This is a genomic window from Methylobacterium sp. A49B, assembly GCF_053346215.1.
In genome coordinates, this window is sequence record NZ_JBKFBO010000088.1 from 1 (window position 1) to 57305 (window position 57305).

The window sequence follows — 57305 nt, forward strand, 5'->3', positions numbered from 1 at the left end:
TGGGACGGAGCGATTCTTGGTCGACGACGTCGAGACGCTACGGGCGGAACTGGTCGAGACGCAGGCTCGCCTGAAGGAAGCGCAGGGCGAGCTCGCGCGTCTGGTTCGCCTAGCCGAGGCCGACCTTCAACGGCGCCGCCCGGGGGAGCAGTCGAGCGTGGTCGCCGCCTCTGTCCGACGGCCCGCCGCCAAGGACGTGGCCGCCCGCATCGCCCGGCTCGTCCAGCTCTACCGCGAGACTGCGGCCGCTTCTCCCGACGGCGCGCCGGTGGTCGGCGAGGACACGATGCTTCGCTGGCTGGAGACCTCGGGCCTGTTCGACCGGGACTTCTACCTGAAGTGCAACGGCGATGTGGCGAGCGCGGGCGCCGACCCGACGCAGCACTACTTCAACCATGGCTACGCCGAGGCGCGGCCGCCGAGTGCGCTCTGACGCCGGCCCGGACCGTTCGCCCGACGCCGCATTGATCGGAGCGTCGCCGCGTGCGGCGCCAGCCAGCGGCCGAGACCTGTGCGAGGACACGATCGATGCAGAGTGCCGCTGAGACCGCAGCCCCGCCTCAGCCGGAGCCCTGGCAGGACGACTTCTCGACGATCTATCGCAGCGGGCAGTTCGACCACCTCTGGTACGCGGCACGCTACCCCGACGTCGGCCTGACCGATCTGTCCCCGCTCGAGCACTACGTGAAGTACGGCGCCCGGCTCGGCCGGCAGCCGCGGCCGGACTTTCCGGGCACGCCCGACGAGGCGGTGGACGGCACATACGTCAACCCGTTCGCCGCATGGCTGCGCCAGCAGGGCTATGGCGACGCCGGCTCCGAGGCGGGCAAGCCGGTCGTCTCGGTGCTGTGCATCACCTACAACCAGGAACCGTTCATCCGCCAGACGCTCGACAGCATCCTGAGCCAGCGGACGGACTTCCCCTTCGAGCTGATCGTCGGCGACGATAAATCGAGCGACGGTACCGCCGAGATCATCGCCGACTACGCCGCGCGGCACCCGAACATCGTCGCGATCCTGCGGCCCGAGAATATCGGCGTCGTCAAGAACCTGGACGACATCGCCTCGCGCGTCTCGGGCGAGTACGTCGCCATCTGCGAGGGCGACGATTACTGGACCGATCCCGACAAGCTGCAGCGCCAGTTCGAATACATGCGGCAGCGGCCGGAATACACCCTGTGCTACCATCCGGTGAAGGTCGTCTACGAAGACATGCCGGCGGTGGAGGAGCAGTATCCGGAGCACCCCAACCCGCAGCCATCCCTGTCCGACCTCGTCGCGCATAACTTCATCCAGACCAACAGCGTGTTCTACCGCTGGCGCTATCGCGGCCGCGAGAGGCTGGAGATCGGCCGCGGCATCATCCCGGCCGACTGGTACATCCACCTGATGCATGCCGAGGTCGGCCGGATCGGGTTCCTGCCCCAGGTCATGGGCGTGTATCGCAAGCACGCCGGCGGCATGTGGGCCGCCTTCGACACCGTTCTGGCGCGGCACAAGCGGCTCGGCAAGTCGGAGATCGAGTTCTACCGGCAGCTGCGCGGCCATTTCGGCGGCCGCTACGCCGACCAGTACGAGGCGACGCAGAAGCGCATCTTCCGGCGCCTGGCCGAGGCCTATCTCGACGAGGAGGATCCGGCGCGCCTCGCGCAGCTGATCGAGGACCATCCCGACATCGCCGAGACGGCCCTGATCGAGATCGGCCTCGACGCCCCGGGCCGGCCGCGGCAGGACCCCGCCGCCCTGCGGGCCTGGATCGAGGATCAGCTCACCGTCAGCGTGGTCGTCACGGCCTACAACCACGCCGGCACGATCCGGCGCTGCCTCGACGGGGTGCTCGGCCAGCGCGGCCTGTTCCGGATGCAGGTGGTGATCGGCGACGACCTCTCCACGGACGGCACCACCGAGATCATCGAGGAATATCGCCTCCGCCATCCGGACCGGATCACCGTCCGGCCCCGGGACCGGAACCTCGGCATGTTGCACAACATGCGCGACTGCATCGGCGCCTGCACCGGTCGGTTCGTCGCCTTCTGCGAGGGCGACGATCACTGGATCTCCGACCGGAAGATCGGCCTGCAGCTGCGCATGCTGCGGACGGACCCGGCGCTCGACATGTGCTTCAACTGGGTCCTGCTGCACCACGTGGCGAACGGCTCGTTCATGCCGCACGAGGAGCAGGGCCGCTATCAGACGGGGACGATCAGCTTCCCGGTTCTGGCCCGGGCGCCGCTCACCGCGAACTTCTCGGCCTGCTTCTACCGCGCCGAGGCGCTGCGCCGCGTGCCCGACTCGTTCTACGACGAGAAGGGCGCCGCCGACTGGCTGATGAACCTCTACGTCGCCGACAAGGGCCGCATCGCCTTCCTGCGCGAGATCCTGTCGGTCTACACGATCCAGACCAAGGGCCAGTGGTCGGGTCTCGACGAGACCATCAAGAACCTCCTGATCGGCCAGTACCAGAAGCGGTTCGCGACGATCTTCGGCGAGGGCCGCGGCTTCGAGAAGTTTGACGTCGGCTGCACCGTCGCGGAGCTTGAGGGGGAACTGCCGGACGCCTTCGCGCGCGCGCATCTCGAGGCGCCGCAGGATCGCGTCTGGGCCGAGATCCAGGACGGGCAGGTCGTCTTCACCGGCTGGATTGTCGCGGCGAGCCGGGAGAAGGCCACCCTCGTCGCCGAGATCGACGGCGCGGTGCAGCGCATCCCCGTCGACATCCACCGGCCGGACGTCATCGCGGCGGTCACGGGGGAGATGCCGACTACGATGGAGGAGGCGCGCTGCGGCTTCCAGTTCGCCCTGCCCTACGCGCTGCACCTCGAGGTGCTGCTGCGGATCGAGGTGGCGCACGCGGTGGTGCCGTGGCTCTCGATCATCATGACGCACCGCGTGAAGAAGGCGGATCAGGAGGCTTAACCGTCTTTGCGAGCGGAGCGAAGCAATCCAGCGGCGCCAGGCTGATCGACGTTCCGATGCCCTGGGTTGCTTCGCTCCGCCCGGGGACGGGTTTGCTGCGGAAGGCGGTCCGGATGAAGACTGCCCGGTTGCGTGGGACCTCCCGGCTTGCTTGAAGGTCTGGGAGGCTGGTCACCCGGTTGTCTCAGCCTGAAAGGCCTTCGAACCTGGGTCGAGGAGAGGGAAGCCGGCCATGGTCCGGATCGAGAAGCCGGCGGTCGATCCCGATCGCTTCGCCCAGGTCGCCACCCTAGCCGCGGGGGCGCATCCCGAGGGCGGTGCCCTGTGTGCGATGGAGGCCGTGGCCTTCATCGCCGGCGAGCCGGTGTCGGACCATCCCGCCTGCGCGGCGCCGAGCATCGCGGCGTTCATCCGCACTTGGAGCGACGGCCTGCCTCAGGCCGAGCGCGATACCCTCATCCGTCCCCTCCTCCCGCGGCTCGTCGGGACGCGCGGCTCGGAGACGCTGGAGCGCCGGCGCGTCGCCCGGGTGGCCGACTGGCTCGTCCGGACCCACGTGCCGGCGTGGTTTCATCTCGCCAAGTTGATCGTCGAGGGCGATGAGCTGGCCGATCTGCCGGCGCTCCAGGATGTCGCCGATCTCGCGTCCCTGTGCGATCACCTGAAGCGCGCCCGCAAGCGCGCCGCCGTCGCAAACCTCACCCTGCGGCAGACGGGCTGCGAGGTCCGGGAGGCGGCCTGGGACGCGGCCCACCGGGCCGCCTGGGTGACCGTCCGCGATGCGCTGGAAGCCGCCGGCCCACGGGTTTTCGCCGCCGGCTGGGATGCCGCCTACGCGGCCGCCTACGCGGCGGCGCGGGCCTACGGGAAGGCGCCGCTCGAACCGACGCGCCGCGCGCTGCAAGAGACGGCGCTGGCGCTGGTCGAGGATCTGATCGCGATGCAGGAGCCGGCCACACCCGGGGACGATCCGACGCCATGACTGGCGGCGCGCCCACCGGGCAGGCCCCCGCCCGAGCCGCCCCATCGCTTGCGGGGGCCCGCTGTCTCGTGCTGGGCGGCGGCGGCTTCGTCGGGCTGAACCTGTGCAACCGTCTCGCGTCCGCGGGGGCCGAGGTCACCTGCTTCAGCCGCAGCCATCCCCAGCCCGAGGCCCTCGATCGGCGCGTCGCCCGGGTGACGGGCCAGTTCACCGATCGGCTGGCCATCGCCAACGCGGTCGAGCGCCAGGACATCGTCTTCCACCTGATCGCCGGCTCGATCCCGGAGAGTTCCAACCGGGATCCGTCCGCGGAGCTCGAAGCCGCCCCGATCGCCACCCTGCACCTGCTCGAGATCTGCCGCTCCGCGCGGATCCGGAAGCTCGTGTTCTCGTCCTCCGGAGGCGCGATCTACGGGATCCCGCGCGCCATCCCGATCCCCGAACAGGCCCCGACCGACCCGATCTCGGCCTACGGCATCAGCAAGCTGATGATCGAGAAGTCGCTCTATCTGTACCGGCACCTCCACGGGATCGACTACCAGATCCTGCGGATCGCCAACCCTTATGGCCGGTTCCAGCTCGGCACCAAGCATCAGGGCCTGATCGGCAGCTACATCCATCGCATCCTTTCCGGACTGCCGCTGGAAGTCTGGGGGACCGGGGAGGTGGTGCGCGACTTCCTGCACATCGACGACGTCAGCGACGCGTTCCTCGCCGCCACCGCCTACGACGGATCGCACAAGGTCATGAATGTCGGCAGCGGCCTGGGCTTGAGTGTCAACCAAGTCATCGCCGAGCTGGAGACGGCCTTCGGACGCGACCGCCTGCCCTGCGTGCACAAGCCGAGCCGCGCAGCCGACGTGCCGGCCAACGTGCTCGACACGGCGCTGATCCGGTCGGAATTCGGCTGGCAGCCGCAGGTCCCCTTACAGGAGGGCCTGATCGGCACCATCGCGTGGATGAAAAGCTACTTGGCCGACGTTCGGCCAGGGAGCAGAGCGCTGCCGTCGAGCCGAGGGTGACCGGGCGGCGGCTAGCCGCAGGTCCATCTCGTCCGACTCAACAGGCGCGGATGATCACGACCTTGGCAGAAGCGTGGAGCGGCGCGCGTCTATCGTCCGGCCCCGGCCGAGGACGCGCCGCTCGAAAGCTGGCTGGTGCCGGTCGTGACGCCCGCGGTTCCGAGGGCATACCCGTTGGTCCCGACCTCGTAGTTCGATGTGTCTTCCGGGAGACCGGTCAAGGGATTGAACGTCACGGTCGGCCTTCCAAGCTGGATCGGCTGGACCGGCTCGAACGCCTGTCGCCCACCCGCGAGCGGCCGGACGACATTCTCTGAGCGGATGGCGTCCGAACACAGGCCCTGGCAGATCGGCTCAACGAGGTCGGTCGGTTCGCAGATCGGACGCATCGTACCTCTAACGCAGGCGCACCGGCAGGCCGCGGAGGCTTCCGCGGATGTCAGAAGTAGAAGGCAGAGGACGACGAACGATCGCATGGCAACAGCCTTCGGGAAATGGTCCGCGAACTCTTACCAGACCGCCGGACCGAGGGCGACTCGCGGCACTCCTTGAGCTTTCGCGCCATGCGCTCCTCAGCCCGATGACAGCGCGGTTGCAGCCGTCCGATCCGTTGCCGGGCTACATCTGGATCATCACCCCGTGCGCCCTCAGCTGAGGTGAAACGGATCTTGCGCGCCTCGACCGCCCCGTATCACTTCGCGCATGCGCGCGAGCAGCGGCTGAGCCCGTGCCCGCGCCAGAGCGCCGCGAATCTCGCCCGCCAGCCGCGCCGCGACGATCTCCCGGGCCGGATCGTCGTAGTGGACGATGTCGTAGAAGGTCCCCTCCTCCCGGTCCTGAAAAATCCCGCTGAGGTCGAGGGCCGTGAAGGTGCGCCGGTACGGGCGCCGGGCCGCGAGGTCCGCCGTGAACGCCTCCAGCTTGGCGTACTGGCGGTCGAGATAGGCCAGGAACGCCCCCGAGGCCACGCCGCGCTCCACCTCCGTGAGGTGCCGCTTGCGCAGCACCGTCGGCTGCAGGACGCTCACGATCGGCACGCCGTGATCGTGGGACAGCTTGGTCAGGCGGTGGGCCGCCAGCTGGTAGTGGTGGACGATGGCATCCTCCCAGCCCGGGCTCTGCCAGCCGACCTCGGCGCGCAGCCGCTTCAGTTCCTCGTAGATCAGCGTGACCAGCGCCTCGTAGGACAGGCCATCCTCGCGCGCCCGAGGGTCGTGCGTGTCGAAGAAGTGGTCGTAGAGCCGCTCGGTGATGAAGGCATTGTAGGGGTGGCCGGGCCGGGGATCGTAGGTCCAGGGCTGGAACAGGTCGGTGCTGCCGCTGAGCACCACGATGGCATCGGGGGCGCAGGTCACGAGCCGCGACCAGATCAGGTGCGTCATCTGCGTGAGGCAGCTCGACATCACCCCGAAATTGTAGACCTTCGCGCCGGCGAGCCCGTCCGCCCGCAGGATCCGCTCGATGCGGCCCGCGAGGGTCCTGGCGATGTCGCCGCCGTCGATGGTGGTCGAGTCGCCCACCACCAGGATCCGGGTCTCCCCGGGCGGCTTGGCCTCGGTGATCGGGACCGCGTTCAGGAAGCCGTTCGCGTCGAACGGCACCCCGTAATGGCTCGCCCCGGGCTTGCCGGCGAACTGGATGAACGGGCTCGGGTAGCGCGTGTTCGAGTCGAGATAGCCGAAATGGTGCAGGAACTTGCGCCGTCGCGCGGCATCCTCGCTCTCTTCCGGCGGCCAGAGCTGATCGACTCCCGGGGCCGTCAGGGCCGCCATCATCGCCTGCCGGAGCGCCGCGTAGCCGGCTCCGTTGAGGCGCACGCCGTCGGCACTGAATTCGGGTCTGAGCGTTCCCGTCCCGGTAGCGAGCACGGCGTCGTAGTCGATGAAGCCCGCGCCGTAATCCTGCGCGTGGTCGCGCAGCCACGCATTCACCTGCCCGATGAGGGCGAGCGGCAATCCGGCCGCCTCCGGTGCGGCCGGATCCACCGGCGGGATCGAGCCGACCCAGGCGCGCACGTAGAGGTCGCGCGCGTCCCGCAGCATGGCGGCGATGTCGGCCACGATGGCCTCGCAGGCGAGCGAGCGGCCTTGCGTGAGGATGTCGTCGCGGCCGGCGATCAGGTGCAGGCCCTTCGCGCCGTAGGCGGCGATGTCGGATCGCAGGCGCCGCGCCATGTCGCGGGTCGATTGCCCGGCGATGCCCCGGGGCACCGTCTGCGGCCCGGAGAACAGGTCCGGCGTCTCGGCCGTCAGCCCCGCCGTCACCGAATCGCCGAAGAACAGGATCGGCCCGAACGGGAACAGCGGCGTGTCCGCATCCGGCATCGTCGGGCTGCCTCAGCGCGCGGCGAAGATCTCGATCCCGTCGAGGTGCAGATGCTGCTCCTCGTCGAGATCGACCTTCAAGTAACGGAACCGGGCATTGTCGAACCGCAGGTGGAGGGGGAGGCCCGGATGGCAGTGCGCGTCCACGGCATCGAAGACGAGGCGGTAAGCGTCCTCGGTCTCGCCCAGCCAGACCCGCATCAGCTGCGCCCGCTCGCTGGGCTGGCCCCACCGGTTGTAGATCCGGATCTCCGAGACGCGCTCGACCGCGCCGAGATCGAGGACGAACCAGGGGTTCCGGTCGAGGCCCGTGTGGAAGAAGAAGGACGGGTCGCCGGTCGTGCGCTCGCCGTACACCCCCGTGGTGCCGGACCAGGGCGAGGCCGAGCTGGCGCGCCAGGTCTTGCCCAGCGCGATGTTCTCCGACGGGCGCGCCCAGACGAGTGCGTCCCGCTCGAACTCGTCGATCAGCGTCCGGATCCGCTTCGACGGCTCGCGCAAAGCCGGGATCTCGAGGTCGAGCTTGTAGATCAGGTTCGACAGGATGCTCTGGTCGAAGCGGTGATCGATGAAGCCGTCGAAATCCGAGAGGCCGAGCTGGTTGGGGATGTCGGTGACGACTCTGGCGTCGCGCGCGTAGCGCAGCCACTCGGCGACGAGGGTGCGGGTCGCCGGGCTCACCATGAAGGCGATCCAGGAGGCCTGGATCTGGTCGGCGTCCCAGTAGCGCTCCGTGTCGCACTCCATGAGCACGAAGCAGTCGCGCTTGGTCCAGAGCCGCTGCGGCTTCCCGTGCAGCACGCCGACCGCGACCCGGCGCTCGGACCCGGCGAGCCACGTCAGGAGCGGCGCCACCGGCGGCAGCGGATCCTCGCCCACCGCCTGCATGCCCGTGTCGCTGAAGACGATGAAGTCGCCGTCCCGGCGCTTCTCCAGCGCGTCGGCGATGATGTAGGGCTTCCAGGCCCAGTTCCCCGCCCCGCGCGAGCGGTCGAGGATCTCCCGGTGCTCGCGGTAGAACGCCGTCTGGCGCAGCCGGTCGGGCGACCAGTTCTCGACCGTGTCGAAGTCACCCGTGGCCGCCGCCGCGGCTGCAAGACGGTGCTGACTCTCGACGTAATGGTACTTCGCCGCGAAGCTGACCAGCGTCTTGTGGCGTCCGCGCAGGCTGCGGCGCTGCCCCATCCGCACCTCGGCGCGATGCATGTCGTACGCGTTGACGCACAGTGCCTCGGGCGCCTCGTCCTCCCTGGCCAACGGGGTCCTCCTGGTGATCGGCTGAGGGCTTGTCACCGACTTTTACATCCTGGGCAAGGTTTCGGCAGACGGTTGCGCCGCTGCCGTGCCTTGGCCTGCGGGACGTCAGACGATTCCTGGCTACCGAACGGTGCACGGAGCACAGGGTCCACGACCTGGACCGGGAAGCCTTGCGTCAGCTCTCAACCCACGCCCTCACCCTGAGGTGCTGCGAAGCAGCCTCAGAGGAGCCCTCCAGCCAGCGCGCGATCCCTGGAGGGCTCCTTCGTGGCCCGCTGCCGCGGGCACCTCAGGATGAGGCGGTGGGTGGGATCACCCGATCGGCCTGCCGCCGGGTACGATCGCGCCCCGTGAGCGGGACCGGCTCAGCGGCTCAAACGAGATACTTGTCGGAGGGGACGGACGGCGTCTTCACCACCACGGTCACCGCGTCCGTCAACGCCTCGAAGGCCGTCGCGTCGCCCGGCTCCACCGTGATGATGTCGCCGGCCTGCCAGACCCGATCGAACATGCGGACCGTGCCGGACACGATGACCGTCAGCTCGGTGGCGATCTTGTGGAAGTGCTTGTCCTCGCGCGCGCCCGCCGCGTAGCGCTTCACGCCGACCTCGGCGTCCGAACTGCGCGCCGCGCAGGGGCTGAAATCGCCGAGGAACCAGCCCCCCGTCATGTCTTCGAGACGGTGATGCTTCATGACGCGGATCCGCCCTCGGTGAGGTGTTCGTAGTTGCTGAGCTGCCGCGGGGACTTGATCGGCCTGTAGGCATCCTTCGAGAGCCCGATCGTCCGGATGATTTTCTGCCGGAGGATGAGCTCGTTCAGCGCCGGGGCCACGTAGAACAGGCCGTTCACGTGAGCATCCTTCAGCACCATCGTCTGCAGGGCGTCGAAGAAATCGCCCGCCCGGCGCAGCCAGTAGAAGCCGGCATTGGCCTTTCGGCTGATCGGCCGCTTCTCCGCGACCTCGATCACCCGCCCCTCGGCGTCGGTGCGCACGAAGGAGTAGCGCGGGTGCAGGGAGTCGAAGGTGAGCACCCCGCCGTCGGCGCCGCTGGCGCGAAACCGTTCCACGATCTCGGCGAAGTCGACGCTGATCTGGTCCGTCGCGTTCAGGATGATCAGCTCCTCGTCGGCCTGGATCCGATCGATTGCCATCAGGGCGGTGCAGGCCGCTCCTGCGGTCGGGCGCTTGATCTCGACGGTGTCGGCCTTTGGCGAGATCAGGCGGACGATGTCCCGGACATGGTGCCGCGCGTTGTCGCTGGCGCGCACGCAGACGATGTAGCGGTTGGGATCGAGCGGCGCGAGCGCCGTCATCTGCCGCTCCAGCATGAGCTGTCCATCGACCTCGGAGAGCCAGACCGGATAGGGGTCGTCCTCGGTCTGCGCACTGGCGCCGGCGGCCAGGATGAGGATGTTCATGGCGCCGCCTCGATCTCGGCGATCCGCCGGTCCACGTTCGCCAGCGTGACGTCGGCTGGCGTCTGGACGACGAGCAGGTGCGCCCCCGATTGCCGGGCCGCCTTGATGCCGTGCTCGTTGTCCTCGAGGATCAGGGTCTCCTCCGGCGCGACGCCGAGGCGCTCCATGGCGATCCGGTAGATCTCCGGATCGGGCTTGGCCCGGGTCACGTCCTCATTCGACAGCATCAGGTCGAGGTGCGGCGTGAGGTTGGCGCGCTCCATCATCATCGTGACCGAGTCCCGGACGGAGTTCGACGCCACCGCGAGCTTGACGCCGCGCGCCTTCAGACGGGCCAGGGCGAACTCGTGGGCGAAGGTCGGCCGGCACCGGGTGCTGACGATCTCCAGCGTGTAGGATTGCTTCAGCCGGTTGAGGAAGCCGTGGAGGCCGCTCGGCAGGTTCTCCGTGGCCGTCAGTAGCTCGAGCTTGCGCCGGGTCGGGAGGCCGTCGAACGTCGTCAGGTGGTCGGTGCGGCTGATCTCCATGCCGAACAGGCCGAGCGCGCGGTTCAGCGCCTCGTAGTGCCAGTCCTTGGCGTCGATCAGGACGCCGTCCATGTCGAAGATGACGGCCTTGATCATGGGCTGATCATGCGGTGGGCCCGATCCGGGAAATCGGTGCACAGGGTGATGTCGCCGGGCATCGCCAAGAGCCAGTCCCAGACGGGGCGCGGATCGCGCCCGTGCAACTCGGGCGAGACGACGCAGACGGCCTTGCCGGCCGCCAGATGCCGCTCGATCACCGGCCTGTCGAACCAGTCGCCGCGGAAGGCGTCGAGCCACACGCCCTGCGCCGCGCCGTACAGGATCGGCTCGGGCTCGACGTCGCTGTGGCGGGTGTAGAACGGCAGGCCAGCGTTCGCGTACCGGACCGTCTCCGGGCCGGACATGTCGAAGGCGAACCAAGAGATCCCGCGTCCGTCGAACGCGCGTGCGAGCGCCGGCCCGAGCCCGTCGGCCTTGACGTTGACGGCGAGCGGCAGCCCGGTCCCAGAGAACAGGTCGAGCAGGGTCTCCCAGGGCAGTGCCTCAGCCTGCGGGGGATCGTGGGCGACGACCAGCCGGCCTGCGCTGTCCCGGACATCGGTCTCGGTGCCGTAGCCGGCGGCGATCGTGCGCTCGAAGGCCGGGACGGTGTTCTTCTCGTCCGGCTGATGCCACCAGCCGCGATGGCTGATGATCCTCATGCGCGGGCGGCGTCCCGCGAGATCGGCAGGCTCAGGAACAGGTCCAGGTCTGCCGGTGTGCCCAGCCCGTACATCCCGTCGGCCTCCCGGCCGATATTCATGTAGGCGATGTGGGCGCCGGCCTCGATCAGCTCCTCGTAGACGGGCGCGACGTAGAACTCGCCGTTGACGCGCTTCTCGGCTGCGATCATGCGCTTGGCCGCCTGGACGAAGTCGTCGCCGCGCCGGAAGTTGTAGATCCCCACGGTGGCCTCGTCGGAGATCGGCTGCTTCTCGACGACGCGCGTTACCCGACCGGTCTCGTCCAGGCCGACGAACGACCATTTCGGATCGTGCGCCGTCATGGTCATGATCAGGCCGTCGACTGCGGGGTCGTCGGTCCGGCTCAGATACGCATCGATCGCGCAGTCGATGAACTGATCGCTGTTGGCGATCATCAGCGGGTTGTCGGAGAGATGCCGCTCGGCGAGGAGCACGGTGCAGGCCGCACCCTCGGTGACGCCGTCGATTGCGACGAGCTCGGCGTTCGGCGCCCAGTCGGCGAGCTTCCGATCCAGGCCGTAGGCTTCGACATGCTCGCGCTGGCAGATGAAGATGAAGCGGTGCGGGCGCGTCGGGCGCAGGTTGTCGATGACCACCTTGATCATCGGGGTCTCATGGATCGGGATCAGCGGCTTGGGCTGAGCATATCCCACGGACGCGAACCGGCTCCCCCGTCCAGCCATCGGTATGACGATATCGAGCATGATGGGCCGGCAGGGTCCGGGGCGTTCGGGGAGGTCGGGACGCCATAAGCGATCTGCCTGCGAGGCTCAAGGTGACCGGATCGCCCGCCCGACTCCGCGGCCCCCGACGTCGTAGCCGGCGCGACGCCGGACGCCCTGGGCGCGGATCCGGGGGGGACGGCCGCCCTCTCGCCTGACCGGCGGATCGGATATACGGCGGGATCGACACCCCGGTCCGGACGGGAGATGGGGACGCGCCCGGCACCGCGGTGATGCCACGTTCGACGATGGAGGCGGCACGCGGGCTTCTTAGCGCGAGCGCGAGCCCGGCGCTGTCGGAACCGAAGTGCAGAGACGGGATGCGATGACCGACCGTATCGGTTTGAGGACGGGATCCGATCGAAGCCTCGTGGCGGATCGGATCGCGCGGGCAATCTACGCGTATGCCGGCCGGACGGGGCACGCCGTCGGACACGCCACCGTGCGCAAGGGCATGGCCCTCCTGCCCGCGCCCGTCGTCGAGACGATCACCCAGGCCCTGTGTCGCGAATTCGCCGGCCGCGCCGGAACGCAGCCGTCACAGAGCGAACTCCAGCGACTGGCCTTCCTGTACGGCGTGTTCCCGCAGGATCCGAACCTCATCGCGCTGACGTTCCGCGTGAACGTGTATCCCGACACCAACGCGCGCGCGATCGAGCATCTTCTCGCCCGAGTGACCCCCGACATGGAAAGGCGCGACGACCTGAACGTCATGCGCCTGTTCTACATCCACAAGACATCCCCGGCCGGGTTCGATCCGCAGCAGTTTCAGAGGATTGCGTTCGACGCCATCCGGAACGACGGCATTCTGGTCGACATCTGGCGGGTCCTCTTCATCAAATTGGTGATGGAGAAGATGGACGGCGGCCCCTTCGATAAGGCGATCGTCCGGCATTACATGGAAATCGAGGGCGATCCGAATATTTTATATTCGATCCTTTACATATTGTTCGACCGCTTCAATCGGCTCAACGATCTCGATGCTCTGGCAGACGTGGTCGCGCAGGCGCGGTTCAAGACGTCTGCCGAGGGCTTCGCGGTCGCGTATTTCTTCCTGGTGTCGTTCGGCTTCGCGGCACAGGCCAAGGCCTTGGAAGACGCACACCGCGGTCTCCCGAACGCCCTCCTCCACCCCCTGTTCATCAAGGGCCGGCTGGCGCCGCAGCCTGTCTCCGCCGCCCCGGAGGCGCGCCCGGACGGTGACCGCGTCGATCCCGCCTACGCCGCCCTGGCCTGGGCCTGGCGCGACGCCGAGCTTGAAAAGGCGGAGATCAGGACCCGGTTGGCGCGCCAGCCGCGCGCGGCGTCGCCGCGGGCTCCGGACGCTCCGGCGAAGCCCCGCCTGCTTGTCGCCGTCTTCGGGCAGATGCGGTTTCCCGAGGCGACCCTGCCGGGGGTGCGCGACTGGATCCTGAACGACTTCGCCGCCCACGCCGCGGAGGTCGATCTGACCTTCGCGGTCTGCACCTGGCGCGAGACCGGCGGCAAGGTGTTCCTGCCCGACGACCACATCGATACGATCGGCGGCTTCCTGTCGCCGCCGGTCATGGCGCTCCTGAAAGGCCTGGGCTGCTGCACGATCTCGGATCTCCGCCCGCATTGCCCGAGGGTCGCGAGCAAGATCCTCGACCAGGCGCATGTCAGCATGGAGATCGATGAGGGCCGGATCGCCCGCTCCTTCCCTGGAGAGACGACTTTCGACGTCGACAGCGAGGCCGGCTACATGCGCGCGCTGGGCCGGACCATCGCGGACGCGGTCGACGGCAACACGATGCTGATGAATCAGGGGCGGATGATCTCGCGGATCGGCGCGGTGACGCAGATCCTGGCAGCCGTCGACCGGTCGCGCCCGGCGCCGACCCATGTCCTGTTCATCAGGCCGGACCTGTGCGACCTCTCCGGCTCGCTCGCCTCCGTCTTTCAGCAGATGCGAGGCCGGTCGAACTGGGCCGTCGTGGACCAGGATGCCTACGCGCAGGTCGTGGAGGGCGTCGGAGACCGCTTCATCCTGGCGGACAGGTCGGCCGCCGAGCAGATCGCCGGGATCGGGACCTATACGCGGCGGATCTTCGACGGCGCGGACCCTGAGAGCGTCCTGCGCCGGAAGCGCCTGGAGCCGCACCAGATGCTGCGATCCCTGATGTTCGAGGCCGGCATCGACACCCGGACGGTGTCGCGCCGGATCGTCGGCTGGAACCTGTTCCGCGGCGCCGTCAACCGGGACACCGTCCTGGCGGAACTGCAGGTCGATGTGGCCCATATGGCCGACGGCGCCCTCAAGGAGGCGTTCACGGAGCGCCTGTGATCCCCGCCGTCCGATCGCGGCCGAGGTGCGGCGTCTGCGCGGTGTGGCCGCGACCTGGCGCCGGCCTGCGATCAGCCGGCGATCACGTCCGGTCGTCGAAGGCGAGCTGCTCGATCGGGTAGTCGATCATCATCTGGCGGCGCTCCGGCGAGTTATCCCACTCCCCGACCTTGGTGTAGGCACCCGCACGGTCCACGACCTCGACGATCTTGCCGATGGTCGGGATGCCCCTGAAGTGCTGCGGCCATCCGGACGCGAAGTAGTACACCTCCTCCACGCGCTCGGAGAGATGGCAGACGCCGGGACCGAACGTGCCGAGGCCGAAGACGAGATAGCGGCCGTTCACCAGCGCGGCGACGTCGTCGGCGAGCGTCCCGCTCTGCGTCGTGAACGGGATGCCCAGGCCGGCGATATGCGCCTCGAGCTCCGGGATCACGGGGTTGAGGCGGTTCTCGAACACCAGCTTGATGGAGGCGATGCGCTTCTCCGCCATCAGGCGCGCGATCACGAGCTTGTAGAACGCCAGCGGCGGCTGCGGGTAATGCGGCGCGACCCAGGTGCTGAAGATGTCGCCGGAGCGGATGTGGATGAGGAGCTGATCGTCGGGCTTCTCCGGAAACCGCGTAGGCAGCCGGTTGAAGAATGGGCGGATGTAGTTCGTGATGATGTGGCGCGAGCGCTCCTGCTCCAGATCGCCGGCGAGCTTCTGGACTTGGACGTCGAAGAACATCCCCGACAGGAAATAGCCGTCGGCCGGCAGCGGATGCGAGGCCGGGATGAAGGTGATGCCGCCGATCTCGCGCGGTTCCGCGTAATCGAGGACCTCGCTCCGGTCCCGGGCGGGCAGCTTGATGTACTTCAGCTTGAGGGCGATGCAGATCCCGATGGCCAGCAGGCACTGGATGATGAAATTGCCGAAGGCGCCGTTCTCGTAGAGATCGATGCCGACGACCGACAGGCTTCGCTGATCCGGATGGCCGAGAAGGCGGTAGCCCCTGTAGAGATCGACGCCCGGCCGCTCGGAGACGAGGTCGAAATCCGCGTTCATGAGCGTGCGCCAGACGATCAGATCGAAGGCGGCGCGCTCGGTCCAGACCCGCGCGGCGGCTTCGTCATCGCGGGCGGGCGCGGCGGCGGCGACGCGGATGTAGCGGGTCCAGCTCGCCTCGCCCGGCGCGATCACGATCGCCGCCGCGGCGTTCGCACTGTCGGACCCCGGGACGATCTCGGGGGACGCCCACGTCACCCCGTCGTCGGAGAAGGCGATCCGAACCTCCGAGGGAGCCGTCCCGGCCCGCCCGAGCGCGATGGTGTGGACGGGGAAGCGGAGTCCCAGGTCGACCTGCCGCCAGGCGCCGGTCCCGGACGCGCCATCTTGATCGACGACCGTCCACGGGCTGCCCGGAGCGAGTTCGACGAGGTCGCGAGGAGAAGCCTGTTCGTCTGCCATCGACTGCGTTCCGTGTTCCCCGCCCGACGTCGCGCGCTGGCTCGACCGCGGTCCATCCCGGCAGGCTCCGATCGCGAACGTCGCCGCAGGCCGAACATTCCGCGCCGTCGCGTACGACGCCGTGATCCGGATCCGCGCGCCGTCTCTACGGGAGGCCGGCGGGGAGGTCGAGGGGCCGCTTCGGCGCGCCGCGGCGTCGCGCGCCCGACATGGACAGGCTGCGCCGGTCGGTGCGATATCTGACGCCTTCCGGTCGTTGCGCGCCCGCGTGCCGCGAACGCCGTCGTCGCGACCGCTCGCCCGGGCCCTCCCAGCTGAGATCGACCAAGCATGCCTATCAAGATCGTCGACCTCGGACACAACAACCAGATCGATGCGGCCGACGATTTCCTCGAGACGCAGAACGGAACCATCTTCTTCGAGCGCAGCAACAACCACGTGATGATCGGGAAGAACTCGAACAGTGACGACATCTATCTTCACTGCGGGTCCGACGCGACGGTCCATGTCGGGGATCACGTGCGGCTGGCCAAGGCCCGGATGCACATCGTGGCGCCGACCAAGCTGATCGTGGCGGAGTTCACGTCCTTCGTCGGGAACGCGCAGATCTCCGCACACGAAGCGGCCGAGATCACCTTCGGCCACAACTGCCTCATCGCCGACGAGGTGACGGTGTCGGTGAGCGACATGCACTCGGTCATCGATCTGGAGACCGGCGCGCGGATCAATCCCGCCCGCCCGATCCTGATCGGTCACCGCGTCTGGATCGGCGCGCGCTCGACGGTGCTGAAGGGCACGACGATCGGCGACGGATCCTTCATCGGCGCGCATTCCCTGGTGCGCGGCAGCATCCCGTCCAACGTCATGGCCGCTGGCGTGCCGGCGAAGGTGATCCGCACCGGCGTCACGTGGCGCACCGATCTGATCTGACGCGGCGGCCGCCTCAGCCGTCCAGCCCGAGCATCAGCCCGAGATTCTGCACCGCCGCCCCCGAGGCGCCCTTGCCGAGGTTGTCGAGGCGCGCCACCAGCACCGCCTGCCGATGCTCGGACGAGCCGAATACCCGCAGCTCCAGCCGGTCGGTGTCGTTGAGATCCTCCGGCTCGATCTTCTCGCGGTGCGCGCCCGTGGCGGCGCCGGGCACCACCTGCACCAGCGTCTGGCCGGCGTACCAGTCGCGCAAGGCCGCCTCCAGGTCGCCCGCCGTGGGCTTGCCCGGCAGCGCGTCGAGGTGGAGCGGCACGCTCACCAGCATGCCCTGCCGGAAATTGCCCACCGCGGGCACGAAGATCGGCCGCCGGGTCAGCCGGCTGTAGAGCTGCAGCTCCGGCAGGTGCTTGTGGGCGAAGCCGAGGCCGTAGAGCTGGAACGGCGGCGCCGTGCCCTGCTCGTAGGCCTCGATCATGCTCTTGCCGCCGCCGCTGTAGCCGCTCACCGCGTTGACGCTGATCGGTTGGTCGGCCGGGATCAACCCGCTCTCCACCAGGGGCCGCAGGAGCGCGACGCCCCCGGTCGGGTAGCAGCCGGGATTGGCGACCCGCCGGGCGCGGGCGATCGCCGCGCCCTGCTCTCGGGTCAGCTCGGGGAAGCCGTAGGTCCAGCCCTCGGCGACCCGGTGGGCGGTGCTGGCGTCGAGGACGCGCGGGCCACCGCCCGGCAGGCTGTCGGCCAGCGCCACGGTCTCCCGGGCGGCCTCGTCGGGCAGGCAGAGCACGACGAGGTCGACCTCGGCCAGCAGGGCGCGCTTGGCTTCCGGGTCCTTGCGGTGCTCGGGGGCGATGCTGCGGAGGGTGACCCGGCCGTCGCGCTCCAGGCGCTCGCGGATGCCGAGGCCGGTGGTACCGGCCTCGCCGTCGATGAACACAGTGGGCTTCCTCGCGCCGTCGCCAGCCATCGTCCGTCTCGCTTTCGAAATCCCATGCTCCGCCCGAGTCGGGCACGGCTGTTCAGGTGATCGCGCTGCACCATCGTGTCAACGGCAGCAGTGGACCGTCAGAAACGCGAAAGGGCGGCCCCCGCAGGAGCCGCCCTCTCCGTGACACCGGTGTGACCGGATATCAGCGCTTGGAGAACTGGAAGCTGCGGCGGGCCTTCTTGCGGCCGTACTTCTTGCGCTCGACCACGCGGGCGTCGCGGGTGAGGAAACCTTCGCGCTTCAGCGGGGCGCGCAGCTCCGGCTCGTAGTAGGTCAGGGCCTTCGACAGACCGTGGCGCACCGCGCCGGCTTGACCCGAGAGGCCGCCGCCCGCCACCGTGACGGTGATGTCGTACTGGTCGACGCGGCCGGCGATCTCCAGCGGCTGGCGCAGGATCATGCGCAGCACCGGACGGGCGAAGTAGGTCTCCACCGGGCGCTTGTTGATCGTGACCGTGCCCTTGCCGGGCTTGATCCAGACGCGGGCGACCGCGTCCTTGCGCTTGCCGGTGGCGTAGGCGCGGCCCTGCGCGTCCAGCTTCTGGACGTGCACGGGGGCCTCGTTGGCCGGATCGACCGCGCCGGTGTTCGACCGGTTGAGGTCGGCGAGTGACTGCAGGGTCGCCATGATCAAGCGCTCACGTTCTTGCGGTTGAGGGCGCCGACGTCGAGCGCCTGCGGCTGCTGGGCCTCGTGCGGGTGCGCGGCGCCCTTGTAGACGCGGAGGTTGCCGAGGATCTGACGGAAGAGCGGGCCGCGGGGCAGCATGCGCTCGACGGCCTTCTCGACCACGCGCTCGGGGAACCGGCCCTCGAGGATGAACTTGGCCGTCCGCTCCTTGATGCCGCCCGGGTAGCCCGTGTGGTAGAAATAGCTCTTCTGATTGTACTTACGCCCGGTGAACTTCACCTTCTCGGCGTTGATGACGATGACGTTGTCGCCGCAATCGACGTGGGGCGTGTAGGCGGCCTTGTGCTTGCCGCGCAGGCGCATCGCCACGATCGACGCCAGACGGCCCACCACGAGGCCCTCCGCGTCGATCACGATCCACTTCTTGTCGACCTCGGCGGGCTTCAGCGAGGTGGTCTTCATAGCCAAATCCCAGGGGTTCCGACGGATCCGGCCCCGACGGGTCGGGGCATTCAGGCATCGGGGTGCCGAAAAACGAGCCGCCGCGTGGGGTGCACGCGGCGGCGGTGGCGGGTGGATAGCTGGGCTCGGAGGCCGGGTCAACAGGAAAATAGGAGATCGCGAAAAGACGAGCCGATAGAATGGGTTGATGCATTCGGTATCAGAATACCACACACCTTGCGTCAGGCGACCGCGAAGGTTCGGATCGGCTGTCCATCCCTCCCCCTCATCCTGAGGCGCCGCAGCGCAGCGGAGGCCTCGAAGGAGGGCTCCAGGGATCGCGAGGCCTTCTGGAAGTCTCCTTCGAGGCCCGCTGACGCGGGCACCTCAGGATGAGGAGGTTGGATGGGACCTTCTGTTCAGCCTGCCACGAGGCGCTGTCGGGGACCGCGAGCCTCCCGCATTCACGTGCCGCGCCGGCCCCGCTCCGCGATGGTGAGCTTCTGGACGCCCTTGGCCGCGAGCACGGGTTTCCGCGCGCTGAGGATGCGGGAGTTCACGCCCGTCCAGCCGATCTCGCCCGAGAGCCGCCCGTACTCGATCTTGGGGCAGCGGTTCATGATCACCGTGAGTCCGCGAGCCTCGGCCCGGGCGGCGGCCGCGTCGTCGCGCACGCCGAGCTGCATCCAGATCACCTTCGGCAGCGGGTCGAGGGCGAGCGCCTCGTCCACCAGCGGGCCGGCGGCGGCGGAATTGCGGAAGATCTCCACCATGTCGATCGGCTGCCCGGCGAGGGAGGCCTGGACCTCCGTGAGGGAAGCCAGGACCCGGCGCCCGAGCAGGTCCTGCCCGGCGAGGCCGGGATTGACCGGGGTGACCAGATAGCCCCGGTCGATCAGGTACTTGAGCACAATCCAGCTTGGCCGGGCGGGGTTCGCCGAGGCGCCCACCAGGGCGATCGTGCGCGTGGCGTTCAGGATCGCGCGGATCTGCGCGTCGGGGTAGCGGGCATGCCGATCCACGATCGCCGTGGTGCCGGACTCGTCGGCGGTCTCGTGCATGGCGTGCCTCCCTGCTTGTTCCGGCCCGCCTCAGAGCCGCCAGACCTCGTAGCCCAACCGCGCGAAGGCCGCCCGGCCGTGAAGCCCAACCGCGCGAAGGCCGCCCGGCCGTGAAGCGACTTCACGTCGACCACGAGCCCGCCGGGTTTCAGCCGCGCGGTGAGCGCCTCCGGCGCCATCTCGGCATAGTCCCGGTGCGGCACCGCGACCACGACGGCGTCCGCGTCCTCCGGCAGCGCGTCCCAACCGACCAGGGCGATCCCGTACTCGGCCGCGGCCTCCGCCGCGCTCGCCCGGGGATCGTGGACCGCGACGGCGCAGCCGAACTCGGCCAGTTCCCGGACGAGATCGGCCACCTTGGAGTTGCGCAGGTCGGCGCAGTTCTCCTTGAAGGTCAGGCCGAGCACGATGACCCGCGCGTTCCCGGCCCCGCCACCCCGCCGGACGATCCGCTTCACCGTCCCGCGGGCGACGTGCGCGGCCATGCTGTCGTTGATGCGCCGCCCGGCCAGGATCACCTGGGGGTGGTAGCCGATCATCGCGGCCTTGTGGGTCAGATAATAGGGATCGACCCCGATGCAGTGGCCGCCGACGAGCCCTGGGCGGAACGGCAGAAAATTCCACTTGGTCCCGGCCGCCTCGAGCACCTCCAGGGTATCCAAGTCGAGCTTGTCGAAGATCAGCGACAGCTCGTTCATGAGGGCGATGTTCAGGTCGCGCTGGGTGTTCTCGATGACCTTGGCGGCCTCCGCGACCCGGATCGACGCGGCGGCATGGAGGCCCGCATCGACGATCGTCCCGTAGAGCGCGCTGAGCCGTGCCAGGGTCTCGGGGCTGTCGCCCGAGACGACCTTCACCACCTTGCCGAGGCTGTGCTCCACGTCGCCCGGATTGATCCGCTCCGGGGAGTAGCCGACGAAGAAATCCGTCTTCCAGCGCAGGCCGGAGGATCGCTCCAGGACGGGGATGCAGACCTCCTCGGTGGCGCCGGGATAGACCGTGGATTCGAACACCACGGTCGTGCCGGGCCGCATGTTCTGCCCGACCAGCGCCGAGGCCTGGGTCAGCAGGTCGAAATCCGGACACTGCGCCGCGTCGACCGGGGTCGGGACCGTGACGATGATCACGTCCGCCTCCGACAGCCGGGCCGGGTCGTCGGTGACCGACAGGTGGCCTGCGGCCCGGAACGCGGCAGCGCTGACCTCGCCGGCCGGGTCGCGGCCGTCCCGGTAGGCCGCCACCTTGGCGGCGTCCCGCTCGTAGCCGACCGTGGGCCGGGTCCGGCCGAAGGCCAGGGCGAGCGGGAGCCCGACATAGCCCAGGCCGACGATTGCCACCCTCTCCGACACGTCGGGTTCCCCTGCGGACCGGCGCGCCGGTGACGGCCTCGCCCGCCCGGCGGCGTATAGGGGCGGCCCGGGCTCGCGTCGAGCCGTGGCGTGAGAGCGGCTCACCCCAGCGACATCCGCAGCGGCGGCTCGACCTCCGGCGGCAGGGGCGAGACGTAGCCCCTCGCGCCGACCCGCCGGGCGAGATCCGCCTTCGCGGCCTCGCGCAGGCCTTCGTCGGTGAGCGCCCGCGCACCGGTCGCGGCCATCGCCTTGGCGACCTGCACCATGGCCTTGTGGGCCGCCGGGGTCTTGCCCTGCGCCACCACCTGCCAGGTGTGGAACGGCGTGCCGATCGCCACCGTGGGCGCGTGGGCCTGGACAGTCGGGACCACCCAGCTCACGTCGCCGACATCGGTGGAGCCCACCGCCGGGTTGCGGGGCGCGTCGAGGGGCACGAGGAAGTCGGCGAGCGGCGCCTCGGTGCGCGGCATCCCGACGGCGCGGAACACGGCGTCGATGTCGCCGTCGGTGAGCGTTGCCCGGATCGCCTGCGCGAACTCCCGGTCGGCGGCGTCGAAATGCGGCGGCCCGAGCTCCTCCATGACGCCGTGCAGCGCCCTTTCGAGGGGATCGTTGCCCAGCAGGTTCGACACCGCGCTGACGATCCGCACCGCGACGGCGGTCTCGGTCATCAGGGCGGCGCCCTCGGCAATCTTCTTCACCCGTTCGACCAGGGCCAGCATGCCCGGCAGGTCGCGGGCCCGGATCGAGTACCGCACCGTCGCGCCGGCCTGGACGACGTTCGGGGCGATGCCGCCCGCGTCGAGATAGGCGTAATGGACCCGTGCGTCGGACGGCATGTGCTCGCGCATGTAGTTCACGCCGACGCTCATCAGCTCGACGGCATCGAGCGCCGAGCGCCCGAGATGGGGTGCGGCCGCCGCGTGGGCGGTGCGCCCGGTGAAGGTGAAGTCCACCCGCGTGTTGGCGAGCGCCACCGGCGGCGCCACCTCCCAGAAGCTGCCCGGATGCCACGTGATCGCGATATCGGCATCCGCGAAGGCTCCGGCCCGGACCATGAACGCCTTGGCGGCGCCGCCCTCCTCGGCCGGGCAACCGTAGTAGCGCACGCGGCCCGGCGTGCCGGTCTCGGCGAGCCAGTCCTTCAGGGCGGTGGCGGCGAGCAGCGCCGCCGAGCCGAGGAGGTTGTGGCCGCAGCCGTGGCCGTGGCCGCCCGCCTCCACCGGCCGGTGCTCGGCGACGCCCGCCTCCTGCGACAGGCCCGGCAGGGCGTCGTACTCGCCGAGGAACGCGATGACCGGGCCGCCCTCCCCGGCCTCGCCCAGGACGGCGGTCGGGATGCCGGCGACCTGCTCGCTGACGCGGAACCCCTGGTGGCGCAGCTCGGCGACGTGCTCGGCGCAGGAGCGGCTTTCCGTGTAGCAGACCTCCGGCATGCCCCAGACGCGCTCGGACAGGGCGATCAGCCGCTCCGACTGCGCGTCGACGTGGCGCCACACGGCGTTGCGGTTGTCCATCGGGTCCACTCCGGAAAAGCTGCGCATGGAGGTCGCGCCACCATAGCGGGCTCCGCGCCGTCATCGCGAGCGCAGCGAAGCGACCCAGGGTTGCGCGCCCTCGGGACGCGTGGCGCTGCTGGATTGCTTCGCTCCGCTCGCAAGGACGGATACGGCGCGCCCTGCTGCTGCCCGCCCGCATGCACCGCTCAGGCCATGCTGCTGCCCGAACCAAGCGTCCGTCAACACGTTCCGATTGAACCGTCACTGGCCCGCCCCTTGCCAAGGCCGCTGCCGGAATGTTGCTGTGCCTGTCACGGCGGTAAACGGGAAAGCGTACATGGACGAGCGGGATCTGCGCGGCCTCATCGGGCAGGTGAAGGACGGCCGCCTGTCGCGGCGCGCTTTCGTGCAGCGGATGGTGGCTGTGGGCCTCACCGCGCCCATGGCCGGGCTGATGCTGGCCGGGAACGGGGTCGCGATGGCGGCCGATATCCGGGCCGGCTACAAGCCGACCAAGGCCGGCGGCGGCGGCGCACTGAAGCTCCTCTGGTGGCAGGCGCCGACGCTGATCAACCCGCATTTCGCCGTCGGCACCAAGGACCAGGACGCCTCGCGGATCTTCTACGAGCCGCTCGCCGCCTGGGACGCGGACGGCAACCTCGTGCCGGTGCTCGCCGCCACGATCCCCTCGAAGGAGAACGGGGCGCTCGCCGCCGACGGCCGCTCGGTGGTCTGGACGCTCAAGCCCGGCGTGAAGTGGCACGACGGCAAGCCGCTCACCGCCGACGACCTCGTCTTCACCTGGGAGTACGCCCGCGACCCCGCCACCGCGGCGGTGACGGCCGGGTCCTACAAGGCTTGCAAGGTCGAGAAGGTCGACGACCTCAGCGTCCGGGTGCTGTTCGACAAGCCCACGCCCTACTGGTGCGACGCCTACGTGGGCATCGTCGGGATGGTGCTGCCGAAGCACCTGTTCGGCCCGTACAGCGGTGCCAAGTCCCGGGACGCGCCGCAGAACCTCGCCCCGGTGGGCACCGGCCCGTACCGGTTCGTGGAGTTCCGGCCCGGCGACATCGTCCGCGGCGAGCGCAATCCCGACTACCACCTGCCGAACCGGCCGTATTTCGACACGGTCGAGATGAAGGGCGGCGGCGACGCGGTCTCGGCCGCCCGGGCCGTGCTCCAGACCGGCGAGTACGACTACGCCTGGAACATGCTGATCGAGGACGAGGTGCTGAAGCGCCTTGAGACCGGCGGCAAGGGCCGGGTCGACGTGGTCTACGGCGGCAAGCTCGAGTTCCTGCTCCTCAACGCCACCGACCCGAACGTCGAGGTCGACGGCGAGCGCGCCTCGATCACCACCCGGCACCCCGCCTTCTCCGACCCGAAGGTGTGCCAGGCGATGAACCTCTTGGTCGACCGCAAGTCGATCCAGACCTACATCTACGGCCGCACCGGCAAGCCCACCGCCAACACGGTCAACGGCCCGGAGCGCTTCGTCTCGAAGAACACGCGCTTCGCCTTCGACCCGGCCAAGGCCAACGCGCTCCTCGACGAGGCCGGCTGGACGAAGGGCTCCGACGGCATCCGCGCCAAGGACGGCAAGAAGCTCAAGCTGCTGTTCCAGACCTCGATCAACGCCCCGCGTCAGAAGACCCAGGCGATCATCAAGCAGGCGGCCGCCAAGGCCGGCATCGAGATCGAGCTGAAGTCGGTGACCGGCTCGGTGTTCTTCTCCTCCGACCCGGCGAACCCCGACACCTGCACGCATTTCTACGCCGACATGGAGATGTACGCCTACAGCATGACGCAGGCCGATCCGGCGATCTGGCTGCTCATGTACGCCTCCTGGGAGGTCGCCCAGAAGGCCAACAAGTGGCAGGGCCGCAACGTCGTGCGCTGGCGCAACGACGCCTACGACAAGGCCTACAACGCCGCCCAGAGCGAGCTCGACCCGGTCAAGCGCGCGGCACTCCTGATCACCTGCAACGACCTCGCGGTCTCCGAGAACGTGCTGCCGCTGATCCACCGCGCCGAGGTCTCGGCGGTGGGCGCGACGCTCACGGCGCCCCGCAGCGGCTGGGACAACGACCTGTCATTCCTGCCCGACTGGTACAGGGAGGCCTGAGCGGGAGGGGCAGCGCCAAGAGTCGAGCACAACAATGGGCGCCTACATCCTGCGACGGCTCCTGATCGCGATCCCGAGCCTGCTCGGCATCAGCCTGATCCTGTTCACCGTCCTGGCGCTCGCGCCGGGCGACCCGTTCGGCGAGCTCGCCAGCAACCCGAACGTGCCCCCGGAGGTGCGGGCGGCGCTCCGCGTCAAGTTCGGCCTCGATGACCCGATCCTCACCCGCTACCTGCACTGGCTCACCGCCATGCTGCAGGGCGACTGGGGCTTCTCCTTCGCCAGCCGGGTGAACGTCGACACGCTGATCCTGCAGCGGCTGCCCACGACCCTGTTCGTGGTCGGCTCCTCCCAGGTGCTGGCGCTGCTGATCGCCGTGCCGGTGGGCCTCTACGCCGCGCGCCGGCCCTACTCGCTCGCCGACCAGGTCGCCAACACGCTGGCCTTCGTGGGCTTCTCGCTGCCGACCTTCTTCACCGGCCTGCTGTTCATCCTGCTGTTCTCGATCAAGCTCGGCTGGCTACCCTTCGTCTACCAGGCCGACCTGCCGGGCTCCGGCCTGCCCTGGGTCTGGGCCAATGTCCGGCAGGCGATCATGCCGGTGGCGGTGCTGGGCTTCTTCCAGGCCGCCTCCTACACGCGCTACGTGCGCGCCTCGGCGCTGGACGTCGCCCGGCTCGACTACGTCACCACGGCCCGGGCCAAGGGCCTGACCGAGGGCACGGTGACCCGCCGGCACATCGCCCGCAACGCCCTGATCCCGGTGGTGACGCTCGTCGCCCTCCAGATCCCCGCGGTGTTCGGCGGCGCCATCGTCACCGAGCAGATCTTCCGGATCCCCGGCATCGGCTCGCTGCTGATCGACGCGATGCTCGCCAACGACACGCCGGTGGTGATGGCGGTGACCTTCGTGTTCGCCGGCCTCGTCATCCTGTTCAACCTCGTCGCGGACCTGCTCTATGGCTGGCTCGACCCTCGCATCGCCCTCCGATGAGGCGCCTGCCTTCGCCCGCGCGCCGGCCTCGCCGGGGCGGGAGACGTGGCGGCGCTTCCGGCGGCACCGGCTGGCGCTCGCCAGCGTCGGCGTGCTGGCGCTCCTCGTCGCCGGCGTGGTGTTCGGCGGCCTGCTCTGGCCGGTTGCCATCGACGACATCGACTTCGCGGCCCAGCTCCAGGGCCCGTCCTGGGACCACCCTTTCGGCACCGACGATCTCGGTCAGGACCTGCTCGCCCGGATGATCTACGGCGGCCGGATCTCGCTCGCGGTCGGCTTCGCCGCCATGGCGGTGGCGAGCCTGATCGGCGTGCTGGTCGGCGCGCTCGCCGGCATGTCGCGCCGGTTCCTCGACCCGGTGCTGATGTGGCTGACCGACCTGTTCCTGTCGCTGCCGCAGCTGCCGCTGCTGCTCCTCGTGATCTACCTGTTCCGCGACAGCCTGAAGGCCGTGTTCGGCAGCCAGGGCGGCGTGTTCCTGATGATCGTCGCGGTCATCGGCGGCCTGCGCTGGATGCCGGTCGCGCGGCTGGTGCGGGCGCAGTTCCTGTCCTTGCGCGAGAAGGAGTTCGTGGAGGCGGCCCGCTCGCAGGGGGCGACGACCGGGCGCCTCGTGCGCCGCCACATCCTGCCGAACGCGCTCGGTCCGGTGATCGTGGCGGCCTCGATCGAGGTCTCGGCGGCGATCATCGCGGAATCGACGCTGTCCTTCCTGGGGCTCGGCTTCCCGCCCGATATCCCGACCTGGGGGCGGCTCCTGTTCGACGCCAAGGACCATCTCGACGTCGCCCCGCACTGGGCGCTGTTTCCCGGCGGGGCGATCTTCCTCACGGTGCTGTCGATCAACTTCATCGGCGACGGCCTGCGGGATGCGCTCGATCCGCGGCGGGTTCTGTAGGGCATGCGGTGGATTCGTTTCGAGAAACACCGGTTCCACGTCTTTCCCTCCCCCCTCTGCGGGGGAGGGTGGCCCCTGCGTCAGCAGGGGTCGGGAGAGGGGACACGGGTTCAGAATTGCGCGGGGCCTTCATGACGGGCGCAGCCTCATCAAGCACCGTCGCTCCCCTCTCCCGACCCGCTTCGCGGGCCACCCTCCCCCGCAGAGGGGGGAGGGAGGAGACGGGACCGCCGCGCCCATCCGGAATGGATCAGGATTGAAGCCCATGACGGACCCGATCCTCTCGGTCTCAGACCTCACCGTCTCCTTCCGCTCGGACGGGCGCTGGCGCGAGGTCGTGCACGGCGTCTCGTTCGACGTGGGCCCGCGCGAGACCGTGGCGCTGGTCGGCGAATCCGGCTCGGGCAAGAGCGTCAGCGCCCTGTCGATCCTGCGCCTCCTGCCGCGGGACGCGAGCCGCATCGGCGGGCGCGTGCGCTTCGACGGCCGCGAGCTGCTCGCCGCCCCCGAGGCCGAGATGCGGCGGGTGCGCGGCGATTCCATCGCCATGATCTTCCAGGAGCCGATGACCTCCCTGAACCCGGTCCTGACCATCGGCTTCCAGATCGCCGAGGCGCTGATCCGGCACCGGGGCCTGTCGCGGTCCGCCGCCGAGGCGGAGGCGCTCCGGCTCCTCGACAAGGTCCGGATCCCGGCCGCGCGCTCGCGCCTGCACGAGTACCCGCACCGCTTCTCGGGCGGCATGCGCCAACGGGTGATGATCGCCATGGCGCTGGCCTGCCGGCCGAAGCTCCTCATCGCCGACGAGCCGACCACGGCGCTCGACGTCACGATCCAGGCCCAGATCCTCGACCTCATCAAGAGCCTGCAGGCCGAGGAGGGCATGTCGGTCCTGTTCATCACGCACGACATGGGCGTGGTCGCCGAGATCGCCGACCGCACCGTGGTGATGTTTCAGGGCCGCGCCGTGGAGGCCGGCCCGACCGCGCGGATCTTTTCCGAACCCGCCGAGCCTTATACGCGGGCGCTGCTGGCCGCGGTCCCGCGCCTCGGGACCATGGCGGGCCGGGTTCGCCCGATGCGCTTCCCGATGGTCGACCGGGCGACCGGCTTGGCGGCACCGACGCCCGAGGCCCCCGACACCGTCAGGGCCGCCGAGCGCCCGGTGCTGGAGGTGCGCGACCTGACCACCCGGTTCGACATCCGCTCCGGGCTCCTCGGCCGCGTGACCGGCCGCGTCCACGCGGTGGAGCGGGTCTCGTTCAGCCTCGCGGCTGGGGAGACCCTGGCGCTGGTCGGCGAATCCGGCTGCGGCAAGTCCACCACCGGCCGCGCGATCCTGCGCCTCGTCGAGCCGCTCTCGGGCTCGGTCCTGCTCGACGGCGAGGACGTCACCGGCCTCGACCCGAAGACCCTGCGCGCCCGCCGCCAGCGCATGCAGATGATCTTCCAGGACCCGTTCGCCAGCCTCGACCCGCGCCTGAGCGTCGGCGCGGCGGTGGCGGAGCCGCTGCTGATCAACCGCCTCGCGACGCCCCGCGAGGCGCGGCGGCGCGCCGAGGACCTGCTGGGGCGGGTCGGGCTCCCCCCGGAGACCGCCGGGCGCTTCCCGCACGAATTCTCCGGCGGCCAGCGTCAGCGCATCTGCATCGCACGGGCGCTCGCCCTGAACCCCCGCCTGATCGTCGCCGACGAGGCGGTCTCGGCGCTCGACGTCTCGGTGAAGGCGCAGGTCGTGAACCTGATGCTCGACCTCCAGGCGGAGTTCGGCCTCGCCTACCTGTTCATCTCGCACGACATGGCGGTGGTGGAGCGAGTGAGCCACCGGGTGGCGGTGATGTATCTCGGCGAGATCGTGGAGATCGGCCCGCGCGCGGCGATCTTCGGCGATCCGCGGCACCCCTACACGAAGAAGCTGCTGGCCGCCGTGCCGGTCCCGGATCCGGCCCGGCGCGGCGAGCGCCACGCCCTGCCGGACGACGAGATCCGCAGCCCGATCCGGGCGCCCGACTACGTGGCGCCCGAGCGACTCTACCGGGAGGTATCCCCGGGCCACGTCGTGCAGGACTGGGGCTCCGACTGGTCCGCGCCCGCGACGTCGGTGGCGGCTGCATGATGGGCCCGCCCTTGGCGCGGCGATTGAGCTTCGCGCCCGGACAGGGCATGTCCCCGGCGCTGCGGGCCGACCATGCCCCTGACGTGGATCCGGGGCGCGACGATGCCTGACCTCCGCTGGACTGAAGGCCCGGTTCACTGCACCGACCTCGTGGACGCGACCGGCAAGGTGTACGGCTATGTGGGACCGCGGGTGGTCGGCGCCCGCGGTTACGTGGTCCAGGCCGGGTCGGAATGGCCACCGCGGCCAGCCGCCTTCAGCGACCATACCTCGACCGATTCCGCCCGCGCCTGGGTCGCGGCCGAGGTCGCCGCACGCGCGATCCAGCCCATCCGCATCCTCCGGGACACGTAGCGCTGCGTCCTGCGGGTCGGGGCAGCCTCAGCGCTCGACGTCTACGGGGTCGTCCCACGTGATTCGGCGCGGCCGGCTGACCGCGACGGCCGGTTCCAGGCTGATCCGGATCACCGTCGCGACGATCGCCACGGCGGCGCAGACGAGAAGCAGGGCGTCGAGCACGGCGCCGGCGTCACATCGGGGCGCGGCCAGCGCGCGGATGCCGGACCGCGCGCTGGCGGGCGCGGGCATTGTGCAGGCGCCGCATCTGTTCCTGGAGGATTTCGTCCGCCTGCACGGGGCGGATGAGGTTCGACGACGGGAGCGATGCGTCGAGACGGTCTTGGACCGGAGGATAGACTGCTTTCATGGCCGCCCTCTTCAGTCGTAATTACGCAGGAGCTTAGCCATTTATGAATCCGTTGCAACCTCGCCTCAACGGAAGTCCGTGGATTGGTGCCGGAACCTACTTTCCGAACCGGCCCAGCAGGTTGGGGACGTAGACGAGGTAGAGCGCCTGGGCGAGGTAGGCGCCCTGGAACGTGGCGTTCATCTCGAAGCAGCGCCGGAGGACCTTCAGGAAGGGCCGAGCATGGACAGCGCCCTCGACGCCGACGGCGACGGCAAGGATCATCGCGATCGCGACCACGCTGAACCAGTTCAGCCAACGGGCGGTGACCAATCCGACGGCCGCGATCAAGATGTAAACCATGACCCGCCCCCCGCCGATCCGGAATTGTTTCTGAGATGTTACTTACGCAGTTTGAATGAGGCTGGAAAGAGGCGATTAATACATTCTTGTGTTGAGGTGCGCGTCCGGTATCAATTATTGCGCTGCACCATTCAGCTCATCAGCAACAGAAATCCCATGTAAGAGAAAGATGTAGCGAGCAGAGATCCGAGTAATAGGGCGCTGATACGGACGGACAGTGCAGCAGACGGCGGCAATGCTTCGTACCATCGCCAAGGGAGGCGAAGTAATATGAAACGGCTCTCGGGTCGGGAACGATCCTTGGCGGCCATCGAACAACATAAGTCAAGAGTACGGGGCAGGCGGTTTGCTTCCGGGAGAAGCGGCGCGCCCATCAACCTAGCCGCCTGACGTTTTGGTAAATGCGACACTCTGCACATGGGCGCGACGCGTGGACGGCCTCCGGTGAAAGCGAGGACCGGCATGCAGGGAGACAGACGTGTGTCCGAGAGAGACAATCCGTCGACTACAAATTTACGGACCGCGATCGTGCCATAGTATGAGGGGCACGGATTTTTCTTCGTCGAAAGACGTACGGAGAGGGGTGTTCAAACGAACGCAGGCTCTCATCGGAGGCATTCTTTTTCGCTCGGGCCTCCGCGAGACTCTGCGATTGGTCCGAGAGTCATCGCACCGACGATATGGAGGGGGCCGACCACAGGCCCGCCACACAGGGCTCGCGTCGCTCGAAGTCAGGTCCCGCCCAGGTCGACCATGCGCGACCGTCGACGTGCGGCGCTGCCTGTGAGGATCATCCGGAACGGACGGCGGACGGGCGGTATCGACGGCAGGCATCGCAGGTCGGGACGCTGAAGTCCGGCGGTGCGGCGCCTGACGCTGGCGCACGACCGCGAGATCCGTGCCGCGCTCGGAAGGCCCGCGGGGGTGCGGCCGACCGGATCGTCCGCGCGGCGGGGCGGCGTGCGCTCAGTCACGCCCCGGCCGGAGCGGACCCTCACGGATTGATAGCCCGGCGCGATCATGCGAGGGCATCCCATGTCCATCACATCGACCCGCTGCACCACCCACGCCGCGGAACGTGGGGCCGCCCCGCAGGCCGTAGGCCCCGCGGCGCGCGGCCGTGGCGCCTCCGCGGGCGTCCGCCCGGCTCCGGGCTTCGGGAGCCGTCGGCGGAGCGCCGCCCCCGGTGGTCCCGCACCAGAGGGGAGATCCCGCACGGGACGGGAAGCCGGGCGCAGGGCGGTCTAGATCACCATGACTCCGACCCCTGACGCGGTCGCCGCCCCCGGCCGGCTCGCCGCCCTCGCCGCCCACGACATCCTCGACACGGCGCCGGAGGAGGAATTCGACGACATCGTGCGCCTGGCCACGCGGCTCTGCGCCGCGCCCGTCGCCCTCGTCAGCCTCGTGGCCGCCGACCGGCAATGGTTCAAGGCCCGGGTCGGGTTTCCGCCCTGTGAGACGGATCTGAACGCCTCGGTCTGCAAATTCGTGCTGACCGAGCCCGATCTGCTCGTCATCCCGGATCTCACCCTGGACCCGCGGACCGCGGCGAATCCGCTGGTCACGCACGCGCCCGGCCTGCGCTTCTACGCCGGCGTGCCGCTCCGGACGGGCGCGGGCGAGGTCCTCGGCTCCCTCTGCGTCATCGACCGCGCGCCGCGGCCCGAGGGGCTCACCGCCGAGCAGGCCGACAACCTGCGCGCGCTCGGGCGGCAGGTCTGCAGCCTGCTCCGGATGCACCGGACTCGCTCCGAGGAGGCCGGGACCGTCAGGGCGCTCGCCGATGCCGAGGCGCGGCTGCGCCAGGCCCAGGAGGCCGGTGGCGTCGGGCTGTTCACCATCGATCTCGCCGACAACGTGCTGACTCCGACCCCGCAATTCTGTCGCCTCTACGGGCTGCCCGAGGCGCCGCGTTACCCGTCGACGGCTTTCGAGGGGCTGATCATCCCCGAGGACAGGCACCTGATCTCCACCGCCGAAACCCGGCGTCGGGGCGATCCGCCCCGGGACGTCGAGTATCGCATCCGGCGTCCGGACACCGGCGCGCTGCGCTGGATCGCCCGCAAGGGCGAGCTCGAACGCGACCCGTCCGGTCGTCCCGTGCGGTTCTCCGGGGTGGCGCGCGACGTGACCGAGCAGCGTGGGACCCTCGACGCCCTCGCGCGCAGCGACGAACGTTTCCGGACGATCCTGGAGACCATCGAGGCGGCCTTCGCCATCGTCCAGGTCAAGTTCGACGCCGACGACCTGCCGATCGACTACCGGTTCCTCGAAGCCAATCCCGCCTTCGAGCGCGAGGCGGGCGTCAACCTGCGGGGCAAGTGGGTCACCGAGTTCGCCCCGGATCTGGAACGCTTCTGGTTCGAGACCTACGGGCGCGTCGCCAAGACCCGGGAGCCCGCCAACTTCGAGAGCTACGCGAAGGCCTTCGAGCGCTGGTTCGACGTCCGGGCGGTCCCGGTCGGCGACCCGGTCGAGCGGCAGATCGCCATCATCTTCAACGACGTCACCGCCCGGCGGACCGCGGAGGAGCGCCTGCGCGTGAGCGAGGCGCTGGCGCGCGCGAACGTGGAGCGCGTCCAACTGGCGCTGGCGGCCGGCGCGATCATCGGCACGTGGCACTGGGACCTGCCGAGCGACCGCTTCACCGTGGACGACGCCTTCGCCCGCGCCTTCGGCCTCGACCCGGCGCTCGGACGGGACGGCATCCCCCTCGCTCAGATCGTCGCCACCGTCCATCCCGACGATCAAGCGGGATTGGCCGGCGCCATCAACGAGGCGGTCGCCCGAGGCGGCGCCTACGCCCACCAGTACAGGACGCGGCGCGCGGACGGGCACTACTACTGGCTGGAGGCGAACGGCCGGGTCGACCACGCCTCCGACGGCACGCCCCTGAGCTTCCCCGGCGTCCTCATCGACGTCGAGGAACGCCGCGCCATCCTGGCGGAGCGCGACCGGGCGGCGGCGGAGCTGCGCGCGCTCAACGAGACCCTCGAGCAGCGCGTCGCCGAGCGGACCGCCGAGCTGATGCAGGCCGAGGAGGCCCTGCGCCAAGCCCAGAAGATGGAGGCGGTCGGCCAGCTCACCGGCGGACTCGCGCACGACTTCAACAACCTGCTCGCCGGCATTTCCGGCAGCCTGGAACTCATGCAGGCGCGGATGGCGCAGGGCCGCTTCGGCGACCTCGACCGCTACATGACGGTCGCCCAGGGCGCGGCCAAGCGCGCCGCCGCCCTCACCCACCGCCTGCTCGCCTTCTCGCGCCGCCAGACCCTCGATCCCAAGCCTACCAACGTGAATCGCCTCGTGGTGGACATGGAGGAGTTGATCCGGCGCACCATCGGGCCGGCGATCACCCTGGAGGTGGCCGGCGCCGCGGGCCTGTGGCCGGCGCTGATCGATCCGGGGCAGCTCGAGAACGCGCTCCTGAACCTCTGCATCAACGCCCGGGACGCCATGCCGGACGGCGGGCGAATCACCATCGAGACGGCCAACACGTGGCTGGACCGGCCGGCCGCGATCCAGCACGAGGTGCCCGAGGGCCAGTACCTGTCGCTCTGCGTCACCGACACCGGCACGGGCATGCCCCCCGAGGTGGTCGCCCGCGTGTTCGAGCCCTTCTTCACGACCAAGCCCATCGGCCAGGGCACCGGGCTCGGGCTGTCGATGATCTACGGCTTCGCCCGCCAGTCCGGTGGACAGGTGCGGATCTACTCGGAGGTCGGCCAGGGCACGACCGTCTGCCTGTACCTGCCGCGGCACGACGGGGAGAGCGACGCGGATGACGTCGTGGGCATGCTCGCCGAGGCGGCGCGCGCCGTCCAGGGCGAGACGGTCCTGATCGTCGATGACGAGCCGTCCGTGCGCATGCTGGTGACAGAGGTGCTCGAGGATCTCGGCTACACGGCGATCGAGGCGGCCGACAGCATCGCCGGGCTGAAGGTGCTGCAATCGGATGTGCGGATCGACCTGCTGGTCACGGATGTGGGCCTGCCGGGGGGCATGAACGGGCGGCAGATCGCCGATGCCGGCCGCGCCCGGCGTCCCGGCCTGAAGGTGCTGTTCATCACGGGGTATGCCGAGAACGCGGCGGTCGGGAGCGGGCAGCTCGACCCCGGCATGCAGGTGCTGACCAAGCCCTTCGCCATGGAGGCGCTCGCCGCGCGGATCAGGGATCTGATCCACGTCCCGGTACCGTCGCCCGAGGACATGGGGGCTCCCCCCGGCGCCGAGCCGTAGCGCGCTGCCACGGGCCCGCGCCGTCGACCCGAACCGGCCTCAGAGGCTGCCGGGGCCGCGGGCGAGCCCCACCAGGGTGAACAGGTCGACCGACAGCTTGGCGCCGACCACGAAGGCGTCGGGAATGTTGCGGCGGTAAAACGGGAACCGGGTCTGGTCCGGATTGACGATGACCTGCAGGTTCGGCGTCAGCCGGACCGCCGGGTTGATCTGGATCCCGTAGTTCAGCTCCATCATCACCTGCTGCGTCGGGATCCTGCGGATCAGGCCCAGCGTGCTCTGCGCGAGCGCGATGTTCGACAGGGCGAGCGGGCTGAAGGCCTGCGTGTTGATCACGAACCCGACCGTGTCGAACGGCCGCCCCGCGAAGGTGCCGGTCTGCACGGCGCCGATCTCCAGGAAGTAATCCTCGACCAGCCGGCCCGAGGTGCCCGCCATGGCGACGCCGAACAGCGTCAGGCCCTGGATGCCCGCCGGGTCCGGCCGGGTCACCATCTGGTCGAACCGGGCGTAGACGCCCGAGCGCCCGAACCGGGTCATCGCCGGCAGGCCGGTGAGCACCGCCGGCCGCCCGGTCACGTCGCGCACGGGGTCGGCGTAGTCGGAGGCGTCGTACCAGCCGCCGATCCCGTAATTGCGGGGCCGCGCGTCGTTGGCGAAGGTGGTCGTGTAGCCGAGCTCGAACGGCACGATCGCGCCGGTGGCCCCCTTCAGGGAGAAGTCGAGGCCGTTGTCGCCCGGCTGCTGGTGCAGCGGGTTCACCTCGTAGGCGCCGGCGTGGACGAAGACCGTGTCGGTGAGCCACGCCTTGGCGTGCGCGCCCCAGCTGGACACCGGCCAGAAGGTGAAGTTCGACGTCTTGAACACGAAGGTCGGGTTGCCGCAGGCCGAGTTCGTCTGGAAGTTGCAGTAGATCGGCGAGTTCAGGAACGCGATGTTGGCGACCAGCCGGCCGACCTCGATGTCGAGGCGGTTGTCGAACAGCTTCTGCTGGTAGGAGAGCAGCGTCAGCCGCGTGGTCTGGCCGCCGCCGTAGATCTCCTGCACGCTGGTGTTGTTGCCGATGACGTCCTGCGCGAGGCTGCGCCCGTGCCGCTTCGTCACCGCCACGTGGAACGAGCCGCCGTCGATGCCGGCGAGGCGCTGCAGGTCGCCGTCGAGGCCGAAGAACAGCTGGCCGGCATAGGCCGAGCCCTGGCGGAGGCCGCCGATCGGGTTCACCGCCCCCTGCCCTGTGTAGGTGGCCAGGAAGCTCAGGCCGTTGCCGAGGTCGAGGGTGCCGGGCGGCAGGGTCGGGGGCGTGGCGGTCTGGCCCAGCGTGTCGGCGGCGCCCGCCGCACTGTCGGCCCCGCCGAAGCCCTGGCCGTCCGGCCGGGGCGGCGGCGGAGGGGCTGCCTGGCGCCGCAGCACCGGGCCCAAAGCCGTCGCCGGCACGGCGAGCCCGCCCGCCGGCTCCTGCGTCCGTCCGGGCTGCGGCAGCAGCCCGAACCCCAACCCGAGCGCCAGCGCGGCGCGCGTCGCCAAACCTGTCATGTCGCATCCCCCGATGGCATGGTGTTCGTGCGGCGGCCCGGCTCAGCCGGTCCGCTTCTTGAGCAGGCCGACCGCCAGCGCGGTGACCAGGGTGCCGGCGGCGAGGGCCAGGACGGCGCCGGGCAGGTTGGTCACGGCGTTCGGGATCGGCAGGACGAACAGGCCGCCATGCGGCACCTTGAGGGTCACGCCGAGGGTCAGCGCCAGGGCGCCCGCCACCGCGGAGCCGGCCACCAGCGACGGGATCACCCGCAGGGGATCGGCGGCCGCGAAGGGGATCGCCCCCTCGGTGATGAAGGCCGCGCCGAGCACCGCGGCGGCGCCGCCGGCCTCGCGCTCCGCCTGCGTGAAGCGGGCCGGGAACAGGCGGGTCGCCAGGGCGAGGCCGAGCGGCGGCGTCATCCCGCCGAGCATGACGGCCGCCATGGGCGCGTCGACGCCGGAGGAGAGCAGCGCCGCCGCCGAGGCGTAGGCGGCCTTGTTGATCGGGCCGCCCATGTCGACCGCCATCATGCCGCCCAGCACGAGCCCGAGCACCAGGGCGCTCGCCCCCTGCATGCCCTTGAGCCAGGCCGTGAGGGCCGACAGCACCGCCGCCACCGGCACGCCGACCACGTAGATCATCAGGAGGCCGGTGATTGTGGTGGCGAGCAGCGGCAGGATCAGGACCGGCTTCAGCCCCTCCAGGTTCCGGTGCAGGCGGATATGCGTGTTCAGGAACCGGGCCGTGTAGCCGGCGATGAACCCGGCCGCGATGCCGCCGAGGAAGCCCGCCTGGAGGTTCGCCGCCAGCATGCCGCCGATCATGCCCGGCGCGATGCCGGGCCGGTCGGCGATCGAGTAGGCGATGTAGCCGGCGAGCGCCGGGACGATCAGCGCGAAGGCCGCCTTGGCGCCGATCTGGCCCAGCGCGTAGCCGAGCGTCCCCTCGTGGCCGGGCGCCATGGCGTCGATGCCGCCGACCGCGAAGGCGAGTGCGATCAAGAGGCCGCCCGCCACCACGAAGGGCAGCATGAACGAGACCCCGGTCATCAGGTGCTTGTAGGCGCCGGCCTTCCGCTCGGCCGCCTCCGGCCGGGCCTCGGCCGCTGCGCCGTCGGCCGGCTGCATCTGCGCCTCCGCCAGCGCCGTGGCGATCAGGCCCTTGCCGTCGCGGATCGCCGCCTTGGTGGTGGTGGCGTAGACGCGTTTGCCGGCAAATCGGGACCGGTCGACGCCGGTATCGGCCGCGATGAGGACGATGTCGGCGGCGGCGATCTCGGCGGCGGTCAGGCCGTCGCGGGCGCCGACCGAGCCTTGCGTCTCCACGCGGATCGCGTGGCCCAGCGCCTCGGCGGCGGCCTGCAGACCCTCGGCGGCCATGAAGGTGTGGGCGATCCCGGTGGGGCAGGAGGTGATCGCCACGATCCGCTTCGTCCTGGCGGCCTCGGCGGCCGGCGTCCCCTCCCCGGCCCCGGAGAGCGCCCGGTCGAGCACGGCGTTGACGTCGGTGAGGACGTCCTCGACGGCGGCCCGCGCCCGGCGCAGCGCCCCGAACCGGCCCTCGCCGAGATCCCCGGAGCCGACGAGCAGCACCGCGCCGGCCTCGCGGATCGCCGCGTCCGGCAGCGGGTTGGCGCCCGGCGCGCCGCGCAGCTCCAGGGCGATGGGCTGGTTGCGCCGGCCCGCGGCCTTGCGCAGCGCCTCGAGGGCGAGGACGGCGTGGGTGGAGAGTTCTCCGCCTCCGACCACCGCCAGCAACTGTGCCATGGGTTCCTCCCTGTGTTTCGATTCATCTTCGTATTTCGGCCCGACACGGCGCGGTGGGCGCCGGCGGATTCGGAGCGGAAAAACACGTTGTCCCCGTCTCGGACCTGATGTGCCCGCGTCAGCGGGCCGCGAAGAAGGGCTCCTCGGGTTTGGGATCCTTGTCCGGTCGACAGGTGGGGCAGTCCCGAGCGGCTGCGCCCTCCCTCCCCCCTCTGCGGGGGAGGGTGGCCCCCGAAGGGGGGCGGGAGAGGGGAGCGACGGTGCAGAACAGCGCGCGGGACTTCACGAAGGTCGCGCCCCTTCCGGAAACCGTGTTCCCCTCTCCCGACCCCTGCTGACGCAGGGGCCACCCTCCCCCGCAGAGGGGGGAGGGAGACGCGCGGTGCGGGACGTCCGCGCCCGCCAACTCAGGCCTCGCCGCGATCGGCTGGCGCCACGCGGACCGCGCGCATCAGCGCCTCCACGGTGTCCCGCGGCGGCAGGCTGGCGCCCGCCCGGGTCAGCTTGCCCGCGGCGAATGCCATGGCGAGCCGCGCGGTCGCGTCGAGGTCGAGGCCGACCCGGAGCGCCGCCACGAGGCCGGCCACCAGGGCATCGCCGGCGCCGACCGTGCTCGCCACCGCGATATCGGGCGGGCGCGCCTGGACGGCGCCCTCCCGCGTCAGGAACAGCGCGCCCTCGGCGCCGAGGGAGATCACCACGATCGGGATGCCGAGATCGCGCAGGTTCAGGGCCGCCGCCAACACGTCGGTCAGCGTCGGCAGCGGGTGACCGGCCCACTCCTCCAGCTCGTGCCGGTTCGGCTTCACCGCGAAGGGCAGCGCCTCCGGCCCGGCCGCGAGGGCGGCGGCGAGCGGCGGCCCCGAGGCGTCGAGGACCACCCGGGCGCCCCGGCCCTTCAGGCGAGCCGCCAGGTCCGCGTAGGTCTCCGGCGCGAGCGTCCCCGGCAGGCTCCCGGCCAGCACCACGAGCGCGTCGGCGAAAGCGTGGTCCAGGAGGATGGCCCGGGCCGCGTCGAGGCTGTCGGCCGTGACGGCGAGGCCCGGCAGGTTGACGTCGGTGGTGTCGCCGGTCCGCCGGTCGAGGAGCTTCAGGTTGGTCCGGGTCTCGCCGGGTATCCGGACGAAGCGATCGGCGATGCCCTTCCGGGACAGAACCTGCGTGAAGGGTGCGTCGTTGTCGGCGCCCAGGATGCCGGTGGCGGTCACCGGCAGGCCCCAATCGGCGAGGCAGCAGGCGACGTTCACGCCCTTTCCGCCGGCATGGGACCGCACTGCGGACGCCCGGTGGACGCTGCCGGGCTCCAGCGCGTCGAGCACGACGGTCTGGTCGATCGCCGGGTTCAGCGTCAGGGTGACAATCGGGCTCACGCGGCGACTCCCGCGAGGCCGGCGAGGTCCGAGGCCGTGTCCAGCGCGCGGACCGCGGCCACGTCCTCCTGCTCGCAGGCCTGGCTCGCGAGCGCCCGCAACGCCGCCATGTCGGCTCCGCGCAGGCGCGCCTTCACGCCCGGCAGGTCGCGCGGGGTCATCGACAGCTCGTGGACCCCGAGCCCCGCCAGCAGGCAGGCGCCGAACGGGTCGCCCGCGATGCCGCCGCAGACGCCCACGAAGCGCTTGTGGCGCGCGGCCCCCGCGCAGGTCATGTGGATCAGCCGCAGCACCGCCGGGTTCAGGGAATCGGCCTCCGGCGCCAGCTCCGTGTTCTGCCGGTCGATGGCGAGGGCGTACTGGGTGAGGTCGTTGGTGCCGATCGAGAAGAAGTCGCAATGGCGGGCCAGCGCGTCGGCCTGGATCGCGGCGGCCGGCACCTCGATCATGATGCCGAGCGGCACGTAGGGCGCGCCGATCGCCACGCGGATCCGCTCGGCGATGTCGCGCAGCCGCAGCACCTCCGGGACCGAGGTGATCATCGGCATCATGATGGAGAGCGGGGCGTGCTGGCCCGTCGGTGCATCGGGACCGACATGGTCCTTCGCGGCCCGGTAGAGCGCGCGGAGCTGCGGCTCCAGCAGGTCCGGCCGGCGCAGCAGCAGGCGGGCGCCGCGCACGCCCAGGAAGGGGTTCTCCTCCTTGGGCAGCTGCAGGTGCGAGACCTGCTTGTCGCCGCCGATGTCGAGGGTGCGCACGATCAACGGGCGGCCGTCGAGAGCCTTCAGCATGCCCGCGTAGGTCTCGTACTGGTCGTCCTCGGAGGGCGTGTCGCCGCGTTCGAGGAACAGGAACTCGGTGCGCATCAGGCCGACGCCCTCGGCGCCCTGGTCGAGGGCGAAGGGGACCTGCTCGGGATTGTTGACGTTGGCGCCGACCGCCACCGCGTGGCCGTCGCGGGTCCGGGCCGGCAGGGCGCGCTGGCGCGCCTCGTCCTCGGCCTGCCGGCGCTGCCGCGCGCGCCACGCCTCGGCCGCGGCGATGTCGGCCGCACTCGGGTCGAGGTAGAGGCGGCCGGTGCCGCCGTCGAGGATCGCCGGAGTTCCCTCGGCGAGCGCCAGCAGGCCGGGGCCGCCCGCCACCAGGGCGGGGATGCCCAGCGTCCGGGCGAGGATCGCCGTGTGCGAGGTCGGACCGCCCTGGGCGGTGGCGAGCCCGATCACCCGGGCCGGGTCGAGCCCGGCCGTGTCGGAGGGCGCGAGATCCGACGCCACCAGGATGCAGGGCGAGTCGGGCAGCGCGTGGCCGCTGCGCAGCGCCGGGTCGATCTGCGCCAGGACCCGGCGGCCGACGTCGCGCAGGTCCGCGGCGCGGCCGGCGAGCACCGGGTTGCCCAAAGCTGCGAGCTGGCCGGCGAGGCGGTCCACGGCCGCGTGCCATGCGTAGGCGACGCCATGGCCCTCCACCATGAGCTGGCAGGCGAGCGTGATCAGGTCCGTGTCGGCGATCAGCTCGGCCTGGGCTCGGAAGATCCCGGCATCGGCCTTGCCGAGGCGCCGCTCGGTGTCGTCGGCCAGCGCCTTCAGCTGGTCGGCGGTCGCGCCGAGCGCGTGGTGCAGGCGGTCGGCGCCGGTGGTCAGGGGCTCGGGCGCGTCGGGGACCACGAGGTCGGCGCTGGCGAGCACGTGGATCGGCGCTATGCTGAGGCCGGGGCTCGCCCCGATGCCCGCCAGCGTGGTCGGCCGGTCCGCGGGGTTCCAGCCGGCGACGGGGCCTGCGGCCTTGGCGGCGGCCTCCGCGGCGCGCTGGGCCGCCGCTTTCTCGCCGGCGCTGAGCCCCGTGACCGCCGCGCAGATCCGGGCGAGCGCCCCGGCCTCGTCGTCGCCCTCGGCGGAGATCGTGACCGCCTCGCCGCAGCGCAGGCCGAGCTGGAGCAGGCCGATCAGGCTCTTGGCATCCGCGACCTGGGCGCCGTGCCGGACCTGGATCCGGGCCGCGCAGGTCTTGGCCACCTCCACCCAGTGCGCCGCCGGCCGGGCGTGCAGGCCGGTCGGGTAGTCCACGGTCCAGTCGAAGCGCTGGCGCAGGTCCGTGACCGGTCCCGAGGCGGCGCCGGTGGCCGTGTCCTCCGACAGGGCGCCGACGATGTCGGCCTCCGCGGTCGTGGTGCGCAGGTGCTCCAGCCGGGCCTCGTCCTGGATCAGCCGCGTGAGGCGCCGCAGGACCGTGATGTGGGTGTCGGACTGTGCCGCGATGGCGACCACGAGGTGGGCCACCTGCCCGTCGTGCCAGAGGACGCCGTCGGGCACCTGAAGGACGGCGAGGCCGCTGTGGCGGACGAGGTGGCGGTCGTCGACCATGCCGTGGGGGATGACGACCCCGTGGCCCAGGAAGGTGTTCGCCACCGCCTCCCGGCGCAGCATGCTGTCGCCGTAGGCGCCGTCGATGCAGCCCGAGGCCGTCAGGAGCTGCGCCGCCTCGCGGATCGCCGCCTCCTTGGTGGCCGGCGCGGCCGCGAGGCGCACCAGGATCCGGGGCGCGGACAGGGGTGTCGGTGCGAGCATGGCGTGCCCTCCTCCCGTGGCGGCGACGATTGCGATGTCGCCTGTTCGTTGCATTCAGTGAAAACGTTTTCACAACGTATGTCAAGGCAAATCGCCCTGAAATGCGGCCCGATGAGTTGCGGCCCGCCCAAGCCCCTGGCAGTGAAGAGTTCGCGCAGTTGAAAACGTTTCCCGGGACTTGCGATCATGAAGGTAGGGATCCGTGACGTGGCCCGGGCGGCGGGCGTCTCGACGGCGACCGTCTCGCGGGCGCTCGGCCGGGGGCCGATCAGCGAGGCGCTGCGCGCGCAGGTCGAGGCCGCGGTTCGCACCACGGGCTACCGGCCGAATCTCTCCGCCCGGCGCCTGCGCTCGCAGGCGGCCCAGACGATCGGCCTGATCGTCGCCGACATCCGCAACCCCTTCTTCACCGCCGTGAGCCGCGCGGTGGAGGACGCCGCCTTCGCCGCGGAGATGCGGGTGATCCTCTGCAATACCGACGAGGACCCCGCCCGCGAGGCGATGTACCTGCGCCTGATGGAGGAGGAGCGGGTCACCGGCGTGATCTTCGCGCCGACCGTGGCGACCACGCAGCGGCTCGGTGCGGAGCCCCTCGGCTTCCCCGTGGTGCTGATCGACCGGTCGGGGCCGCCGGGCCTGCATGACGGCGTGGTCCTCGACAACGCGGCCGCCGGCGCGGCTCTGGTCGACCACATGGCGGCCCAGGGCTTCGCGCGGATCGGCGGCCTGTTCGGCTCGACGAGTTCGACCGCGCAGGAGCGCCGGGCCGGCTACGAGGCGGCGATGCTCCGGCACGGGCTCGCCCCCCAGATCCGGACGGTGCCGCCGAACGCCGCCGCCGCGGAGGCGGAGGCTGCCCGCTGGCTGGCGGATTCCGACAGGCCGGAGGCGCTCATCGTGTCGAACGGCCTGATCCTGATGGGTGCTGTGCGGGCGTCGCGGACCCTGAACCTGAGCCTTCCGGGCGACCTCGCGCTGGCGGGCTTCGACAACGAGCCCTGGACCGAGCTGGTCGAGCCCGGCCTCACCGTGATCGAGCAGCCCGTCTCGGAGATCGGGGCCCAGGCGATGCGGCTCCTGTTCGAGCGCATCGACACGCCGGATCAGCCCATCCGCAAGGTCGTCCTCACCGGGCGCCTCGTGGCGCGGGGCTCGACGTGGCGTCGCTGAAGGTCTGCGCCGAGGGCCCGCGCGACGTCCATCGCGAGGTGCGAGGGCGCCGCGCGCGCCGCTGCCCCCTCCTCAGCCATCAGGGGCGCGAGCACGGATGCGCGGCCCGGCCGGCCTCCGCCGTCAGCCCACGCGCGATCACCGCCCGTGGCTGCGCGACGTGCGAAAAGCGCGCGCTGTGTGCGAAAAGTTGCATCCCTGCGGCGAGCTGGACTGTAGCATCGCGACGGCTGAAATTGTCGGAAACACTTTGTTACGCCAGCCTCGCATCAAGTTGACCAGAATGATCAACAGAGCGTCGGACAATCCTTTTAAGATACCGCTGCGCAAAGCGCAGATGTGGTACGATCGGCTCACGCCGTCGGAGGCCTTTTCCTTTAGGACGGGCTTCCTGTTGATCTGGACCATGATTTTCAGCATGGCCGCCTACGGCGTGGCTGATCTGGTCGCGCCTTGATGCTGCGGCGCGACAACCGCCTCGCTTGCTAAGCTTGACCATATCGGGCTACCTAAGCAGACCGAATTGGCAGGCCGGCACCCCCCATGCTGTATATCCTGACCGCGGCCCTCGGCGTCGTTGTCGCTCGACGATTTCACTGGATCGGCATCTTCGCCGTCAGCACGATCCTCGCTGTCGCCATCGGCGTCGAAGGCGCGATCCATGATCGGACGCTCCTGAAGGTTCTGCGCCGAGACTGGGAGGTCATGATCACCCTGCAGGCTTCCTACGCCGCCCATCTGCTCTGGGATGCCTATGGTCGGCATCTGATGGCCCGCATCGGCCGATAGGGCGGCCCGAACCCGGCGATGGCTCACGATTCGCCGCGGGCGGGCCTGGAGGCCGCCGCCGATGCGTTTCGACGATGAAGGCACTGCCCCGACCGTGACGGGCGGGTGACCGCTGTCCCGGCCGCGTCGGCGGATCCGCGCCGGTGCGGCAGGGGCGATGCGAGAGGGCCGGGTGCCCGGACGGCGCACCCGGTCGGCCTCAGGCGCTCACCGGTAGACCGTGCACCGGTTGACGTCGCCAATCGGCAGGAGCTCGCAGTTGGTGACCGGCGGAATGACGCCGTCATCCGTCAGGATCGCGTCTGCCGCCTCGCTGGTCGGAGGCGAGGTCAGCATGACGGTGGCGAACGCCGTCGCGGCGACAGCGAAGGCCAGCGCGAACAGCAGGAGATTGCGCCGGAGCGCGGGAGGCAGGGCAGCGGACATGAGCGTCCTCCTGAGCGACGCAGAGGCTGCGCCGAGGAGAAGGCTAGGCGCTCCGCCGGGCGGACGCGTCCCCCGAACGAATGACGACGGATCAGGACGCCAGCGCGAAGTCTGCCCCTGCGAAACCGAGGCCAGCCACGAACAGGCTTCCGCCCATCGCCTCAAGGATCGCCTTGTGGCGGGGGAATCTGTCGGAACTGGCGGCCATGCCGACGCCGGCCACGAAACAGAACAGGCCCAGGGACAACATGCTGGCCTCGGTATCGATCAGCGACACAGAGCCTACGGCTGCGCGACCGCGCGGTTCCCGTGTATCGGGACTGTCGACAGATTCATCGCGCTCTGCGCGAGCGCGGCTCGAGCCTTTCGCGCCACAACATCGTCGATCCGGTCGACTCCATTGTTGGCTGATCGATGACGAGGACCGCGAGGTCGTCGCGAATGAGGGATTTCGCGGATCATTTGGCGGAGGGAGCGGGATTCGAACCCGCGATACCGTTTCCGGTATACACACTTTCCAGGCGTGCGCCTTCAACCACTCGGCCACCCCTCCGTCCGCGGACCGGGCGCCCGGGCGCGCCCGTGGGCTGCCGGGCGCGGCCAGGGCCGCGCGGTGCCGTGCTGTTAGCCGGGTGTGCCGCCGCGCGCAAGGCACGCCGGGCCGGGCAGCGCGAAAACCGCCCGGCCGCCGGCCTCAGCCCTCGGTGTCGAGGTGGAAGCGGACATGCTCCACGTTCGCGCGCTCGAACGCCTGCATCACGTGCTGGTACGAGCGCTCCATGGCGTTGTCGCCGTCGCCGGGGCTGTCCTCCGGCTTCAGAACGAACATCAGCAGCGAGCGCCCGGTCACGTCGTAGCCGGAGCCGAACTTGAAGCTCTCCACGTCCTGGCTGTCGGGCAGGTTGGTGTCGAGGAGCCGCGTCCAGGCCACGCCGCCGACCGATTCCGGCAGCGTGAACGTCACGAGGTCGTGGTAGGCATTGAACATGATCAGCAGGGTCGCGTCGCCGCCGCGGCGGTGCAGGCCGGTGGCCTGGGCGCGCCCGTCAAGCTGAACCGCGAAGGCGCGGGCGCCGCCGTCGGTCCAGTTCTCGGGCGTCATCTCGCTTCCGTCCGGGCGCAGCCACGCCACGTCCCTGACGCCGAACTCCTCGTCGTACTGTCCGGTGAGGAACCGTCCGCGGCTCAGGATCGGCAGGGCGTTGCGCAGGATGATCAGGCGCTGCGTGAATTCGGCGAGGTCCCGCTCCTCCTCCCCGATCGCCTCCCAGTCGAGCCAGGAGACGTCGTTGTCCTGGCAATAGGCGTTGTTGTTGCCCTTCTGGGTCCGCGCGAACTCGTCACCGGCCAGCAGCATCGGCGTGCCGCGGGACAGGAACAGCGTCGCCAGCATGTTGCGCATCTGGCGCAGGCGCACCGCCCGGATCTCGGGATCGTCCGTGGCGCCCTCCACCCCGTAGTTGTACGAGAGGTTGTGCGAGTGACCGTCGCGGTTGCCCTCGCCGTTCGCCTCGTTGTGCTTGTCGTTGTACGAGACCGTGTCGTGCAGGGTGAAGCCGTCATGGGCGGTGAGGAAGTTCACCGAGGCCCAGGGCTTGCGCCCGCGCTTGTTGAACTTGTCGGCCGAGCCGGCGATGCGCGCCGCGAGGTCCGGCAGCAGCCCGCCATCGCCCTTCCAGTAGGCGCGCACGTCGTCGCGGAACCGGTCGTTCCACTCGGCCCAGCCCGGCGGGAAACCGCCGACCTGGTAGCCGCCGGGGCCGCAATCCCAGGGCTCGGCGATCAGCTTGACGTTGTTGAGCACCGGGTCCTGGCGGCAGGTGTCGAGGAAGCCGCCACCCTCGTCGAAGCCGTAGGGCTCGCGGCCCAGGATCGTGGCGAGGTCGAAGCGGAACCCGTCCACCTGCATCTCCTGCGCCCAGTAGCGCAGGGAGTCGGTCACGAGCTGCAGCACCCGCGGATGCGACAGGTTGAAGGTGTTCCCGGTGCCGGTGTCGTTGATGTAGTAGCGCGGCTCGTTCGGCAGCAGCCGGTAGTAGGATGCGTTGTCGACCCCCTTGAACGACAGGGTCGGGCCCTTCTCGTTGCCCTCGGCGGTGTGGTTGTAGACCACGTCGAGGATCACCTCGAGGCCGGCGCCGTGGAAGCGGGAGACCATCTCCTTGAACTCGGAGAAGGCGAAGTCCGGCACGGCGGCGTAGCGCCGGGCGGGGGTGAAGAACGAGATCGTGTTGTAGCCCCAGTAGTTCACGAGGTCCTTCTGCTGGAGGTAATCGTCCTGCACGAAGGAATGGACCGGCAGCAGCTCCACCGAGGTGACGCCGAGGCTCTTGATGTAGTCGAGCACGTCCCTCGTGCCGAGGCCGGCATAGGTGCCGCGCAGCTTCTCGGGGACCCGCGGATCGAGCTTGGTCATGCCCTTGACGTGGGCCTCGTACACGATGGTCTTCTCCCAGGGGATCAGCGGCTTGCGATGCCGCCCCCAGGTGAAGGCCGGGTCGATCACCCGGGAGCGGCGGGTGTAGGGGGCGCTGTCCCGCTCGTCGAAGGTGAGGTCATCGCCCGATTCCATCTGGTAGCCGAACAGGGCCGGGTTCCAGGTGATCGAGCCGAAGAGTCCCTTGGCGTAGGGGTCGATCAGCAGCTTGTTGGGGTTGAAGCGATGGCCCGCCTTCGGCTCGTAGGGACCGTGGACCCGGTAGCCGTAGATCGTGCCGGGGCGGGCGTCGGGCAGGTAGCCGTGCCAGATCTCGTCCGTGTATTCGGGCAGGTCGATCCGCTCGATCTCCCGCTCGCCCTGGTCGTCGAACAGGCAGAGTTCGACCTTGGTGGCGTGGGCCGAGAACAGCGCGAAATTGACCCCAAGCCCGTCCCAGGTGGCACCGAGGGGGTAAGGCTGGCCTTCCTCGATGCGCGAGCGGGTCACACGCGCCTGCGATGCGGGACGTTGCGGTGCGGGACTTGGGGAAACGGACATGGACACTCCGGAGCGCGACCCGCCGGGCAGGTGCCGCGGCGGGGAGCCCCTGGTGAACGTGTCGGAAACAGCGAAGCTCCCGCGGTGCCGCAAAAATCGCCGGGCGCTGGGCCTCAGTTCGAGGCCGCGGTCGTGAAGCTCCGGTCGACGGCCCGGCCGACATCGAGCGTCTTCGACAGGATGCCGTACCGCGTGGCCCGATCTGCAGCCTCCTGAACCTCCCTCACGACGCCGTCGTCGATCGCGATCGGGCCGGTCCGCTGCGCCGTATAGGCCGCGCGCAGGACGTCTTCGGGCAGCTTGGTCAGGCCGGCCGTGCTGCGGGCATACTCATCGAGGTGGTCCAGCGACCAGAGCCGCGCCTTGCTCAGGCGGTTCAGGAAGTCCTGCACGGCGGCCCGTTTGGTGGCGATGGCGGCGTCCGACGCGACGATGAAGGTGATGGTCGGGGTCAGATCTGTCCCGTCGGCGAACGGGCGGGCGTGATCCTTCAGCGTCGCGAACGAGACGTAGGGTTCCCAGACCGCCCAGGCATCCACCGAGCCGGCCATCAGCGCGACCTTGGCGTCGACGGGGTTCAGCGGGGCGAAGCTGGCCTCCGACGGCGCGATCCCCGCCTTCTCCAGCGTCGCGCTGATCAGGAACTGGCCCCAGCCGCCGCGGGTGCCGGCCAGCCGCTTGCCCTTGAGATCGGCGGCCGAGCGGATCGTCGAATCCTGGCGGACCAGGATGGCCTGCGTCCGCGGGTTCGACCTGGTGCCGCCGATCGCCTTGATCGGTGCGCCCGCGGCGAAGACCGTGAGGAAGGAGAGATCGCCGGTGTAGCCGACGTCGAGGGCGCCCGCGTTGAGTGCCTCCAGGATCGGTGCAGCGGCGGGGAATTCCGACCACTCGATCCGATAGGGCAGATCCCTCGCGGTGCCGGCGATCTCCAGGAGCGACCGGTTCCCACCCTTCTGATCGCCGACCCGCAGGACGACCGTGTCGGCCGCGAACGCCGCCGCTGACCCCAGCGCCACGGCGACGACCAGGACGGAGGCCGCCAGCCGGTGGCCGACGGAGCGGGCGGAGAATGCGATGCGCATGGGGCCTGTCGCGGATTGATGCTCGCGCGGCGCGGGCATTTCCAGGAACGGCCGAGTTTATGATCGGGTCGGCAGCGGTCAACGAAATGAAAATCTGTATTTCTCGCTGCCCGGGCAATGGCGTTTCACCGGATCGCTGCGCGTGAGACGATCAGGAACGGTCTTGCACCGGGCGCCATCCTCCCTATGCCGCCAGCAGCCCGTTCTCGTCCTGCGTGATCCGGCGCAGGTGATGGGCGGTGTCGCCGAGCTGGTACTCGATCATGGCGAGCCGCTTGAAGTGGTGCGCCCCGATGTATTCCAGGGTCATGCCGATTCCGCCGTGGAGCTGGACCGCTTCCTGGCCGACGTAACGGCAGGCCTTGTTGATCTGCACCTTCACGGCCGACAGGGCCGCGGCCCGCGCCTGCGCGTCGGGCGTGTCCACCATCATGGCGGCGTAGAGCGCCATCGAGCGGGCCTGTTCGAGCTGGATCAGCATGTCGACCGCCCGGTGCTGCAGGGCCTGGAACGATCCGACGCTGACGCCGAACTGCTTGCGGGTCTTGAGATACTCGACCGTGAGCTTGTGGAGCGCGTCCATGGAGCCGACCGCCTCGGCGGCCAGCGCCGCGATGCCGTGCTCCACCACCCGCTCCAGGAGCGGCAGGCCTGCGTCCGGATCTCCGAGGGCCGCGTCGGCCGGGAGCTGCACCTCCGAGAAGGAGACCTCCGCGGCCCGGCCGCCATCCTGGGTCGGATAGGCCTCGATCGCGAGGCCGGCGGCATCGGTGGGGACCAGGAACAGCCCGATCCCCTGCGGGTCGCGCCGTTCTCCCGAGACGCGGGCGGAGACCACCATCAGGCCGGCCGCGTCGGCATTGGGCACCACGCTCTTCGCTCCGCTCAGCACGAACCCGTCGCCCGAGCGCCGGGCCGTCGTCGCGACGTCCGCGAGGTCGTAGCGGGACTGGCGCTCGGTGTGGGCGAGGGTCAGGCGCAGGTCGCCGCCGACGAGACCCGGGACGAGGCGCTCCTTCTGCGCGGCGCTGCCGCCGAGCCGCAGGGCCGTGGAGCCGAGCACGAGGCTGGCGAGCAGGGGCTCGACCACGAGGTTGCGGCCCACCGCCTCCATGACCAGCATGGTCTCCACCGGACCGCCGCCGAACCCGCCCTCCTCTTCCGAGAAGGGCAGGCCGGTGACGCCGAGTTCCGCGAAGGCGGCCCAACCCTCGGCGGGGAAGCCGAGCGGCGCCTTCAGCCGCGCCTGCCGGCTCTCCAGCGACGGGTAGAGGTCGGCGGAGAGCCGCTCGACGCTGTCGCGCAGGAGCGACTGGTCCTCGTTCAGGTCGAAATCCATGGTGGTGTTCCTCTACCCCCTCTCCTCCCCCTTGCGGGGAGGAGCCGGAGGTGGGGGTGGTGCGGAAGGCACCGCGGCGCTCGATCCTCAACCACCCCCACCCCTGACCCCTCCCCGCAAGGGGGGAGGGGAAATCGCTCACAGCCCCAGAATGCCCTTGGCGATGACGTTGTGCTGGATCTCGTTCGAGCCGCCGTAGATCGAGACCTTGCGGTTGTTGAAGTAGCTCGGCGCGGCGGCATCGACCCAGTCGAAGCCCCCGGGCAGGTTGTTGGCGCCCGCGCCCCGCGCCGGGGCCGCGAGGGCGAAGGGGCCGGCGAGTTCCACCAGCAGCTCGGTCGCCGCCTGCTGGAGCTGCGAGCCGCGGATCTTGAGGAGCGAGGAAGCCGGGTCCGGCTCCACCGAATCCGCCCGGCCCTGCTTGGCGGCAACCCGCATCTGGGTGATCTCCAGGGCCTTCAGCTCGACCTCGACCTCCGCGACGCGAGACCGGAAGGCGGGATCGTCCCACATCGTGCCGGGTCCGGCCGGCATCTCCCGGGCCAGCCGCTTGATCCGGGCGATCCGCTCCTTGGTCAGCCCGATCCGGGCGATGCCGGTGCGCTCGTTGGCCAGCAGGAACTTCGCGTAGTCCCAGCCCCGGTTCTCCTCGCCCACGAGATTCTCGACGGGCACGCGGACGGAATCGAAGAAGACTTCGTTGACCTCGTGCCGGCCCTCCAGGGTGAGGATCGGCCGCACGGTGATGCCGGGGGTCTGCATGTCGATCAGCAGGAACGAGATGCCGCGCTGCTTCTTGGCCTCGAAATCGGTGCGCACGAGGCAGAAGATCCAGTCGGCATGCTGGCCCAGCGTCGTCCAGGTCTTCTGGCCGTCGACGACGTAGTGGTCGCCGTCGCGCACCGCCTTGGTCTTGAGCGAGGCGAGGTCCGAGCCGGCGCCGGGCTCGGAGAAGCCCTGGCACCACCAGTCGTCGAGATTGGCGGCGCGCGGAAGGAAGCGCGCCTTCTGGTCCTGCCGGCCGAAGGTCGCCAGCACCGGGCCGAACATGTAGCAGTTGAACTGCTGCGGCAGCGGCACCGCCGCCTGAAACAGCTCCTCCGTGTAGATGTAGCGCTGGATCGGGGTCCAATCCCGGCCGCCCCATTCCTGCGGCCAGTGCGGCACCGCCCAGCCCTTGGCGTTGAGGATCCGCTGGCTGGTGACGTAGTCGCCCTTCGAGAGGCTGCGCCCTTCCGAGACCTTCTTGCGGATCTCCGCCGGGATCTCCGTCCGGCAGAAGCGCCGGACCTCGTCGCGGAACGCGATTTCCTCGTCGGTGAAGCGCAGGTCCATCGGTTCAGCTCCGGGCGATCTCGAACAGGCCGGCGCAGCCCTGGCCGCCGGCGACGCACATGGTCACGACGGCGTAGCGCGCGCCGCGGCGGCGGCCCTCCAGCAGGGCGTGGCCCACGAGCCGTGCCCCCGACATGCCGAACGGGTGGCCGACCGCGATCGCGCCGCCGTTGACGTTGACCTTGTCGGGATCGATCCCGAGCGTGTCGCGGCAGTAGACCGACTGGGACGCGAACGCCTCGTTCAGCTCCCACAGGTCGATGTCGGCGACGCGCAGGCCCTGGCGCTCGAGGAGCCGCGGCACCGCGAAGACCGGCCCGATGCCCATCTCGTCCGGGCCGCAGCCCGCAGAGGCGAAGCCCCGGAAGGTGCCCAGCGGTTCGAGACCGCGCCGCGCCGCCTCGTCGGCCGACATCAGCACACTGGCCGAGGCCCCGTCCGAGAGCTGGCTGGCGTTGCCCGCCGTGATGAAGGCGCCCTCCCCGCGCACGGGCTTGAGCTTGGACAGACCCTCCAGGGTCGTGTCCGGCCGGTTGCCCTCGTCCTTGGCGAGCCGCGTCTCGACCTCCCGGGTCTCGCCGGTGGCCTTGTCGGTCACCGCCATCACGGCGGACATCGGAACGATCTCGTCGTCGAACAGCCCGCGCGCCTGGGCATCGGCCGTGCGGCGCTGGCTCTCTAGGGCGAATTGGTCCTGCGCCTCCCGGGAAATGCCGTACCTTTCCGCCACGATGTCGGCGGTCTCGATCATGGGCATGTAGATCGCCGGCAGATGGGCCTCCAGCCACGCGTTGCGGGTCAGCTCCCGCTGCACCTTCGGCTGCACGAGGCTGATCGACTCGACGCCGCCCGCCACCGCCACCGGCACGCCGTCGAGGACGATCCGGCGCGCCGCGCTGGCGATCGCCTCCAGGCCCGAGGCGCAGAAGCGCGAGACCGTGACGCCGGCCGAGTCCACCGGGATCCCCGCCACCAGGGCGGCGTGGCGGGCGACGTTGCCGCCCGTGGCGTTCTCCGGATAGCCGCAGCCGAGCACCACCTCCTCGACCGCCGCCGGCTCCAGGCGCGCCCGGTCCAGGGCGCCGCGGATCGCGTGGGCCGCGAGGTCGGCGCCGCGGGTGAGGTTCAGCGCGCCGCGATGGGCCTTGCCGATGGGCGTGCGGGCGGTCGAGACGAGCACCGCATCGGTCATGATCTCTCTCCCGCTCAGGCGTTCTTCAGGCCGGCGAAGCGGCCGCCCTCGGCGGCGAGGCGCTTCAGGAGCGGCGCCGGCTCCTGGCTGTCGTCGCCGGTCTCGGCCGCGAAGCGCGACAGCGCCTCCGCGACGGTCTTCAGCCCGACCGTGTCGGCCCAGTGCATCGGGCCGCCGCGCCAGGCCGGCCAGTTGTAGCCGTTGATCCAGATCGTATCGATGTCGCCGGGCCGGGCCGCGATGCCCTCCTCCAGGATCCGCGCGCCCTCGTTGACCATCGGGTACATCAGCCGGGCGACGATCTCCTCGGGTGTGAAGCTGCGGCGCGCGACGCCGTGCTCGGCGGCGACGCGCGCGATCAGCGCTTCCACCTCCGGGTCCCGCGTGCCGGTGCGGGCGCCGTCCGGGTACAGGTAGAAGCCCCGGCCGGTCTTCTGACCGTAGCGGCCCTGCTCGGCGAGCGAATCGGCGACCGGGGCTCGTCCGCCGAAATCCTTGCGCGAGCGCCAGCCGATATCGAGCCCCGCGAGGTCGCTCATGGCGAAGGGGCCCATCCGGAAGCCGAACCCGGTCACCGCCGCGTCGACCTCGTGGGGCAGCGCGCCCTCGAGCAGCAGCCGCTCGCCGGCCCGGCTGCGGCGCTCCAGCATGCGGTTGCCGACGAAGCCGAAGCAGACCCCCACCGTCACCGGCAGCTTGTTGAGGCGCTTGCCCAGGTCGAGGGCGGTGGCGAGGACCTCCGGGGCGGTCTTCTCGGCCCGGACCACCTCGACGAGGCGCATGACGTTGGCCGGGCTGAAGAAGTGCAGGCCGAGCACGTCCTGCGGCCGGTCCGTCACCGCCGCGATGGCGTTCACGTCGAGATAGGAGGTGTTGGTGGCCAGGATCGCGCCGGGCTTCGCGATCTGGTCGAGCTTCGAAAAGATCTCGCGCTTGACGCCCATGTCCTCGAAGGCCGCCTCGACGACGATGTCGGCCGCCCGGGCGTTCTCCAGGCCGAGCGCCCCGGTGATCTGGCCGACCCGCGCGTCGCGCTGAGTTTCGGTGATCGAGCCGCGCTTGGCCGAGCCGGCGTAGAGCCCCTTCACCCGGTCGAGGCCGCGCGCGAGGGCACCCTCTTCCGTCTCGATCACCGTCACGGGGATGCCGGCATTGGCGAAGCACATGGCGATGCCGCCGCCCATCGTGCCGGCGCCGATCACGGCGGCCGTCTGGATCGGGCGACGGGCTGTCTCCTTCGGCAGGCCGGGCACCCGGGCCGCCTCGCGCTCGGCGAAGAAGGCGTAGCGCAGGGCCTTCGAGCGCGGATCCTCCACCAGGGCCCGGAACTCGGCGCGCTCCACCGCCACCGCGGCGTCGAAATCCTGTTCCAGGCCGGCGCGCACGGCCCGCACGAGGGCGTGCACGTTCGTGGCGTCGGGATCGCGCTTGACCGCCTCGGCGGCCTGCGCCTCGAATTGTCCGCGCGCCTCCGGCGTCAGCTTCTCAGACCGGTCGCGCACCCGCGGCAGGACGCCGGAATCGGCGAGCTCCAGCGCCCGCTTGCGGGCCTCGGCCACGAGGTCGCCCAGCACCACGGCATCGACGATCCCGAGCGCCGCCGCCTTCTCGGCGGAGACGGGCTCGCCGGTGAGCATCATCGGGAAGGCGGCGTCCGGACCGATCAGGCGCGGCAGACGCTGCGTGCCCCCCGCCCCCGGGATGATCCCGAGCTTGATTTCCGGCAGGCCGATCTTGGCCGACGGTGCCGCGACGCGGCCGTGACAGGCCATCGCCAGTTCCAGGCCGCCGCCGAGCGCCGCGCCGCCGATGGCCGCCACCACCGGTTTCGGGCTGGCATCGAGGCGGTCCAGTAGGTCCGGCAGGCTCGGCGGGCGCTGCGGCTGGCCGAACTCGCCGATATCGGCGCCGCCGACGAAGACCTTGCCCTCGGCGGCCAGCACGATGGCGCGGACCGCAGCGTCCGCGATGGCTTTCGTCAGGGCCTCGTCGAGGGCCGCCCGCAGCGCGGCGCCCAGCGCGTTGACCGGCGGGTTGGCGAGCGTGAGCACCGCCACGCCGCCTTCGACCTCCTGACGAACCACCCCGAACTCCCTGTCGTTCTGCACCGCAGAATAATCGTCTGTCGCTCGGCGAATGTTGATGCGCTGCCGGCCCATCGTCAAGGACGGATCGAGACATCCGCCCGGGCATGGTCCGCTGTTCTGCATTGCAGAAGAAGGGCCGCCCGATGGTTTGACCCGTGACCCGGCCGCGTGCGATCAGGGCGGCTCCGGCAGGATTCGGCTGCAGTCGTTGCCGGGCGTTCGCCGGCTTGGTGGCCTGAGGCAGGGGGAGGATCGCGGTGCGCGGCATCGATCGGGGCGAGCGGCCGAGGCGTGCCGGTTCGGCGCGGGATCGGGCGACGAGGAGCGTGCGGTGAGCGACGGTCCCGAACAGCTCCCGGCCGGCCGCCTGCCCGAAGCCCTGCGCGGCCGGCTCACCCTGCCGGTCATCTGCGCGCCGATGTTCATCGTCTCCGGGCCGGAGCTGGTGATCGCCCAGTGTCTTGCCGGCGTGGTCGGGTCGTTCCCCGCGCTGAACGCCCGGCCGGCCGAGCTGCTGGACGAGTGGCTCGCGCGGATCACCCGCACGCTGGCCGAGGCCCGGGCGGCGGACCCTGCGAGACGGATCGCCCCTTTCGCGGTGAACCAGATCGTCCACGCCTCCAACGACCGTCTGGCGCAGGACGTCGAGGCCTGCGTCCGGCACCGGGTGCCGATCATCATCACCTCGCTGCGGGCGCCGGACGCGGTGATCCGCCCGGTCCACGCCTATGGCGGCGTGGTGTTCCACGACGTGACCAACGTGCGCCACGCCGAGAAGGCCCTGGAGGCCGGCGTCGACGGGTTGATCCTGGTCTGCACCGGGGCGGGCGGGCATGCGGGGACGCTGAGCCCCTTCGCCCTCGTCGGCGAGATCCGGCGGTTCTACGACGGGCCGCTGATCCTGTCGGGGGCGATCACCTCGGGCTCCGCGATCCTGGCGGCCCAGGCCATGGGGGCCGACCTCGCCTATATGGGCACCCGGTTCATCGCCACCCGGGAGGCGAACGCGGTCCCCGCCTACAAGGACATGATCGCCGGCAGCGCGGCCGCCGACATCCTCTACACCCCCTACTTTACGGGCGTGCCGGGCAACTACCTGACGCCGAGCATCCGCGCCGCCGGCCTCGATCCCGAGGCGCTGCCGGTGCGCGACAAGACCGCGATGAACTTCGGCAGCGGCAGCGTGAAGGCGTGGCGCGACGTCTGGGGCGCCGGCCAGGGCGTCGGCACCATCGCGGACGCGCCGGCCACCGCCGACCTCGTGGCCCGCCTCACCCGCGAATACGCGGCGGCGCGGGCGCGGGCGGCCGGAGTCTCGGCGGATTACGCTGCGGATCACGCGGGCGGTGCTGCGCCGTGAGCGTCCGCGTCACCGATCCGGAGCCCGGGATCCGGCTCGTCACCATCGACCGGCCGGAGCGGCGCAACGCCCTCGACCGGGCGGCCTACGCGGATCTGACCGCCACCTTCGGGGCCGTGTCGAGCGATGAGGCCGTGGGGGCCGTCGTGCTGACCGGCGCGGGCGGCTGCTTCACCGCAGGCAACGACCTGAAGGATTTCCAGGACGTGGAGACCGGAGGCGACAGCCCCGGCCTCACCTTCCTCACGGCCCTGCGCGCGTGCGCGAAGCCGGTCGTGGCCGCGGTGGAGGGGCACGCCGTCGGCATCGGCACGACGCTGCTGCTCCATTGCGACCTCGCCTATGCCGGAGCCGGTGCCCGGTTCCGCCTGCCGTTCACGGCGCTGGGCCTCAGCCCGGAGGGCGGGTCGAGCTATCTTCTGCCCCTGGTGGCGGGATCGAAGCGCGCCGCAGCGCTGCTGATGCTCGGCGAGCCCTTCACCGCGGAGGACGCCGCGTCCGCCGGCCTCGTCAACGCCGCCGTGCCGGCGGGCACCGCGCTCGAGACCGCGCTGGCCAAGGCGCGGGCGCTCGCCGCCCTGCCCCGGGTGTCGATCGCCGCCACCAAGCGAGCCCTGCGCCGGGGCCAGGACGAGAGCGTCGCCCGCGCGCTGGCCGAGGAGGCGGAGGTGTTCCACGCGCTGCGCCGCGGCCCGGAGGCGCAGGCGGCGTTCGCGGCCTTCCTGCGCCGATGACGGCCGGAGAGACGACCCTGCTGGCCGAGCCCGACGCCGCCGGGGCCGGGCCCAAGGAGGACCGCCACTTCGTCACGGCGCTGGCCCGGGGGCTGTCGGTGCTGGCCTGCTTCGGCCCCGGCCGCACGAGCCTCGCCAACCACGACATCGCCGAGGCCTGCGGGCTTCCGCGCTCCACCGTGTCGCGGCTCACCTATACGCTGACCAAGCTCGGCTACCTGCAGCACATGCCCGAGCTCGGCCGCTACCGGCTCGGCACGGCGACCATCGCGCTCAGCTCGGCGGCGCTCGGCGGCCTCGACGTGCGCGCCATCGCCCGCCCGGTGCTGCGGGCCGTCGCCGAGGCCGCCAACGCCTCCGTGGGCCTCGGCGTGCGCGACCGGCTCAGCATGCGCTACGTCGATTGCCAGCGCGGCCCGGCGGCGATCTCGCTCAATCTCGACACCGGCTCGCGCATCTCGCTGGCCCGCAGCGCCATGGGCCGCGCCTACGTGGCGGTCTGCCCGGACCGCGAGCGCGCGGGCATCTACGAGGATCTGAAGGCGCTCGATCCGGTGGCCTGGCCGGCCCTCCGCACCTGTCTCGACCGGGCGGTGGACGAGCACCGGGAACTCGGCTGCTGCACCTCGTTCGGCGACTGGCAGGAGACCGTCTGTGCCATCGCGGTGGGCTTCCATCCCGGCGGCGGCCTGCCGCCGATGTCGGTCAATTGCGGCGCCCCCACCGTCATCACCGATGCGCGCTTCCTCTTGGAGGTGGCGCGCCCCAAACTCATCGATGCCGTGCGCAGCCTCGACGGCGTCATGGGAGCCTGAGGACCTTTCGCGATGGATGCCGCTGCCGACCTGCCGCTCGCCGGAATCCGCGTCCTCGACCTGTCCCGGGTCCTGGCGGGACCCTGGTGCGCGCAGGTGCTGGGCGATCTCGGCGCCGACGTGATCAAGGTCGAGCACCCGGAGCGCGGCGACGACACCCGCGACTGGGGCGTGCCGACGAGTCCCGGCAACACCTCGTATTTCGACAGCGTGAACCGCAACAAGCGCTCGATCGGCGTCGACCTCGCCACGCCGGAGGGGCTGGCGATCGTCAAGGCGCTCGCCCGCGAGAGCGACGTGCTGGTCCAGAACTTCAAGACCGGCGGGGCCGAGAAGCTCGGACTCGGCTACGCGGACCTCTCGGCGGAGAATTCCGGGCTGATCTACTGCTCGATCGCCGGCTACAGTTCCGATGGCTCGGAGGCCGGCCGGCCCGGCTACGACCTCGTGGTCCAGGGCGAGTCCGGCGTCATGGCGCTCAACGGCGAGGCCGGCGGACCGCCGCTCAAGTTCGGGGTCGCGGCGGTGGACCTGTTCACCGGGCAGTTCGCCGCCCAGGCCGTGCTGGCGGCCCTGTATCAGCGGGAGCGCACCGGGCGCGGCAAGGCGATCGACCTCGCCCTGTTCGATTGCGGCGTGGCGCTGACCTCCTATTACGGCCTTGAGGCGCTGGCCCGGGGCGTCGATCCGCCGCGCTACGGCAACGCCCATCCCTCGATCGTGCCCTACGGGGTGTTCGAGGCCGGCGACGGGCCGGTGGTGATCACGGTGGGCAACAACGGCCAG

At 70.5% G+C, this 57305-nt stretch carries 47 protein-coding genes and 1 tRNA gene (1 of these 48 running past the window's edge); 19 read left to right on the forward strand and 29 right to left on the reverse strand.

From position 1 onward, the window contains the following. The 4 genes from ACLBX9_RS12230 to ACLBX9_RS12245 all read left to right on the forward strand — a co-directional run. Positions 1 to 433, forward strand: a 433-nt coding sequence (locus ACLBX9_RS12230) for a hypothetical protein (protein ID WP_447719115.1), incomplete at its 5' end; no start/stop codon positions are given. Positions 434 to 528: 95 nt separating this feature from the next. Continuing rightward, positions 529 to 2916, forward strand: a complete 2388-nt coding sequence (locus ACLBX9_RS12235; RefSeq protein ID WP_447719116.1) for a glycosyltransferase family 2 protein — start codon at positions 529 to 531, stop codon at positions 2914 to 2916. A gap of 232 nt (positions 2917 to 3148) precedes the next feature. Further along, positions 3149 to 3898 carry a hypothetical protein gene (locus ACLBX9_RS12240; RefSeq protein ID WP_447719117.1) on the forward strand — a complete coding sequence of 250 codons (750 nt, stop codon included), beginning with the start codon at positions 3149 to 3151 and terminating at the stop codon, positions 3896 to 3898. Next, positions 3895 to 4920, forward strand: coding sequence for an NAD-dependent epimerase/dehydratase family protein (locus ACLBX9_RS12245; protein ID WP_447719118.1), 1026 nt, complete (start codon positions 3895 to 3897; stop codon positions 4918 to 4920). The genes ACLBX9_RS12240 and ACLBX9_RS12245 overlap by 4 nt, the downstream gene beginning before the upstream one ends. Positions 4921 to 5567: 647 nt before the next feature. On the opposite strand, the gene ACLBX9_RS12250 is transcribed toward ACLBX9_RS12245, so the two are convergent. The 7 genes from ACLBX9_RS12250 to ACLBX9_RS12280 form a co-directional block, all read right to left on the reverse strand. Continuing rightward, entirely contained in the window at positions 5568 to 7244 is a 1677-nt protein-coding gene (locus ACLBX9_RS12250) for a GDSL-type esterase/lipase family protein (RefSeq protein ID WP_447719119.1), read from the reverse strand. A 12-nt stretch (positions 7245 to 7256) separates the two neighbouring features. After that, complete coding sequence (locus ACLBX9_RS12255) at positions 7257 to 8501, reverse strand: hypothetical protein (RefSeq protein WP_447719120.1); 1245 nt, start codon at positions 8499 to 8501, stop codon at positions 7257 to 7259. 373 nt (positions 8502 to 8874) lie between these two features. Then, the gene (locus ACLBX9_RS12260) at positions 8875 to 9195 is read right to left on the reverse strand and encodes a hypothetical protein (RefSeq protein WP_447719121.1); all 321 of its coding nucleotides are present in this window, start codon (positions 9193 to 9195) and stop codon (positions 8875 to 8877) included. Next, complete coding sequence (locus ACLBX9_RS12265) at positions 9192 to 9923, reverse strand: glycosyltransferase family 2 protein (protein WP_447719122.1); 732 nt, start codon at positions 9921 to 9923, stop codon at positions 9192 to 9194. The genes ACLBX9_RS12260 and ACLBX9_RS12265 overlap by 4 nt, the downstream gene beginning before the upstream one ends. Next, a complete protein-coding gene (locus ACLBX9_RS12270) occupies positions 9920 to 10546 on the reverse strand; it encodes an HAD family hydrolase (RefSeq protein ID WP_447719123.1) in 627 nt (208 codons plus the stop codon). The genes ACLBX9_RS12265 and ACLBX9_RS12270 overlap by 4 nt, the downstream gene beginning before the upstream one ends. Next, positions 10543 to 11151: a hypothetical protein gene (locus tag ACLBX9_RS12275; RefSeq protein ID WP_447719124.1), complete on the reverse strand. Its 609-nt coding sequence runs from the start codon at positions 11149 to 11151 to the stop codon at positions 10543 to 10545. The genes ACLBX9_RS12270 and ACLBX9_RS12275 overlap by 4 nt, the downstream gene beginning before the upstream one ends. Then, a complete protein-coding gene (locus tag ACLBX9_RS12280) occupies positions 11148 to 11897 on the reverse strand; it encodes a glycosyltransferase family 2 protein (RefSeq protein ID WP_447719125.1) in 750 nt (249 codons plus the stop codon). The genes ACLBX9_RS12275 and ACLBX9_RS12280 overlap by 4 nt, the downstream gene beginning before the upstream one ends. Before the next feature lie 343 nt (positions 11898 to 12240). Between ACLBX9_RS12280 and ACLBX9_RS12285 the strand changes: the two genes are divergently transcribed. Next, positions 12241 to 14220, forward strand: coding sequence for a hypothetical protein (locus ACLBX9_RS12285; RefSeq protein WP_447719126.1), 1980 nt, complete (start codon positions 12241 to 12243; stop codon positions 14218 to 14220). 82 nt (positions 14221 to 14302) lie between these two features. Here the strand turns inward: ACLBX9_RS12285 and ACLBX9_RS12290 are convergent, their stop codons facing one another. After that, the gene (locus ACLBX9_RS12290) at positions 14303 to 15670 is read right to left on the reverse strand and encodes a coagulation factor 5 8 type domain-containing protein (RefSeq protein ID WP_447719127.1); all 1368 of its coding nucleotides are present in this window, start codon (positions 15668 to 15670) and stop codon (positions 14303 to 14305) included. 330 nt (positions 15671 to 16000) lie between these two features. Between ACLBX9_RS12290 and ACLBX9_RS12295 the strand changes: the two genes are divergently transcribed. Next, the gene (locus ACLBX9_RS12295) at positions 16001 to 16600 is read left to right on the forward strand and encodes an acyltransferase (RefSeq protein WP_010685027.1); all 600 of its coding nucleotides are present in this window, start codon (positions 16001 to 16003) and stop codon (positions 16598 to 16600) included. A gap of 13 nt (positions 16601 to 16613) precedes the next feature. Here ACLBX9_RS12295 and argC read toward each other — a convergent pair whose 3' ends face one another. The 6 genes from argC to ACLBX9_RS12325 all read right to left on the reverse strand — a co-directional run bounded on the left by argC (position 16614) and on the right by ACLBX9_RS12325 (position 22586). Continuing rightward, positions 16614 to 17564 carry an N-acetyl-gamma-glutamyl-phosphate reductase gene (gene argC, locus ACLBX9_RS12300; protein WP_447719128.1) on the reverse strand — a complete coding sequence of 317 codons (951 nt, stop codon included), beginning with the start codon at positions 17562 to 17564 and terminating at the stop codon, positions 16614 to 16616. A gap of 163 nt (positions 17565 to 17727) precedes the next feature. Further along, on the reverse strand, positions 17728 to 18213 hold the full coding sequence (gene rpsI, locus ACLBX9_RS12305) for a 30S ribosomal protein S9 (protein ID WP_010685025.1): 486 nt from the start codon (positions 18211 to 18213) through the stop codon (positions 17728 to 17730). Positions 18214 to 18215: 2 nt separating this feature from the next. Continuing rightward, a complete protein-coding gene (rplM, locus tag ACLBX9_RS12310) occupies positions 18216 to 18677 on the reverse strand; it encodes a 50S ribosomal protein L13 (protein WP_447719129.1) in 462 nt (153 codons plus the stop codon). Positions 18678 to 19120: 443 nt separating this feature from the next. Next, a complete protein-coding gene (locus tag ACLBX9_RS12315; protein ID WP_447719130.1) occupies positions 19121 to 19717 on the reverse strand; it encodes a CoA-binding protein in 597 nt (198 codons plus the stop codon). Next, on the reverse strand, positions 19630 to 21066 hold the full coding sequence (locus tag ACLBX9_RS12320) for a nucleotide sugar dehydrogenase (protein ID WP_447719131.1): 1437 nt from the start codon (positions 21064 to 21066) through the stop codon (positions 19630 to 19632). The genes ACLBX9_RS12315 and ACLBX9_RS12320 overlap by 88 nt, the downstream gene beginning before the upstream one ends. A gap of 101 nt (positions 21067 to 21167) precedes the next feature. After that, positions 21168 to 22586 (reverse strand): M20 family metallopeptidase, encoded by a 1419-nt coding sequence (locus ACLBX9_RS12325; protein ID WP_447719132.1) that lies wholly within the window; start codon positions 22584 to 22586, stop codon positions 21168 to 21170. 319 nt (positions 22587 to 22905) lie between these two features. Here ACLBX9_RS12325 and ACLBX9_RS12330 point away from each other — a divergent pair, with 319 nt between their 5' ends. The 5 genes from ACLBX9_RS12330 to ACLBX9_RS12350 all read left to right on the forward strand — a co-directional run bounded on the left by ACLBX9_RS12330 (position 22906) and on the right by ACLBX9_RS12350 (position 29058). Further along, positions 22906 to 24696, forward strand: a complete 1791-nt coding sequence (locus ACLBX9_RS12330; protein ID WP_447719133.1) for a peptide ABC transporter substrate-binding protein — start codon at positions 22906 to 22908, stop codon at positions 24694 to 24696. 34 nt (positions 24697 to 24730) lie between these two features. Next, a complete protein-coding gene (locus tag ACLBX9_RS12335; RefSeq protein WP_447719134.1) occupies positions 24731 to 25690 on the forward strand; it encodes an ABC transporter permease in 960 nt (319 codons plus the stop codon). Beyond that, the gene (locus tag ACLBX9_RS12340) at positions 25656 to 26588 is read left to right on the forward strand and encodes an ABC transporter permease (RefSeq protein ID WP_447719135.1); all 933 of its coding nucleotides are present in this window, start codon (positions 25656 to 25658) and stop codon (positions 26586 to 26588) included. The genes ACLBX9_RS12335 and ACLBX9_RS12340 overlap by 35 nt, the downstream gene beginning before the upstream one ends. Positions 26589 to 26853: 265 nt before the next feature. Next, the gene (locus ACLBX9_RS12345; protein WP_447719136.1) at positions 26854 to 28704 is read left to right on the forward strand and encodes an ABC transporter ATP-binding protein; all 1851 of its coding nucleotides are present in this window, start codon (positions 26854 to 26856) and stop codon (positions 28702 to 28704) included. A gap of 102 nt (positions 28705 to 28806) precedes the next feature. Next, positions 28807 to 29058, forward strand: a complete 252-nt coding sequence (locus ACLBX9_RS12350) for a hypothetical protein (protein WP_447719137.1) — start codon at positions 28807 to 28809, stop codon at positions 29056 to 29058. A gap of 27 nt (positions 29059 to 29085) precedes the next feature. On the opposite strand, the gene ACLBX9_RS12355 is transcribed toward ACLBX9_RS12350, so the two are convergent. Together ACLBX9_RS12355 and ACLBX9_RS12360 are read right to left on the reverse strand one after the other, a co-directional pair. Next, positions 29086 to 29223 (reverse strand): hypothetical protein, encoded by a 138-nt coding sequence (locus ACLBX9_RS12355; protein ID WP_158169123.1) that lies wholly within the window; start codon positions 29221 to 29223, stop codon positions 29086 to 29088. A gap of 283 nt (positions 29224 to 29506) precedes the next feature. Beyond that, positions 29507 to 29752, reverse strand: a complete 246-nt coding sequence (locus tag ACLBX9_RS12360) for a hypothetical protein (RefSeq protein ID WP_039894030.1) — start codon at positions 29750 to 29752, stop codon at positions 29507 to 29509. 1254 nt (positions 29753 to 31006) lie between these two features. Between ACLBX9_RS12360 and ACLBX9_RS12365 the strand changes: the two genes are divergently transcribed. Next, complete coding sequence (locus ACLBX9_RS12365; RefSeq protein WP_447719138.1) at positions 31007 to 33994, forward strand: PAS domain-containing protein; 2988 nt, start codon at positions 31007 to 31009, stop codon at positions 33992 to 33994. Between the two features lie 39 nt (positions 33995 to 34033). Here ACLBX9_RS12365 and ACLBX9_RS12370 read toward each other — a convergent pair whose 3' ends face one another. The 4 genes from ACLBX9_RS12370 to ptsP form a co-directional block, all read right to left on the reverse strand. Beyond that, positions 34034 to 35527 carry a carbohydrate porin gene (locus tag ACLBX9_RS12370; RefSeq protein WP_447719139.1) on the reverse strand — a complete coding sequence of 498 codons (1494 nt, stop codon included), beginning with the start codon at positions 35525 to 35527 and terminating at the stop codon, positions 34034 to 34036. 42 nt (positions 35528 to 35569) lie between these two features. After that, positions 35570 to 37276: a fructose-specific PTS transporter subunit EIIC gene (locus ACLBX9_RS12375; protein ID WP_447719140.1), complete on the reverse strand. Its 1707-nt coding sequence runs from the start codon at positions 37274 to 37276 to the stop codon at positions 35570 to 35572. Between the two features lie 407 nt (positions 37277 to 37683). Further along, positions 37684 to 38646, reverse strand: a complete 963-nt coding sequence (pfkB, locus tag ACLBX9_RS12380; protein ID WP_447719141.1) for a 1-phosphofructokinase — start codon at positions 38644 to 38646, stop codon at positions 37684 to 37686. Continuing rightward, positions 38643 to 41210: a phosphoenolpyruvate--protein phosphotransferase gene (gene ptsP / locus ACLBX9_RS12385; RefSeq protein WP_447719142.1), complete on the reverse strand. Its 2568-nt coding sequence runs from the start codon at positions 41208 to 41210 to the stop codon at positions 38643 to 38645. Before ptsP ends, pfkB begins: the two co-directional genes overlap by 4 nt. A gap of 186 nt (positions 41211 to 41396) precedes the next feature. Here ptsP and ACLBX9_RS12390 point away from each other — a divergent pair, with 186 nt between their 5' ends. From ACLBX9_RS12390 to ACLBX9_RS12400, 3 genes are all read left to right on the forward strand, one after another. Continuing rightward, positions 41397 to 42380 carry a LacI family DNA-binding transcriptional regulator gene (locus ACLBX9_RS12390; RefSeq protein WP_447719143.1) on the forward strand — a complete coding sequence of 328 codons (984 nt, stop codon included), beginning with the start codon at positions 41397 to 41399 and terminating at the stop codon, positions 42378 to 42380. Positions 42381 to 42477: 97 nt separating this feature from the next. After that, positions 42478 to 42837 (forward strand): hypothetical protein, encoded by a 360-nt coding sequence (locus ACLBX9_RS12395; RefSeq protein ID WP_447719144.1) that lies wholly within the window; start codon positions 42478 to 42480, stop codon positions 42835 to 42837. Between the two features lie 86 nt (positions 42838 to 42923). After that, positions 42924 to 43169, forward strand: a complete 246-nt coding sequence (locus ACLBX9_RS12400; RefSeq protein ID WP_010685497.1) for a hypothetical protein — start codon at positions 42924 to 42926, stop codon at positions 43167 to 43169. Positions 43170 to 43376: 207 nt separating this feature from the next. Here ACLBX9_RS12400 and ACLBX9_RS12405 read toward each other — a convergent pair whose 3' ends face one another. The 9 genes from ACLBX9_RS12405 to ACLBX9_RS12445 all read right to left on the reverse strand — a co-directional run bounded on the left by ACLBX9_RS12405 (position 43377) and on the right by ACLBX9_RS12445 (position 53607). Next, entirely contained in the window at positions 43377 to 43595 is a 219-nt protein-coding gene (locus ACLBX9_RS12405) for a hypothetical protein (RefSeq protein WP_447719145.1), read from the reverse strand. Positions 43596 to 43686: 91 nt separating this feature from the next. Further along, on the reverse strand, positions 43687 to 43872 hold the full coding sequence (locus tag ACLBX9_RS12410) for a hypothetical protein (protein WP_447719146.1): 186 nt from the start codon (positions 43870 to 43872) through the stop codon (positions 43687 to 43689). Between the two features lie 186 nt (positions 43873 to 44058). Further along, positions 44059 to 44148, reverse strand: a tRNA-Ser gene (locus ACLBX9_RS12415). 141 nt (positions 44149 to 44289) lie between these two features. Then, positions 44290 to 46572, reverse strand: coding sequence for a glycogen debranching protein GlgX (glgX, locus tag ACLBX9_RS12420; RefSeq protein ID WP_447719147.1), 2283 nt, complete (start codon positions 46570 to 46572; stop codon positions 44290 to 44292). Between the two features lie 113 nt (positions 46573 to 46685). Further along, complete coding sequence (locus ACLBX9_RS12425; protein WP_447719148.1) at positions 46686 to 47657, reverse strand: ABC transporter substrate-binding protein; 972 nt, start codon at positions 47655 to 47657, stop codon at positions 46686 to 46688. A 184-nt stretch (positions 47658 to 47841) separates the two neighbouring features. Beyond that, positions 47842 to 48996, reverse strand: coding sequence for an acyl-CoA dehydrogenase family protein (locus tag ACLBX9_RS12430; RefSeq protein ID WP_010685531.1), 1155 nt, complete (start codon positions 48994 to 48996; stop codon positions 47842 to 47844). Positions 48997 to 49134: 138 nt separating this feature from the next. Continuing rightward, a complete protein-coding gene (locus ACLBX9_RS12435; RefSeq protein WP_447719149.1) occupies positions 49135 to 50331 on the reverse strand; it encodes an acyl-CoA dehydrogenase family protein in 1197 nt (398 codons plus the stop codon). A 4-nt stretch (positions 50332 to 50335) separates the two neighbouring features. Continuing rightward, the gene (locus ACLBX9_RS12440) at positions 50336 to 51523 is read right to left on the reverse strand and encodes an acetyl-CoA C-acyltransferase (protein WP_447719150.1); all 1188 of its coding nucleotides are present in this window, start codon (positions 51521 to 51523) and stop codon (positions 50336 to 50338) included. Between the two features lie 14 nt (positions 51524 to 51537). Continuing rightward, a complete protein-coding gene (locus tag ACLBX9_RS12445; protein WP_447719161.1) occupies positions 51538 to 53607 on the reverse strand; it encodes a 3-hydroxyacyl-CoA dehydrogenase NAD-binding domain-containing protein in 2070 nt (689 codons plus the stop codon). 334 nt (positions 53608 to 53941) lie between these two features. On the opposite strand from ACLBX9_RS12445, the gene ACLBX9_RS12450 reads away from it, so the two are divergent. The 4 genes in view from ACLBX9_RS12450 to ACLBX9_RS12465 are tightly spaced (at most 12 nt apart) and all read left to right on the forward strand, a layout consistent with a single transcriptional unit that may run on beyond the window. After that, positions 53942 to 54970, forward strand: coding sequence for an NAD(P)H-dependent flavin oxidoreductase (locus ACLBX9_RS12450; protein ID WP_010685535.1), 1029 nt, complete (start codon positions 53942 to 53944; stop codon positions 54968 to 54970). After that, complete coding sequence (locus ACLBX9_RS12455; RefSeq protein WP_010685536.1) at positions 54967 to 55704, forward strand: enoyl-CoA hydratase/isomerase family protein; 738 nt, start codon at positions 54967 to 54969, stop codon at positions 55702 to 55704. The genes ACLBX9_RS12450 and ACLBX9_RS12455 overlap by 4 nt, the downstream gene beginning before the upstream one ends. Next, positions 55701 to 56519 (forward strand): IclR family transcriptional regulator, encoded by an 819-nt coding sequence (locus ACLBX9_RS12460; protein ID WP_010685537.1) that lies wholly within the window; start codon positions 55701 to 55703, stop codon positions 56517 to 56519. Before ACLBX9_RS12455 ends, ACLBX9_RS12460 begins: the two co-directional genes overlap by 4 nt. A gap of 12 nt (positions 56520 to 56531) precedes the next feature. Next, positions 56532 to 57305, forward strand: the 5' portion of a protein-coding gene (locus tag ACLBX9_RS12465; protein WP_447719151.1) for a CaiB/BaiF CoA transferase family protein. The gene runs 423 nt beyond the window's last position; 774 of the gene's 1197 nt are visible here — the first part of the coding sequence; the start codon lies at positions 56532 to 56534; the stop codon falls past the right edge of the window.

What these genes read in the sequence shown, in the direction of transcription:
- ACLBX9_RS12235 (WP_447719116.1), top strand. Translation starts at nt 529, where the DNA reads ATGCAGAGTGCCGCTGAGACCGCAGCCCCGCCTCAGCCGGAGCCCTGG.
- ACLBX9_RS12240 (WP_447719117.1), top strand. Translation starts at nt 3,149, where the DNA reads ATGGTCCGGATCGAGAAGCCGGCGGTCGATCCCGATCGCTTCGCCCAG.
- ACLBX9_RS12245 (WP_447719118.1), top strand. Translation starts at nt 3,895, where the DNA reads ATGACTGGCGGCGCGCCCACCGGGCAGGCCCCCGCCCGAGCCGCCCCA.
- ACLBX9_RS12250 (WP_447719119.1), bottom strand. Translation starts at nt 7,244, where the DNA reads ATGCCGGATGCGGACACGCCGCTGTTCCCGTTCGGGCCGATCCTGTTC.
- ACLBX9_RS12260 (WP_447719121.1), bottom strand. Translation starts at nt 9,195, where the DNA reads ATGAAGCATCACCGTCTCGAAGACATGACGGGGGGCTGGTTCCTCGGC.
- ACLBX9_RS12265 (WP_447719122.1), bottom strand. Translation starts at nt 9,923, where the DNA reads ATGAACATCCTCATCCTGGCCGCCGGCGCCAGTGCGCAGACCGAGGAC.
- ACLBX9_RS12270 (WP_447719123.1), bottom strand. Translation starts at nt 10,546, where the DNA reads ATGATCAAGGCCGTCATCTTCGACATGGACGGCGTCCTGATCGACGCC.
- ACLBX9_RS12275 (WP_447719124.1), bottom strand. Translation starts at nt 11,151, where the DNA reads ATGAGGATCATCAGCCATCGCGGCTGGTGGCATCAGCCGGACGAGAAG.
- ACLBX9_RS12280 (WP_447719125.1), bottom strand. Translation starts at nt 11,897, where the DNA reads ATGCTCGATATCGTCATACCGATGGCTGGACGGGGGAGCCGGTTCGCG.
- ACLBX9_RS12285 (WP_447719126.1), top strand. Translation starts at nt 12,241, where the DNA reads ATGACCGACCGTATCGGTTTGAGGACGGGATCCGATCGAAGCCTCGTG.
- ACLBX9_RS12290 (WP_447719127.1), bottom strand. Translation starts at nt 15,670, where the DNA reads ATGGCAGACGAACAGGCTTCTCCTCGCGACCTCGTCGAACTCGCTCCG.
- ACLBX9_RS12295 (WP_010685027.1), top strand. Translation starts at nt 16,001, where the DNA reads ATGCCTATCAAGATCGTCGACCTCGGACACAACAACCAGATCGATGCG.
- argC (WP_447719128.1), bottom strand. Translation starts at nt 17,564, where the DNA reads ATGGCTGGCGACGGCGCGAGGAAGCCCACTGTGTTCATCGACGGCGAG.
- rpsI (WP_010685025.1), bottom strand. Translation starts at nt 18,213, where the DNA reads ATGGCGACCCTGCAGTCACTCGCCGACCTCAACCGGTCGAACACCGGC.
- rplM (WP_447719129.1), bottom strand. Translation starts at nt 18,677, where the DNA reads ATGAAGACCACCTCGCTGAAGCCCGCCGAGGTCGACAAGAAGTGGATC.
- ACLBX9_RS12315 (WP_447719130.1), bottom strand. Translation starts at nt 19,717, where the DNA reads ATGCACGAGACCGCCGACGAGTCCGGCACCACGGCGATCGTGGATCGG.
- ACLBX9_RS12325 (WP_447719132.1), bottom strand. Translation starts at nt 22,586, where the DNA reads ATGGACAACCGCAACGCCGTGTGGCGCCACGTCGACGCGCAGTCGGAG.
- ACLBX9_RS12330 (WP_447719133.1), top strand. Translation starts at nt 22,906, where the DNA reads ATGGACGAGCGGGATCTGCGCGGCCTCATCGGGCAGGTGAAGGACGGC.
- ACLBX9_RS12335 (WP_447719134.1), top strand. Translation starts at nt 24,731, where the DNA reads ATGGGCGCCTACATCCTGCGACGGCTCCTGATCGCGATCCCGAGCCTG.
- ACLBX9_RS12340 (WP_447719135.1), top strand. Translation starts at nt 25,656, where the DNA reads ATGGCTGGCTCGACCCTCGCATCGCCCTCCGATGAGGCGCCTGCCTTC.
- ACLBX9_RS12345 (WP_447719136.1), top strand. Translation starts at nt 26,854, where the DNA reads ATGACGGACCCGATCCTCTCGGTCTCAGACCTCACCGTCTCCTTCCGC.
- ACLBX9_RS12350 (WP_447719137.1), top strand. Translation starts at nt 28,807, where the DNA reads ATGCCTGACCTCCGCTGGACTGAAGGCCCGGTTCACTGCACCGACCTC.
- ACLBX9_RS12360 (WP_039894030.1), bottom strand. Translation starts at nt 29,752, where the DNA reads ATGGTTTACATCTTGATCGCGGCCGTCGGATTGGTCACCGCCCGTTGG.
- ACLBX9_RS12365 (WP_447719138.1), top strand. Translation starts at nt 31,007, where the DNA reads ATGACTCCGACCCCTGACGCGGTCGCCGCCCCCGGCCGGCTCGCCGCC.
- ACLBX9_RS12370 (WP_447719139.1), bottom strand. Translation starts at nt 35,527, where the DNA reads ATGACAGGTTTGGCGACGCGCGCCGCGCTGGCGCTCGGGTTGGGGTTC.
- ACLBX9_RS12375 (WP_447719140.1), bottom strand. Translation starts at nt 37,276, where the DNA reads ATGGCACAGTTGCTGGCGGTGGTCGGAGGCGGAGAACTCTCCACCCAC.
- ptsP (WP_447719142.1), bottom strand. Translation starts at nt 41,210, where the DNA reads ATGCTCGCACCGACACCCCTGTCCGCGCCCCGGATCCTGGTGCGCCTC.
- ACLBX9_RS12390 (WP_447719143.1), top strand. Translation starts at nt 41,397, where the DNA reads ATGAAGGTAGGGATCCGTGACGTGGCCCGGGCGGCGGGCGTCTCGACG.
- ACLBX9_RS12395 (WP_447719144.1), top strand. Translation starts at nt 42,478, where the DNA reads ATGCGCGGCCCGGCCGGCCTCCGCCGTCAGCCCACGCGCGATCACCGC.
- ACLBX9_RS12400 (WP_010685497.1), top strand. Translation starts at nt 42,924, where the DNA reads ATGCTGTATATCCTGACCGCGGCCCTCGGCGTCGTTGTCGCTCGACGA.
- ACLBX9_RS12405 (WP_447719145.1), bottom strand. Translation starts at nt 43,595, where the DNA reads ATGTCCGCTGCCCTGCCTCCCGCGCTCCGGCGCAATCTCCTGCTGTTC.
- glgX (WP_447719147.1), bottom strand. Translation starts at nt 46,572, where the DNA reads ATGTCCGTTTCCCCAAGTCCCGCACCGCAACGTCCCGCATCGCAGGCG.
- ACLBX9_RS12425 (WP_447719148.1), bottom strand. Translation starts at nt 47,657, where the DNA reads ATGCGCATCGCATTCTCCGCCCGCTCCGTCGGCCACCGGCTGGCGGCC.
- ACLBX9_RS12430 (WP_010685531.1), bottom strand. Translation starts at nt 48,996, where the DNA reads ATGGATTTCGACCTGAACGAGGACCAGTCGCTCCTGCGCGACAGCGTC.
- ACLBX9_RS12435 (WP_447719149.1), bottom strand. Translation starts at nt 50,331, where the DNA reads ATGGACCTGCGCTTCACCGACGAGGAAATCGCGTTCCGCGACGAGGTC.
- ACLBX9_RS12440 (WP_447719150.1), bottom strand. Translation starts at nt 51,523, where the DNA reads ATGACCGATGCGGTGCTCGTCTCGACCGCCCGCACGCCCATCGGCAAG.
- ACLBX9_RS12460 (WP_010685537.1), top strand. Translation starts at nt 55,701, where the DNA reads ATGACGGCCGGAGAGACGACCCTGCTGGCCGAGCCCGACGCCGCCGGG.